The organism is Streptomyces sp. NPDC052301 (assembly GCF_044593395.1).
GTDB lineage: Bacteria > Actinomycetota > Actinomycetes > Streptomycetales > Streptomycetaceae > Streptomyces.
On sequence record NZ_JBIUBE010000008.1, the window covers coordinates 113,778 to 155,931 of the forward strand.

At 71.8% G+C, this 42,154-nt stretch carries 44 protein-coding genes and 6 pseudogenes (1 of these 50 running past the window's edge); 29 read left to right on the plus strand and 21 right to left on the minus strand.

The genetic code is table 11. The annotated features are described in order from the left end of the window. On the minus strand, positions 1 to 175 hold the start of the coding sequence (locus ACIHEJ_RS23320; RefSeq protein WP_400138412.1) for a prolyl oligopeptidase family serine peptidase. It extends 1,952 nt beyond the left edge of the window; only the first 175 of its 2,127 coding nucleotides appear in the window; its start codon is at positions 173 to 175; its stop codon lies beyond the left edge, outside the window. Between the two features lie 164 nt (positions 176 to 339). Between ACIHEJ_RS23320 and ACIHEJ_RS23325 the strand changes: the two genes are divergently transcribed. Then, positions 340 to 534, plus strand: a complete 195-nt coding sequence (locus ACIHEJ_RS23325) for a hypothetical protein (protein ID WP_351238397.1) — start codon at positions 340 to 342, stop codon at positions 532 to 534. A gap of 31 nt (positions 535 to 565) precedes the next feature. On the opposite strand, the gene ACIHEJ_RS23330 is transcribed toward ACIHEJ_RS23325, so the two are convergent. Next, entirely contained in the window at positions 566 to 745 is a 180-nt protein-coding gene (locus ACIHEJ_RS23330) for a DUF397 domain-containing protein (protein WP_400138413.1), read from the minus strand. Continuing rightward, positions 742 to 1,026, minus strand: a pseudogene (locus tag ACIHEJ_RS23335) (Scr1 family TA system antitoxin-like transcriptional regulator); the annotation flags it as partial. The pseudogene ACIHEJ_RS23335 and the gene ACIHEJ_RS23330, both read right to left, overlap by 4 nt. Between ACIHEJ_RS23335 and ACIHEJ_RS23340 the strand changes: the two are divergent. The 9 genes and pseudogenes from ACIHEJ_RS23340 to ACIHEJ_RS23380 form a co-directional block, all read left to right on the plus strand. Further along, a pseudogene (locus tag ACIHEJ_RS23340) lies at positions 1,027 to 1,477 on the plus strand (helix-turn-helix domain-containing protein); the annotation flags it as partial. Between the two features lie 52 nt (positions 1,478 to 1,529). After that, positions 1,530 to 2,113 (plus strand): annotated as a pseudogene (locus ACIHEJ_RS23345) (Uma2 family endonuclease). A 9-nt stretch (positions 2,114 to 2,122) separates the two neighbouring features. Then, the gene (gene mshB, locus ACIHEJ_RS23350; protein ID WP_400138414.1) at positions 2,123 to 2,977 is read left to right on the plus strand and encodes an N-acetyl-1-D-myo-inositol-2-amino-2-deoxy-alpha-D-glucopyranoside deacetylase; all 855 of its coding nucleotides are present in this window, start codon (positions 2,123 to 2,125) and stop codon (positions 2,975 to 2,977) included. After that, positions 2,974 to 3,390 carry a DUF6113 family protein gene (locus tag ACIHEJ_RS23355; RefSeq protein ID WP_400138415.1) on the plus strand — a complete coding sequence of 139 codons (417 nt, stop codon included), beginning with the start codon at positions 2,974 to 2,976 and terminating at the stop codon, positions 3,388 to 3,390. Before mshB ends, ACIHEJ_RS23355 begins: the two co-directional genes overlap by 4 nt. A gap of 159 nt (positions 3,391 to 3,549) precedes the next feature. Next, entirely contained in the window at positions 3,550 to 5,910 is a 2,361-nt protein-coding gene (locus tag ACIHEJ_RS23360) for a hypothetical protein (protein ID WP_400138416.1), read from the plus strand. Between the two features lie 145 nt (positions 5,911 to 6,055). Next, entirely contained in the window at positions 6,056 to 6,988 is a 933-nt protein-coding gene (locus ACIHEJ_RS23365; RefSeq protein ID WP_400138417.1) for an ABC transporter ATP-binding protein, read from the plus strand. Further along, positions 6,985 to 7,725 carry an ABC transporter permease gene (locus tag ACIHEJ_RS23370; protein WP_400138418.1) on the plus strand — a complete coding sequence of 247 codons (741 nt, stop codon included), beginning with the start codon at positions 6,985 to 6,987 and terminating at the stop codon, positions 7,723 to 7,725. Before ACIHEJ_RS23365 ends, ACIHEJ_RS23370 begins: the two co-directional genes overlap by 4 nt. A gap of 5 nt (positions 7,726 to 7,730) precedes the next feature. Then, positions 7,731 to 8,921 (plus strand): sensor histidine kinase, encoded by a 1,191-nt coding sequence (locus ACIHEJ_RS23375; RefSeq protein WP_400138866.1) that lies wholly within the window; start codon positions 7,731 to 7,733, stop codon positions 8,919 to 8,921. Then, the gene (locus ACIHEJ_RS23380) at positions 8,918 to 9,532 is read left to right on the plus strand and encodes a response regulator (RefSeq protein WP_400138419.1); all 615 of its coding nucleotides are present in this window, start codon (positions 8,918 to 8,920) and stop codon (positions 9,530 to 9,532) included. Before ACIHEJ_RS23375 ends, ACIHEJ_RS23380 begins: the two co-directional genes overlap by 4 nt. Before the next feature lie 4 nt (positions 9,533 to 9,536). On the opposite strand, the gene ACIHEJ_RS23385 is transcribed toward ACIHEJ_RS23380, so the two are convergent. After that, positions 9,537 to 10,403, minus strand: a complete 867-nt coding sequence (locus ACIHEJ_RS23385) for a tetratricopeptide repeat protein (protein ID WP_400138420.1) — start codon at positions 10,401 to 10,403, stop codon at positions 9,537 to 9,539. Between the two features lie 368 nt (positions 10,404 to 10,771). Beyond that, positions 10,772 to 11,764 (minus strand): annotated as a pseudogene (locus tag ACIHEJ_RS23390) (GNAT family N-acetyltransferase); the annotation flags it as partial. Between the two features lie 140 nt (positions 11,765 to 11,904). Here ACIHEJ_RS23390 and fdxA point away from each other — a divergent pair. Together fdxA and ACIHEJ_RS23400 are read left to right on the plus strand one after the other, a co-directional pair. Continuing rightward, positions 11,905 to 12,225, plus strand: a complete 321-nt coding sequence (fdxA, locus tag ACIHEJ_RS23395) for a ferredoxin (protein ID WP_030746389.1) — start codon at positions 11,905 to 11,907, stop codon at positions 12,223 to 12,225. A 125-nt stretch (positions 12,226 to 12,350) separates the two neighbouring features. After that, positions 12,351 to 13,448, plus strand: coding sequence for a bifunctional succinyldiaminopimelate transaminase/glutamate-prephenate aminotransferase (locus ACIHEJ_RS23400; RefSeq protein WP_400138421.1), 1,098 nt, complete (start codon positions 12,351 to 12,353; stop codon positions 13,446 to 13,448). A gap of 74 nt (positions 13,449 to 13,522) precedes the next feature. Here the strand turns inward: ACIHEJ_RS23400 and ACIHEJ_RS23405 are convergent, their stop codons facing one another. Then, the gene (locus ACIHEJ_RS23405) at positions 13,523 to 13,942 is read right to left on the minus strand and encodes an ATP-binding protein (protein ID WP_400138422.1); all 420 of its coding nucleotides are present in this window, start codon (positions 13,940 to 13,942) and stop codon (positions 13,523 to 13,525) included. Positions 13,943 to 14,237: 295 nt separating this feature from the next. Next, positions 14,238 to 15,245 (minus strand): heavy metal transporter, encoded by a 1,008-nt coding sequence (locus tag ACIHEJ_RS23410; protein ID WP_400138423.1) that lies wholly within the window; start codon positions 15,243 to 15,245, stop codon positions 14,238 to 14,240. 114 nt (positions 15,246 to 15,359) lie between these two features. Between ACIHEJ_RS23410 and dapE the strand changes: the two genes are divergently transcribed. Both dapE and ACIHEJ_RS23420 read left to right on the plus strand, forming a co-directional pair. Next, the gene (gene dapE / locus ACIHEJ_RS23415; RefSeq protein ID WP_400138424.1) at positions 15,360 to 16,439 is read left to right on the plus strand and encodes a succinyl-diaminopimelate desuccinylase; all 1,080 of its coding nucleotides are present in this window, start codon (positions 15,360 to 15,362) and stop codon (positions 16,437 to 16,439) included. 104 nt (positions 16,440 to 16,543) lie between these two features. Next, entirely contained in the window at positions 16,544 to 17,302 is a 759-nt protein-coding gene (locus ACIHEJ_RS23420) for a TIGR00730 family Rossman fold protein (RefSeq protein ID WP_400138425.1), read from the plus strand. A gap of 42 nt (positions 17,303 to 17,344) precedes the next feature. Here the strand turns inward: ACIHEJ_RS23420 and folP are convergent, their stop codons facing one another. Continuing rightward, entirely contained in the window at positions 17,345 to 18,205 is an 861-nt protein-coding gene (gene folP / locus ACIHEJ_RS23425) for a dihydropteroate synthase (protein WP_400138426.1), read from the minus strand. Positions 18,206 to 18,343: 138 nt separating this feature from the next. Between folP and ACIHEJ_RS23430 the strand changes: the two genes are divergently transcribed. Continuing rightward, positions 18,344 to 18,694 carry a DivIVA domain-containing protein gene (locus tag ACIHEJ_RS23430; protein WP_400138427.1) on the plus strand — a complete coding sequence of 117 codons (351 nt, stop codon included), beginning with the start codon at positions 18,344 to 18,346 and terminating at the stop codon, positions 18,692 to 18,694. Continuing rightward, a complete protein-coding gene (locus ACIHEJ_RS23435) occupies positions 18,691 to 19,287 on the plus strand; it encodes a DNA-3-methyladenine glycosylase I (RefSeq protein ID WP_400138428.1) in 597 nt (198 codons plus the stop codon). Before ACIHEJ_RS23430 ends, ACIHEJ_RS23435 begins: the two co-directional genes overlap by 4 nt. A 3-nt stretch (positions 19,288 to 19,290) precedes the next feature. Here the strand turns inward: ACIHEJ_RS23435 and ACIHEJ_RS23440 are convergent, their stop codons facing one another. Next, positions 19,291 to 20,094, minus strand: a complete 804-nt coding sequence (locus ACIHEJ_RS23440) for an enoyl-CoA hydratase/isomerase family protein (RefSeq protein ID WP_400138429.1) — start codon at positions 20,092 to 20,094, stop codon at positions 19,291 to 19,293. 374 nt (positions 20,095 to 20,468) lie between these two features. Here ACIHEJ_RS23440 and ACIHEJ_RS23445 point away from each other — a divergent pair, with 374 nt between their 5' ends. After that, positions 20,469 to 20,636 carry a DUF3117 domain-containing protein gene (locus tag ACIHEJ_RS23445; protein WP_018544333.1) on the plus strand — a complete coding sequence of 56 codons (168 nt, stop codon included), beginning with the start codon at positions 20,469 to 20,471 and terminating at the stop codon, positions 20,634 to 20,636. An 87-nt stretch (positions 20,637 to 20,723) separates the two neighbouring features. Here the strand turns inward: ACIHEJ_RS23445 and ACIHEJ_RS23450 are convergent, their stop codons facing one another. Then, a complete protein-coding gene (locus ACIHEJ_RS23450; RefSeq protein WP_400138867.1) occupies positions 20,724 to 21,422 on the minus strand; it encodes an O-methyltransferase in 699 nt (232 codons plus the stop codon). Between the two features lie 234 nt (positions 21,423 to 21,656). Between ACIHEJ_RS23450 and sigE the strand changes: the two genes are divergently transcribed. From sigE to ACIHEJ_RS23475, 5 genes are all read left to right on the plus strand, one after another. Next, complete coding sequence (gene sigE / locus ACIHEJ_RS23455) at positions 21,657 to 22,367, plus strand: RNA polymerase sigma factor SigE (RefSeq protein ID WP_400138430.1); 711 nt, start codon at positions 21,657 to 21,659, stop codon at positions 22,365 to 22,367. Next, complete coding sequence (locus ACIHEJ_RS23460; protein ID WP_400138431.1) at positions 22,364 to 23,368, plus strand: zf-HC2 domain-containing protein; 1,005 nt, start codon at positions 22,364 to 22,366, stop codon at positions 23,366 to 23,368. The genes sigE and ACIHEJ_RS23460 overlap by 4 nt, the downstream gene beginning before the upstream one ends. Before the next feature lie 134 nt (positions 23,369 to 23,502). Beyond that, positions 23,503 to 25,272: a trypsin-like peptidase domain-containing protein gene (locus tag ACIHEJ_RS23465; RefSeq protein WP_400138432.1), complete on the plus strand. Its 1,770-nt coding sequence runs from the start codon at positions 23,503 to 23,505 to the stop codon at positions 25,270 to 25,272. Between the two features lie 84 nt (positions 25,273 to 25,356). Further along, positions 25,357 to 25,794 carry a sec-independent translocase gene (locus tag ACIHEJ_RS23470; RefSeq protein WP_400138433.1) on the plus strand — a complete coding sequence of 146 codons (438 nt, stop codon included), beginning with the start codon at positions 25,357 to 25,359 and terminating at the stop codon, positions 25,792 to 25,794. A 231-nt stretch (positions 25,795 to 26,025) separates the two neighbouring features. After that, positions 26,026 to 26,688 (plus strand): hypothetical protein, encoded by a 663-nt coding sequence (locus ACIHEJ_RS23475; RefSeq protein ID WP_400138434.1) that lies wholly within the window; start codon positions 26,026 to 26,028, stop codon positions 26,686 to 26,688. Between the two features lie 133 nt (positions 26,689 to 26,821). On the opposite strand, the pseudogene ACIHEJ_RS23480 reads toward ACIHEJ_RS23475, so the two are convergent. Then, positions 26,822 to 27,136 (minus strand): annotated as a pseudogene (locus ACIHEJ_RS23480) (tyrosine-type recombinase/integrase); the annotation flags it as partial. A 103-nt stretch (positions 27,137 to 27,239) separates the two neighbouring features. Then, positions 27,240 to 27,497 carry a hypothetical protein gene (locus ACIHEJ_RS23485; RefSeq protein ID WP_400138435.1) on the minus strand — a complete coding sequence of 86 codons (258 nt, stop codon included), beginning with the start codon at positions 27,495 to 27,497 and terminating at the stop codon, positions 27,240 to 27,242. 229 nt (positions 27,498 to 27,726) lie between these two features. Between ACIHEJ_RS23485 and ACIHEJ_RS23490 the strand changes: the two genes are divergently transcribed. After that, positions 27,727 to 28,158 (plus strand): hypothetical protein, encoded by a 432-nt coding sequence (locus ACIHEJ_RS23490; protein ID WP_400138436.1) that lies wholly within the window; start codon positions 27,727 to 27,729, stop codon positions 28,156 to 28,158. 309 nt (positions 28,159 to 28,467) lie between these two features. Here the strand turns inward: ACIHEJ_RS23490 and ACIHEJ_RS23495 are convergent, their stop codons facing one another. The 3 genes from ACIHEJ_RS23495 to ACIHEJ_RS23505 are packed head-to-tail and all read right to left on the minus strand — an operon-like array spanning position 28,468 to position 31,535. Continuing rightward, on the minus strand, positions 28,468 to 29,601 hold the full coding sequence (locus tag ACIHEJ_RS23495; RefSeq protein WP_400138437.1) for an Mrp/NBP35 family ATP-binding protein: 1,134 nt from the start codon (positions 29,599 to 29,601) through the stop codon (positions 28,468 to 28,470). A gap of 43 nt (positions 29,602 to 29,644) precedes the next feature. Further along, positions 29,645 to 30,259 (minus strand): DUF1003 domain-containing protein, encoded by a 615-nt coding sequence (locus ACIHEJ_RS23500; RefSeq protein WP_400138438.1) that lies wholly within the window; start codon positions 30,257 to 30,259, stop codon positions 29,645 to 29,647. Further along, positions 30,249 to 31,535, minus strand: a complete 1,287-nt coding sequence (locus ACIHEJ_RS23505) for a magnesium transporter MgtE N-terminal domain-containing protein (RefSeq protein ID WP_400138439.1) — start codon at positions 31,533 to 31,535, stop codon at positions 30,249 to 30,251. The genes ACIHEJ_RS23500 and ACIHEJ_RS23505 overlap by 11 nt, the downstream gene beginning before the upstream one ends. Before the next feature lie 199 nt (positions 31,536 to 31,734). Here ACIHEJ_RS23505 and ACIHEJ_RS23510 point away from each other — a divergent pair, with 199 nt between their 5' ends. Then, on the plus strand, positions 31,735 to 32,475 hold the full coding sequence (locus tag ACIHEJ_RS23510; RefSeq protein WP_400138868.1) for a hypothetical protein: 741 nt from the start codon (positions 31,735 to 31,737) through the stop codon (positions 32,473 to 32,475). A 230-nt stretch (positions 32,476 to 32,705) separates the two neighbouring features. Here the strand turns inward: ACIHEJ_RS23510 and ACIHEJ_RS23515 are convergent, their stop codons facing one another. Both ACIHEJ_RS23515 and ACIHEJ_RS23520 read right to left on the minus strand, forming a co-directional pair. Beyond that, positions 32,706 to 33,218, minus strand: a complete 513-nt coding sequence (locus ACIHEJ_RS23515; protein WP_400138440.1) for a hypothetical protein — start codon at positions 33,216 to 33,218, stop codon at positions 32,706 to 32,708. 24 nt (positions 33,219 to 33,242) lie between these two features. Continuing rightward, the gene (locus tag ACIHEJ_RS23520; protein WP_400138441.1) at positions 33,243 to 34,370 is read right to left on the minus strand and encodes a magnesium and cobalt transport protein CorA; all 1,128 of its coding nucleotides are present in this window, start codon (positions 34,368 to 34,370) and stop codon (positions 33,243 to 33,245) included. A 459-nt stretch (positions 34,371 to 34,829) separates the two neighbouring features. On the opposite strand from ACIHEJ_RS23520, the gene ACIHEJ_RS23525 reads away from it, so the two are divergent. Then, positions 34,830 to 35,414 (plus strand): suppressor of fused domain protein, encoded by a 585-nt coding sequence (locus ACIHEJ_RS23525; protein ID WP_400138442.1) that lies wholly within the window; start codon positions 34,830 to 34,832, stop codon positions 35,412 to 35,414. 41 nt (positions 35,415 to 35,455) lie between these two features. Here the strand turns inward: ACIHEJ_RS23525 and ACIHEJ_RS23530 are convergent, their stop codons facing one another. Further along, the gene (locus ACIHEJ_RS23530) at positions 35,456 to 36,769 is read right to left on the minus strand and encodes an MFS transporter (RefSeq protein WP_400138443.1); all 1,314 of its coding nucleotides are present in this window, start codon (positions 36,767 to 36,769) and stop codon (positions 35,456 to 35,458) included. 168 nt (positions 36,770 to 36,937) lie between these two features. Between ACIHEJ_RS23530 and ACIHEJ_RS23535 the strand changes: the two genes are divergently transcribed. From ACIHEJ_RS23535 to ACIHEJ_RS23545, 3 genes are all read left to right on the plus strand, one after another. Beyond that, the gene (locus ACIHEJ_RS23535; RefSeq protein WP_400138444.1) at positions 36,938 to 37,579 is read left to right on the plus strand and encodes a DUF6758 family protein; all 642 of its coding nucleotides are present in this window, start codon (positions 36,938 to 36,940) and stop codon (positions 37,577 to 37,579) included. A 187-nt stretch (positions 37,580 to 37,766) separates the two neighbouring features. Beyond that, the gene (locus tag ACIHEJ_RS23540; RefSeq protein ID WP_400138445.1) at positions 37,767 to 38,624 is read left to right on the plus strand and encodes a PHP domain-containing protein; all 858 of its coding nucleotides are present in this window, start codon (positions 37,767 to 37,769) and stop codon (positions 38,622 to 38,624) included. Positions 38,625 to 38,705: 81 nt separating this feature from the next. Next, positions 38,706 to 39,311, plus strand: a complete 606-nt coding sequence (locus ACIHEJ_RS23545; protein ID WP_363216038.1) for a MarC family protein — start codon at positions 38,706 to 38,708, stop codon at positions 39,309 to 39,311. A gap of 46 nt (positions 39,312 to 39,357) precedes the next feature. On the opposite strand, the gene ACIHEJ_RS23550 is transcribed toward ACIHEJ_RS23545, so the two are convergent. Next, positions 39,358 to 39,510 carry a hypothetical protein gene (locus ACIHEJ_RS23550; RefSeq protein ID WP_184968404.1) on the minus strand — a complete coding sequence of 51 codons (153 nt, stop codon included), beginning with the start codon at positions 39,508 to 39,510 and terminating at the stop codon, positions 39,358 to 39,360. Positions 39,511 to 39,726: 216 nt separating this feature from the next. On the opposite strand from ACIHEJ_RS23550, the gene ACIHEJ_RS23555 reads away from it, so the two are divergent. Further along, on the plus strand, positions 39,727 to 40,623 hold the full coding sequence (locus ACIHEJ_RS23555; RefSeq protein ID WP_400138869.1) for an NYN domain-containing protein: 897 nt from the start codon (positions 39,727 to 39,729) through the stop codon (positions 40,621 to 40,623). Here ACIHEJ_RS23555 and ACIHEJ_RS23560 read toward each other — a convergent pair. Beyond that, complete coding sequence (locus tag ACIHEJ_RS23560; RefSeq protein WP_400138446.1) at positions 40,620 to 41,501, minus strand: alpha/beta fold hydrolase; 882 nt, start codon at positions 41,499 to 41,501, stop codon at positions 40,620 to 40,622. The genes ACIHEJ_RS23555 and ACIHEJ_RS23560 overlap by 4 nt on opposite strands. A 134-nt stretch (positions 41,502 to 41,635) precedes the next feature. Further along, positions 41,636 to 42,154, minus strand: a pseudogene (locus tag ACIHEJ_RS23565) (ATP-dependent helicase); the annotation flags it as partial.

Consider the following 42,154-nt stretch of genomic DNA (forward strand, 5'->3'; position numbering starts at 1 on the left):
CGCCGTCCGGAAGGTCCAGTACCCAGAGGGAGTTGGCCCGGTCGGTGCCGGAGCCGGAGCGCAGGAACGCCACACGCGAACCGTCGGGCGCCACGGTGAACGCACGCGGCGCGCCGAGCGTGAACCGCTGGGTCCGGGCGTGCCGACGGGGGAAGGAGTCAGGCTCGGTCGTCATACCCCGACCATATTGGCCATGCGCCCCCTTGTGCGGCCGTGCGCCGAGCGATGCGCGAGTACGGATAGTTATGATCACTACCGCTGAGTGGGTATGAACCTGCTGGCATCTGCATGGATTTGCTCTACTGATCTAGATCTGGCGATCTTTGGAGGTGAGCCGCCGTGGCACTCTCGATTTCGGCGGTGGTGCTGCTGGCGATCATCGTCTTCTTGCTGATCAAGAAGTCGGGGCTCAAGGGCGGGCATGCCATCGTCTGCATGCTGCTCGGCTTCTACCTCGCCTCCTCGACCGTCGCCCCGACGATCAGTCAGCTGACGACGAACGTCGCCAGCATGATCGGCAGCATCAAGTTCTGAGCGGGCCGCGTCGGGCGCAGACGGACGCTGGTCAGCGCTCGGACGCGTACGACACGAACCGGGCCCATGACTCCGGCGTGAGCGCGAGGCGGGGGCCGGTGGTGTGCTTGGAGTCGCGGACGTGGATGGTGTGGGGGGCGATGGCGATCTCGACGCACGAGTCGCCATCGGGGCCGTCGCTGTAGCTGCTCTCGAACCACGTCAGCTTCATGTTTCTCCCAGCAGTTGCTCGATGAGGGCCAGTGACTCCCGTGGCGAGAGCGCCTGGGCCCGGATCGTGCCATATCGCAGCTCGAGGATGCGCAGGTGTTTGGGTTCGGAGACGGGCCGGCTGTTGAACGCGCCGTCGGAGCGACCGACGGCGGTGCCGTCCGCGAACTTCATCAGTTCGATCCGACCGTCCAGTCCCGAGTGGGTGTCGCAGTCCATCGGCATCACCTGAAGCACGACGTTGTGCAATCGCCCGACTTGCAGTAGACGTTCGAGCTGCTGCCCGCCACGCCGGCACCCGGACCTCTCCCTCCCGGCGATCGGTCTGGCCTGCCACATCCAGTCGCTGCCCAAGGGCGCCCGGGTGGACATCAAAAGCCTCGCGACCTCCTCGCCGACTTGCACCGCCTCGACTCCCGGCTGTTCCTCTCCGCCCGCGACGCGGCCCACCTGGCCCCCGGTGTCGCCGCCTGGCTGGAGCGCGACGTCGGTCCCGCCGCCGTACGGCGGGCGCTGACCGCCGACCTGCGACCCGAGGCACTGCACCGGCCCGCCGCCCTGCCGGCCCACCGCCTCACCGAGCAGCTGCCTCCCACCTCCGTTCCGCGCACCGTCCGCTCCACCGCCCGTACGGCACCCGTTCCAGACCTGCGACGGCTGCGACCGCCCCTTCCGCGCACCCGAGCCCGGCCGCTGCCGTGGCTGCCGAACCGATCTCTTGGAGGCCACCTAGCATGAAAGCGACGATCCTTGCCCCTGGGCACAGACGACGAGGAGCGAGCGCCATGACCATCGCCTCGGACGACGCACAGCAGGGCGCTTCCCACCTGTACCGGGCCATGCGCGACTTCGTCGAGTCCACGGACGGCACCCTTCCCGGCAAGTTCGAGATCACCAAGGAAGGGATCGTCCTCGACATGATGTCGCCTGTCCGGCCGCACGAGCTCACCGCGCTCCGTGTCCGGAAACGCTTGGAGAAGGTCATGCCCGAGGAGATCGTGGCCCACACAGGCGAGCCCGATGTCGAGGTGCAGCCAGAAGGCATCATGCGCCGCCCCGACATCATGGTGATCGCCGAGGCGGACATGGAGGGAGACGGATCATTCGACCCTCGTACGCTCATCGCCGCTGTCGAAATCGTCTCCCGCTCCAACCCGGACAACGACTGGGTCAGCAAGATGCGCCCATCTACGCGATCTTCGACCCTCGCACCGGCACCGGCACTGTGCTCACCGACATCCACGCCACCCCCGGCGGCCCCCGCTACGCCACCCGCAAGGACTTCGTCTACGGCGAGGACGTCACGATCGCCGACTGGACCATCTCCACGGACGGCCTGCCGCGCTACCAGGACGAGACCGCCTCATAAGCTGGTCCCATGACGGATCTCCCCGCCCGACGCCTTCTCCTGGTGCACGCGCACCCGGACGACGAGTCGATCAACAACGGCGCGACCATGGCCAAGTACGCGGCCGAAGGTGCGCACGTGACCCTGGTCACCTGCACCCTGGGGGAGCGGGGCGAGGTCATCCCGCCCGGGCTGCGGCATCTGGCGGGCCCGGCGCTGGGCGCGCACCGGCGCGGTGAGCTGGCCGCCGCCGCCCGCGAGCTGGGCGTGCAGGACGTCCGGCTGCTCGGCGGCGCGGGCCGCTACGGCGACTCCGGGATGATGGGCATCCCCGACAACGACGACCCCGGCTGCTTCTGGCAGGCCGACGTGGACGAGGCCGCCGGGCTCCTGGCCGAGGTGATCCTGCAGATTCGCCCCCAGGTCCTCGTGACCTACGACGACCAGGGCGGATACGGCCATCCGGACCACATCCAGGCCCACCGTGTCGCCATGCGCGCCGTCGACCTCGCGGCCGAGCGGGGCCACCGCATCGCGAAGGTCTACTGGAACCGGGTCCCGCGCTCCGTCGCCGACGCCGCCTTCGCCCGCCTCCAGGACGAGTTGTCCGTATTGCCGTTCGACAAGAGTGCCGACGTCGACGACGTACCGGGCGTGGTGGACGACGAGCGGATCACCACCACCGTCGACGGCACCGCGCACGCCGCCGCCAAGGCCGCCGCGATGCGCGCCCACGCCACCCAGATCGCCGTGGCCGAGCCGTACTTCGCGCTCTCCAACAACCTGGCCCAGCCGCTGTTCGCCACCGAGTACTACGAGCTGGTCCGCGGCACGGCGCAGCCCGGGGAGAGCGACCTGTTCGCCGGGATCGAGGAGGCGGCATGAGCGACAACGGACAGGGCTCGCTGCTCGCCCAGCCGCTGCGACCCCCCTCCGCCGGACGCGCCGTCGCCTACGTCGGCCTGTTCCTGCTCGGCGCGGTCGTCGCCCTCGCCGGGGCCCTGGTGCAGGCCGCCTGGTTCCCGGGCGGGCTGCTGCTCGCCCTCGCGGGCGCGGCCGGGGCGTTCCTCGGCGGGTCCTACGCCACCGGCGGCCGGGCCGGGGCGGTCGCCCCCGCGGCCGGCTGGATCGTCGCCGTCGTCCTGCTCACCGCCACCCGCCCCGAAGGAGACTTCCTCTTCGGCGCAGGCGGCAGTTCCTATCTCTTCCTGCTCGGCGGCATGGCCCTCGCTGTGATCTGCGCCACCCTTGGCGCCGCGCGGCAACCTCGCGGCGGCTCTGCCCGACTTGCCAAGTGACGTACCACTTCGCCGTGCGACGCGCGTGCGAGTCCGGTGTGGGTTTCCTCAGCGGTCATGGGCTGCGCGCCAGAAGCGGCCAGTATGGTGGTGCGCGCCGCCGAGCCGCCCGAGAGTTCAGGTCGTAACGGGCGGTGGAGCCAACTGGGAGAACCTGCCTTGAGTCGTGAAACTGACACTCCGTCCTCCGGGCCCAACGGGCGCGGCGGAGCCGCATACCCCTCCGGCACGCCGCCGTACGGGACCCCCATGGCTTCCGACGACGGTACGGACGCGGGCCGTTCGGGCGCGCGTCCGGAGGAGAAGAAGACCGAGACCACGCTGACGACCCGGATCCGGATCAACATCCCCGGATCCCGGCCCATCCCGCCGGTCGTCGTGCGCAAGCCCGTCGGGGACACCGAGGGCACCGGGGACGAGGCGCCCGCCGCGGAGACGCGGCCCGCGCCCGACCGGACGCCCACCGGCACCACCGAGCCCCCCGCCGAGCCCGCGGCCCCGGCCGAGGAGAAGACGAGCGACTGGTTCGCGCCCCGCAAGTCCTCCGCCCCCAAGGGCGGTCCGGGCGGCGGCGGCACGAACGGAGCCGGAATCCCGGGCGGTTCCAGCACCGCCACCGGCGCGCCGGGCACCCGTCCGAGTGGTTCGGGAGCATCCGGCACGGCCGGTACCACCGGCGCACGCCCCGGCGGCGGCCGTCCCGGCGGTGTGGTCGGTTCCATGAGCGTGCCGGGCGCCTCCCGCCCCGGCTCCACGAACGGCAAGGGCCTGCCCGGCGCCACCGGCGGCCCCGTCGCCCCCGGCCACGGCGGCGGCACCGGCTCCTTCGACGTCACCGAGGCCCTGACCGCGGGCCCGCTCGGCGGCGGTTCCCGCCCCGGCACGCCCGGCAGCGGCGAACCGCGCCGGGACGACCTGCCGTACTTCGCGGAGAGCGGCGGCACCGAGGGCTTCGGCACCCCGGGCGCGAACGGCGGCGACGGCTACGGTGGTGTCGGAGCCCCCGGCAGCCCGGGAGCCCCCGGTGCGAGCGGTGCGAACGGGCACGGCGCCCCCGGCGGCTTCAGCGGCCCGGGCGGGCCCGGCGGCGCCGGCGGCTTCGACGGTCCGGGCGGCCCCGCAGGCCCCACCAGCGGCCCGGTCACCGGCGACAGCACCCTCGTCCCGCCGGTCGGCGGCCCCGGCGAGCCCTTCGACGGCCCGTCCGGCGCCGGCGGCTTCGGCGGCCCGGGTGCCCAGGCCCCGCGCAGCGCCCTGTCCGACCTCGCCGATCTCGACGGCCCCGCCGGACACGGCGGCCCCGGCGGCGCGCCCACCGGGCTCGGTCCCGGCGGCGGGCTCAGCGACGACACCGCGATCCTCACCCCGCAGAAGCCGGCCCCCGGACCGGGCACGCCCGGCTACCGCTCGCCGGCCGCGGACAACGTCTCCGGACACACCGTCACCAGCGGCATCCCGGTGATCCCCGGCGCGGGCAAGCCGCCGTTCGGCACGCGCCCCGACGGGCCGGGCGCGCCCGCGGCCCCCAAGCCGGAGCCGGCCGCCGCGCCCAAGGCGGCGGCCCGGCCGAAGAAGAAGGGCCGCAGCAAGCTGGTCCTGCTCGGCGTCGGCGTGGTCGTGGTCGCGGGCGGCGCCTACGGCGCCGGACTGCTGATGAACCACACCGACGTGCCCAAGGGCACCACGGTGCTCGGCGTCGACATCGGCGGCGGCACCCGTGACGACGCGGTCAAGAAGCTCGACGACGCCTTCGGCAAGCAGGTGAACAAGCCGCTCAAGCTGGCCGTGGGCGGCAAGACGGTCACCATCACCCCGGAGAACGCCGGCCTGCAGTTCGACTTCCAGGCCACGGTGAGCGAGGCCGCGAAGAGCGACTACAACCCGGTCCACGTCATCGGCTCCCTCTTCGGGCAGAAGCGCGTGGTCGACCCGGCGATGCCGGTGGACGAGGAGAAGCTGCAGGCCGCGCTCCAGCAGACCGGCGGCGGCTCCGGCTCGGTGGTCGAGGGCGGCATCACCTTCGAGTCGGGCAAGGCCGTGGCCGTCTACGGCAAGGCGGGCAAGGCCATCGACGCGGGCGGGTCGACCCAGGCGGTCGAACAGGCCTACCGCACGCTGGTGGAGACGGGCACCGCGACCCCGGTCACCGTCCCGTCGACGACCAAGCAGCCGACGGTGTCGAACGCCGAGGTCGACCGCGAGCTGAAGGAGTTCGCGAAGCCGGCGATGTCCGGCAGCGTGACCGTCTCGGCGGGCCCGGGGCACGCGGTGCTGATGAGCCCGCAGAAGTCGCTGTGGAAGTTCCTCCGGGTGGTGCCCACCGCGGACGGCAAGCTGGTCGACAAGCCCGACCTGGACGCCCTGAAGCAGCTCTACGGCGGCGCCTTCGACGGCGTGCTCATCACCCGCGGCAACGGCAAGAAGACGGCGGTCACCCCGCAGGACGTCTACGTCGCGCTCCGCCAGGCGCTGCTGAGCAAGACCAACCGGGTCGCGGTCATCTCCACGAACCCGAGCTAGCCGGACGCCGGCCGACAGGGGGCGCCCAGCGACACCGGGCGCCCCCTGCGTCGTACCGTCACCCGTTCCGTATGACATCTGTCATCCGGCGCCGAGGACCCGCGACACTGCCGGGCCGGGTCCCCCCGCCGCGACCATGGATGCCATGACGACAACTGCGGCACCGGCCGCCACCACCCCGGTGGTCGGCTTCGACCAGGTGACCAAGACGTACGGGAGCGTGCGGGCCGTCGACGGGCTCTCGCTCCGGCTGTACCCGGGCGAGACCGTCGCCCTGCTCGGCCCGAACGGGGCCGGCAAGTCCACCACCCTCGACCTGCTCCTCGGCCTGAAGCACCCCGACACCGGTGGCACGGTGAGCCTGTTCGGCGGCACCCCTCGCGAGGCGATCGTCGCCGGGCGGGTCGGGGCCATGCTGCAGAGCGGCGGTCTGATGGACGACGTCACCGTCACCGAGCTGGTGAAGCTGGCCTGCTCGCTGCACCCGAAGCCGTACCGGGCCGGTGACGTGATGGCCCGCGCGGGTGTCACGCAGATCGCCGACCGCAAGGTCAACAAGCTCTCCGGCGGACAGGCGCAGCGCGTGCGGTTCGCCCTCGCCACCGCCGGCGACAGCGACCTGATCATCCTGGACGAGCCGACCACCGGCATGGACGTCTCCGCCCGCCAGGCCTTCTGGGCCACCATGCGCGAGCAGGCCGACCAGGGCCGTACGGTCCTCTTCGCCACCCACTACCTCGAAGAGGCCGACGCCATCGCCGACCGCGTCCTGGTGCTGCACCGCGGCCGGCTCCTCGCCGACGGCACCGCCGCCGAGATCAAGGCCAAGGCGGGCGCCCGGAGGATCGCCTTCGACCTGGAGGGCGAGATCGAGGAGGCCGCCCTGCGCGCCCTGCCCTTCCTGACGTCCATCGACATATCGGGACAGACCGTCCGCGTCCAGTCGTCCGACGCCGACGCCACCGTGCACGCCCTGTACGGCCTCGGTGTCTACCCCCGCAACCTCGAAGTCGCCGGCCTCGGTCTGGAGCAGGCCTTCGTCGCCATCACGGAGGCCGAGGAGGCCAAGCAGTCGTGAACGCCCTGATCAAGCTCGAACTCGCCCGCGCCCTGCGCAACAAGAAGTTCCTGTTCTTCTCGGTGCTCTACCCCGCGATCCTCTTCCTGATCTTCTCCAGCAGCTCCGGCTCCGGCGAGAAGGTCGACGACACCGGCCTGACCGTCGCCACCTACCTGATGGTCTCCATGGCCTCCTTCGGCGCGCTGACCGCCGTCCTCATGGGCAACAGCGAGCGCATCGCCAAGGAGCGCGAGAACGGCTGGGTGCGGCAGCTGCGGCTGACCACGCTGCCCGGGCGCGGCTACGTCCTCGCCAAGACCGCCAGCGCCGCCGTGGTGAGCCTGCCGTCCATCGTCGTGGTGTTCGTCGCCGCCGCCGCGCTCAAGCACGTCCGCCTGGACGCCTGGCAGTGGCTCGCCCTCACCGGGGTCATCTGGGCCGGCAGCCTCGTCTTCGCCGCGCTCGGTGTCGCCATCGGCTACCTCGCCTCCGGTGACGCGGTCCGCCCGATCACGATGATCGTCTACTTCGGCCTGTCGATCCTCGGCGGCCTGTGGATGCCCTCGACCACCTTCCCGCAGATCCTGCAGGACATCGCCAAGTGGCTGCCCACGCACGCGTACGCTGCTCTGGGACGGGCGATCGAGCAGAGCCAGGCCCCGAGCGCGACGGACGTCGCCGTCCTCGCCGTCTACTTCGTCCTGTTCGCGGGCGGCGCGGCCTGGCTGTACCGGAAGGACACGCTGAAGGCGTGAGCACGATGACGGAAGACCGGCAGACCGGTGAGGTGCGGCCGGAGCACCAGGTGCGGATCGGCCAGGGCCCCCGCAACCGGCGCGAGCTGATGGTGAAGGTGCTGTGGATCGGCGTCTGGCTGGTCTTCCTCAGCTCCCCGGTGAAGGACCTGGCCTCCGGCCACCACACCACGGGCGCCACGGTCGGCGGCGCGATCGGCCTCGCCGCCTTCGTCACCGCCTATCTGACGCTGGTCTTCCGGAACATCGGCCGGCCCTACTCGCCACGCGTCGTCATCTCGCTGCTCTCGGCCCTCGCCGTCCTCGCCCCCCTGCTGGCGTACACCCTCGGCGGCGCCTGGCTCGGCCTGTTCGTCTACCTGTCGGTCGCCTGCGGGGCGACCCTGCCGGTCCGGGCCGCGTTCTGGTCGATCCCCGCGGCGACCGTGGTGATGTACCTCGTCGGACTGCGCTGGAACGAGAAGGCGGACGAGACCCTGCTCCTCGTCCCGCTGATCGGCTTCGCGATGGTCGGAGTCGGTCAACTCATCAGAACCACCGTCGAGTTGCGCAAGGCGCGGGCCACCGTCGCCGAGCTCGCCGCCAACGAGGAGCGGCTGCGGCTCGCCCGCGACCTGCACGACCTGCTCGGCCACTCCCTCTCGTTGATCACGCTCAAGAGCGAGCTGGCCGGCCGCATGCTGCCCGGTCATCCCGAGAAGGCCGCGCAGCAGGTCGCCGACATCGAGCAGGTCAGCCGCCAGGCCCTGGTCGACGTCCGGGAGGCCGTCACCGGCTACCGGCGTCCCCGGATCGCCGTGGAGCTCGCCGGCACCCAGGTCGCCCTGACCGCCGCCGGCGTCACCGCCGAGGTGCCCGCCGAGCCCGACCTGACCGGTGTCGCCGAGGAGGCCGAGTCCGCGCTCGCCTGGGCGCTGCGCGAGGCGGTCACCAACGTGGTCCGGCACAGCGGCGCCGACCGGTGCGCCGTACGGCTGGAACGCTGTCAGACGCTGGACGGGCCCGTCCTCGAACTGTCCGTCGAGGACAACGGATCGGGCGGCTCGGGCAAGGGCCCCGGCAACGGTCTGACGGGTCTGACCGAGCGCCTGGAGAAGGCCGGCGGCACCCTGGAGGCGGGCCGGATCAAGCACGGATTCCGGCTGGTCGCCCGCGTGCCCACGGCCCCCGCCGGGGACGTAGGATCCGGGGCATGACGAGCACGATCAAGGTCCTGCTGGCCGAGGACCAGTCGATGGTCCGCGAGGCGCTGGCCGCGCTGCTCGGCCTGGAGGACGACATCGAGGTCGTCGCGCAGGTCGCCCGCGGTGACGAGGTGCTCGCGGCCGTCGGCGCGCACGGTGTGGACGTGGCGCTGCTCGACATCGAGATGCCCGGCTGCACCGGCATCGAGGCCGCCGCCCGGGTGCACCGGGAGTTTCCGCAGGTCAAGCTGGTCGTCCTCACCACTTTCGGCCGTCCCGGCTATCTGCGCAGCGCCATGGAGGCGGGCGCCGACGCCTTCCTCGTCAAGGACGCGCCGGCCGCCCAGCTCGCCGCCGCGGTCCGCAAGGTGCTGGCCGGCGAGCGGGTCATCGACCCCACCCTGGCCGCCGCCGCGCTCGCCGAGGGCGCCAACCCCCTCACCGAACGCGAACGCGAGGTGCTCCGGGCGGCGGCCGACGGCGCCACCAACGCCGAACTGGCTCAGACCCTCCACCTCTCCCAGGGCACGGTCCGCAACTACCTCTCCACGGCCATCCAGAAGCTGGCGGTGCGCAACAGGGCCGAGGCGGTGCGGACCGCTCGCGAGAAGGGCTGGCTGTGAGGGGTCAGTTGAGCATGGCCCGTGCCGTGTGCGCCTGCTCGCGCACCTTGCGGGCGGCCGGCTCGTCGACGACCTCGATCAGCTCGGCGTAGGCGTCCAGTTCCGCGGCACCGGCGATGAAGTCACCGCGCTGCACCAGCAGTTGCCCGCGCTCGTAGCGCAGCCGCGCCGGATGCGAGGGCACCAGCAGCGCCAGCTCCACGGCCCACAGCGCGACGTCCGAGCGCTCGGGCCGTGCGGTGGCCCACGCCCGGACGTTGTTCAGGATCCGCTGGACGACCTCCAGCGGCGCGGCCGGCTCCAGCATCGAGGCGTCCAGCGGCGCCCCGGTCGCGCCCGCCACCAGCAGCTCGGTGTCCGTCCCCGTCAGCACCCGCCCCCCGCCGAAGGGGTCGACGAGCACCTGTTCCCCGGGCGCGCCGAACCCGACCACGAAGTGGCCCGGCAGCGCGACCCCGTACACCGGAGCCCCCGCCCGGCGCGCGACCTCCAGCCACACCACCGACAGCAGGATCGGCAGCCCGCGCCGCCGGCGCAGCACCTCGTGCAGCAGGGAGGACTCCAGGCGCTGGTAGTCGCCCGGCGTGCCGTGGAACTCGTACCGCCCGCCCAGCAGCCGCCGTACGGCCTCCGCCCAGGCACCCGGCCCGCCCGGCCGGTACGGCAGCTCGCCCGCCAGCCGGTCCAGCTCCGCCTGGGCCGCGTCCATGCCGGACTCGTCCAGCGAGCCGTCCGCCTCGGCGCCGATCAGCAGACACAGCGCCGACAGATCCGGCCGCTCCGACCGCGCCTCCTGACCGAACCGCCGGCGCAGCTCGGCGGCCCGGTCCGGCGGCGGCGGATACGGCGGCGGCAGCTTCGGGTGACGCATGCGAGGCTCATGCCCTTCCAAGGCGGTTCCTACGACACACCGACGGCAGCGGAATGCGGCCCGGGCCCGGCGGCGGCGGACACGTCCCCCCGCGACCGGCCCCGACCGGCGACCTCACCGGCCGACCGGGGCCCACGGGAGGCGTCCACCGCGGGCCGCGGGGCGCCGACGGCATCCGGTGCCGGGCGGTCGCGGCTCGGCGGGTTCTCGGGGTGCGGGCGGTCACCCGTGGCGGTCGGTGACGGGTGCGGGTGGTCGGCCGTGCGCTCGTCGGGTGACGGGTGCGGGTGGCCGGCCGGGCGCTCGTCCGGCGGCCGGTGCCGGGGGGCGGCCGCGTCCTGCGCCTGCTGCGGCTCGCCGGCCGGGGGTTCCGGGGCGCGGTAGTGGTGGTAGGTGTGGTGGGGGGCGAAGCCCAGGGCGGTGTAGAGCGAGCGGGCGCCCTCGTTGTCCGTCTCGACCTGGAGCCAGCCGGCCGACGCGCCCTCGGCGAGCGCGCGCCGGGCCAGTGCGGCCATCACCTCGGTGGCGAGCCCCCGGCGGCGCCGGTCGGGGGACACCTCGACGGCGGCGAAGCCGGCCCAGCGGCCGTCCACGACACACCGCCCGATGGCCGCCGGCGGCTCGCCCGGCGCACCGGGCACGGTCGCGAACCACACGGACGGCCCACCGCCGAGCACCCGCAGAGCCACCTCGCTCACCCCCTTGCGCTGATACCGGGCGAGCCACGCCTCGTCCGCCTCCCGGGTGAGGACCACCTCCGCGCCCTCGGCCCGGTCCGCGACCGGCGCCAACGCACCGATCCACAGCTCGGCGGTCACCTCGCGCACCCAGCCCCGCCGCTCCAGCTCCGCGCACAGCAGCTCCTGCGTGCCCTCGGCGCCGGTGGCGGTCTGGACGTACGCGGGCAGGCCACGCTCGCCGTACCAGCGTCGTACGGCCGCCAGGGCCGCGTCGAGCGGAAGGCCGGGCTCGCCGAGCGGCAGCACGCTGTTCGCCCGCCGCGTGAACCCGCCGGCCGCCCGCAGCTCCCACTCCCCGAGCGACTCGCTCTCCACCGGCCGCCACCCGCGCGAGGCGATCCGGGCCAGCTCCGGATAGGACGCGGCCGGTCCCCGGCGACGCGCCGGCGCGGCGGGTACGACCTTCCCCGCGACCAGCGTGGATTCCGGGATCCGGACACTCCGCCCGTCCCGTTGTGTGATCATGAGCACGCCACCGTCCCATGATGTGAGAACACCCACCGTGTCGGTGAACTTCTCCGGCGTCGTCGCCGCGTCGCCCAAGCGTCGTACCGACACCCGTTTCCCCACGTCAGCAGGGGTGATTCGGACTTCAAGGCGTCCTGTCGCCGAGATTTCCACCGGTCAGTTCACCCCTCCTGTTCGGATCGTGCTCCGGAACGGAGATACTAGGGGCGGGCATCGACGACGCCGCGCTCCCGCGCGCCAGGCGGCGGAGCCTGAGGAGGCCCGCCAGCGCCCTATCGAGGAGGAACGACAGCGTGACCTACGTCATCGCGCAGCCTTGTGTCGACGTGAAGGACAAGGCGTGCATCGAGGAGTGCCCGGTCGACTGCATCTACGAGGGCCAGCGGTCCTTGTACATCCACCCGGACGAATGCGTCGACTGTGGTGCCTGTGAGCCGGTCTGCCCGGTCGAGGCGATCTTCTACGAGGACGACACTCCGGAGGAGTGGAAGGACTACTACAAGGCGAACGTCGAGTTCTTCGACGAGCTGGGCTCGCCCGGCGGCGCCAGCAAGCTGGGGCTGATCGAGCGCGACCACCCGTTCGTCGCCGCGCTGCCGCCGCAGGGCGAGTGACCGTCTAAGCGCCAAGCGGCCGCCCGTAACCGCGCCGCCTCGGTCCCGTACGGCCCGATCACCCTGATCACCGCCGCACGGGACCGAGGCGTTTGCCGCACCGTACGAAAGTGAGCCTGATTCCCGTGTCCGCAGTCTCCGACCGGCTCCCCACCTTCCCCTGGGACAAGCTGGAGCCGTACAAGAAGACGGCCGCCGCGCACCCCGACGGGATCGTCGACCTCTCCGTCGGCACGCCCGTCGATCCGGTTCCCGAGCTCATCCAGAAGGCCCTGATCGACGCGGCCGACTCGCCGGGATACCCGACGGTCTGGGGCACCCCCGCACTGCGTGACGCGATCACCGGCTGGCTGGAGCGCCGCCTGGGTGCCCGTGGGATCACCCACCGCCACGTCCTGCCGGTCGTCGGCTCCAAGGAGCTGGTGGCCTGGCTGCCGACCCAGCTCGGCCTCGGCCCCGGCGACAAGGTGGCCTACCCGCGCCTGGCCTACCCGACCTACGAGGTCGGCGCCCGCCTGGCCCGCGCCGGCTACGAGGTCTACGACGACCCGCGCGAACTGGACCCCGCCGGCCTGAAGCTGCTCTGGCTGAACTCCCCGTCGAACCCCACCGGCCGGGTCGTCCCGAAGCAGGACCTGACCGAGATCGTCGCCTGGGCCCGCGAGCACGGCGTCCTGCTGGTCTCTGACGAGTGCTACCTGGAGCTGGGCTGGGAGGCCGACCCGGTCTCGGTCCTGCACCCGGACGTCAACGGCGGCTCCTACGACGGCGTCCTGGCCGTCCACTCCCTCTCCAAGCGCTCGAACCTGGCGGGCTACCGCGCGGCCTTCGTCGCCGGTGACCCGGCCGTCCTCGGCCCGCTCCTGGAGATCCGCAAGCACGGCGGCATGATGACCTCCGCGCCGACCCAGGCGGCGGTGGTGGCGGCCCTCGGTGACGACGTCCACGTCCACGAACAGCGCGAGCGCTACGCGGCCCGCCGCGAGGCCCTGCGCACGGCTCTCCTCGCCCACGGCTTCCGTATCGAGCACAGCGAGGCCAGCCTCTACCTCTGGGCCACCCGCGACGAGTCCTGCTGGACCACGGTCGCCCACCTGGCCGACCTGGGCGTCCTGGTGGCCCCGGGCGACTTCTACGGCGAGGCGGGCCGGAACTTCGTCCGCGTGGCCCTGACGGCGACGGACGAGAGGGTGCGAGCGGCGGTCGCCCGCCTGACCGCCTGACCCCACCCAGCACGGCGAACGGGGCCCAGGGAGAACCCTGGACCCCGTCGGCTCGGCTCAGTGGCCGCGGAACCTCAGCCGCCGAGCGGCAGGCCGCCCGGCACCGGCAGGTTCGGCAGGCCGCCCTTCGTCGCGGTGGACGCCGTGTCCCCGAGGACACCCCCCGCCGCACCGGCCGCGTCCCCCGCGGCCTTCTGCGCCATCGGCGCCGTCTTCTTCACGGCGCCGCCGCCGGTCTTGCCCGCGGCCGGCACCGCCTGCTTGACCGCCTTGCTGCCCGCGTCGCTCGCGAGAGTCGTGACGTTCTGCGCGGCACCGTCGACGGTGTTGCCGACGTGCGCCCCGTCCAGGGCGGTCAGACCACCCAGGTTCGGGGTCGCCGCCGGCAGGTTCGTGGCCGCACCGGCGGAGCCGGCCGCACCGACCCCGGCTGCCGCTCCCGCTGCGACGAGCAGCGCGGCACGGGCGATCCGGCGGGTCAGAGGGAGGGACATGATGCTCCATTCGACGGGAGAACGTGATGTGTCGGTGATTGCGTCCGCGCCCGTCTTCGGGCTCGGACGCCGTGACTACCGCTCGAAGCCCGCGAAGGTTGCGGACGCCCCAGGTAAAGAATGGATAACGCATCGCATTATCAGGTGTGGATAAAAACGGGCAAAGAACATCGTCGGGGAATCCCGCAGAATCCTTACGGCCCTGAATTTCCAAGGGTTCCCGAACCCGCGCCGGAAGTCGCCCGGACGGCCGGGCGGACCGGCGCCGCGCAACCCGCCGGAGTGACCCCCCGTACTACTGTCCGGTCACGATCCGGACGGCCCCCGCGGACGTCGCCGTACCGTCGGCCGGCTGCCCGGCGGCCCCCTGCCCACCGGCCGGCCTCCACCGGCTGTCGCTGCTCCCGGCGACCCACTCCCGCCCCGCGTACGACACTCGCTGGATGTGCAGCGACGACGCGTTGGCGACGGCCCACTGCGCCAGCTGCCACCCCCGCTCGCGCTCCCCGCGCCCGGTCGCGTCCCGCTCGGCGCCCTCCGGCACCGGAACGGTCACCGTCCGCCCGTGCGCGGTCGCGGTCACGCTCGGCGAGGGCGACGGCGACGGCACGGGCGTCCCGCCCACCTCCGCACCGGTCTCCTGCAGCGCGTCCCGCCCGAAGTCCCGTACCAGCGCGGCACGTACCGCGTCCGGCCCTGTCGCCGACGCCATGGCGTCCGGGCGGCCGTCGCAGGTCAGCGTGGCAGCCGCATGCCCGGTCAGCGCCGCCGCCAGCAGCGTGGCGTCCGGCTCGTGCTTGGCGTACGCCTCCGGATAGCCGCTGCGCTGCACCCGCTGCGCGGCCACCGTCAGCGGCAGGTCGGTGTAGCCCTGGACCTTGGCGAGGTGCGCGTAGAAGATGCCCGCCGCGTAGGTCGGGTCCATGATCTGCTGCTCGCTGCCCCACCCCTGGGAGGGCCGCTGCTGGAACAGGCCGAGCGAATCCCGGTCGCCGTGCTCGATGTTGCGCAGCCCCGACTCCTGCAGCGCGGTCGCGAGCGCGATCGTCACGGCCCGCTCGGGCATCCCGCGCCCGGTGCCGACGGCGGCGATCGTCGCCGCGTTCGCCGCCTGCTCCGGTGTGAACTCGTACGACGCCCCGTCGCCGGATGCCGAGACCACCTCGCAGCCGCGCGCACCACCGCCTCCGGTGACGTACTGCACCACGAGATACGCGGCGACACCGCACAGGACCAACAAGGCGGCCGCGAAACGGAAAAGACGGCCGCGACGCTTGGGACGGGTGGGGGACGGCTCTGGCACGCGTACAAGGTACTGGAGGCCGCAGGACCCCTCGAGGGGGGTCCGTACGGCGCGGCCGCCGGCCCGCGTGGACGGCGACCCCGTCGCGGCAGGTCGCGCGCTAGGGTCGTGGCCATGGCCGACACCTCCCTTGACCTCACGCTCGACGCCGCCGCGCTCACCGCGCAGCTGGTGGACTTCCCCTCCGAGAGCGGCACCGAGAAGCCGCTCGCGGACGCGGTCGAGGCCGCCCTGCGCGCCCTGCCGCACCTGACGGTGGACCGCCACGGCAACAACGTGATCGCCCGTACGGACCTGGGCCGCGCCGAGCGTGTGATCCTGGCCGGCCACATCGACACCGTCCCGATCGCCGACAACGTCCCCTCCCGTCTCGACGAGGACGGCGTGCTGTGGGGCTGCGGCACCTGTGACATGAAGGCGGGCGTGGCGGTGCAGCTGCGGATCGCGGCCACGGTCCCCGCCCCCAACCGCGACCTGACCTTCGTCTTCTACGACAACGAGGAGGTCGCCGCCGAGCTCAACGGCCTCAAGCACGTCGCCGAGGCCCACCCGGAGTGGCTGGCGGGCGACTTCGCGGTCCTGCTGGAGCCCTCCGACGGCCAGGTCGAGGGCGGCTGCCAGGGCACCCTGCGGGTGCTGCTGAGGACCACGGGCGAGCGGGCGCACTCGGCGCGCGGCTGGATGGGCTCCAACGCCATCCACGCGGCGGCCCCGATCCTGGCCCGGCTGGCCTCCTACGAGCCCCGGTGGCCGGTCATCGACGGCCTGGAGTACCGCGAGGGCCTGAACGCGGTCGGCGTCAGCGGCGGGGTCGCGGGCAATGTGATCCCCGACGAGTGCGTGGTCACGGTGAACTTCCGGTACGCCCCGGACCGCACCGAGGAGGAGGCGATCGCGCACGTCCGTGAGGTGTTCGCGGACTGCGGGGTGGCGGAGTTCGTGATCGACGACCACAGCCCCGGCGCGCTGCCCGGCCTGTCCCACCCGGCCGCCGCGGCCTTCATCGAGGCGGTGGGTGGCACCCCGATGCCCAAGTACGGCTGGACGGACGTCTCCCGTTTCTCCGCGCTCGGCATCCCGGCCGTCAACTACGGTCCCGGCAACCCGCACTTGGCCCACAAGCGGGACGAGCGCGTGGAGACGGCCAAGATCCTCGCGGGCGAGGAGCGCCTGCGGAGCTGGCTCACCGCCTAGCGAGAAGGTGCGGCGCACGCATAGCGGACATGCGCATGTCCCCCCTCCGTAACCCGCGCAGATCTAGTCTGAGATCGAACTACCGGCAAGTGGAGGGAGCGCACATGCCTACCGGCAACCCCGAGGGGAAGAAGCAGCCGCCGGACGAGCAGCGGCTCGGACCGGTCCTGCGACGGCGGTCCCAGGTGACATCCAGCACTACCGACCAGCGGCTGCTGGACGAGCGGGCGCCCTCGGACTGGGTGCACACCGACCCCTGGCGGGTCCTGCGTATCCAGTCGGAGTTCATCGAGGGCTTCGGCACCCTGGCCGAACTGCCGCCCGCCATCAGCGTGTTCGGCTCGGCGCGGACGCCGGTCGACTCGTCCCAGTACGACGCGGGCGTACGGCTCGGCCGGGGGCTGGTGCAGGCGGGCTGGGCCGTGATCACGGGCGGTGGCCCGGGCTCGATGGAGGCGGCCAACAAGGGCGCCAGCGAGGCCGGCGGCACCTCGGTCGGCCTCGGCATCGAACTTCCCTTCGAGCAGGGGTTGAACCCCTACGTCGACATCGGGCTGAACTTCCGCTACTTCTTCGTCCGCAAGATGATGTTCGTGAAGTACGCGCAGGGCTTCGTCGTGCTGCCCGGCGGCCTCGGCACCCTCGACGAACTCTTCGAGGCCCTGACCCTGGTCCAGACCCAGAAGGTCACCCGCTTCCCGATCGTCCTCTTCGGCACCGAGTACTGGGGCGGGCTGGTGTCCTGGCTGAAGGACACGGTGGTGGCCCAGGGCAAGGCGGCGGAGAAGGACCTCCTCCTGTTCCACGTCACGGACGAGGTGGAGGAGGCGGTGGCCCTGGTGTCGAAGGAGGCGGCCCGTTAGCGCTCCGACGGGGGCGTCCAGGGGGCCGAGCCCCCTGGACGCTCAGGCCAGGCCCCGGCGGGCCACCGCGGGGACCCGGTGCCCGGCGATCGACGCCACCATCTCCAGCACCTGCCGGGTCTCGGCGACCTCGTGCACCCGGTACACCTGCGCGCCCAGCCACGCGGACACCGCGGTCGTCGCCAACGTACCGATCAGTCGTTCCTTCACCGGCCGGTCCAGCGTCTCCCCGACGAAGTCCTTGTTGGACAGCGACACCAGCACCGGCCATCCCGTGGCGACCATCTCGTCCAGCCGCCGCGTCGCCTCCAGGCTGTGCCGGGTGTTCTTCCCGAAGTCGTGCCCGGGGTCGATCAGCACCGACTCACGCGGCACCCCGAGCGACACCGCCCGCTCCGCCAGCCCCAGGGTCACGTCCAGGATGTCGGCCATGACGTCGTCGTACGTCACCCGGTGCGGGCGGGTGCGCGGCTGGGCACCGCCCGCGTGGGTGCACACGAGCGCCACCCCGTACCGCGCCGCGACCTCGGCGAGCCCGGGGTCGACGCCGCCCCACGCGTCGTTCAGCAGATCCGCGCCCGCCTCGCACACGGCCTCGCCGACCTCGGCCCGCCAGGTGTCCACGCTGATGATCACGTCCGGGAAGCGCCGCCGTACCTCGGCCACGAAGCCGACCGTCCGCCGCGCCTCCTCAGCGGCCGAGACCTCCTCGCCCGGACCTGCCTTCACCCCGCCGATGTCGACGATCGCGGCGCCCTCGGCCACCGCCTGCTCCACGCGCGCGAGAGCCGGCTCGTCGCGGAAGGTGGCCCCCCGGTCGTAGAAGGAGTCCGGGGTCCGGTTCACAATTGCCATGATCACCGGCTCGTGCGGCCCGAATTCCCGCTTGCCCAGCCTGAGCATCCGCTGTGACCTCTCCTAGTACATCCCGCAGTACGGCCGCCTGTGACCCTAACTGTCAGAGTCGCATGGCACGATCGGAGCCTGACAGTTTCGGCTTCCGGCACAGCGTCCGGTATCGAGCGTGGGGACCCTAAGGCGATGGTGATGTTCTTGTTCCTGGTCGTCGCGCTGGCCGTCGTGGTCGCCGCGGTGACGCTCGCCGTGGTGGGCGGCGGCGAGAGCGGCCCGCTACCCGAAGCGGCGCCCGAGCGGCTGCAGGATCCGCTGCCGGCGGACCGCCCGGTGGGCCGCGCCGACGTGGACGGTCTGCGCTTCCCGGTCGCCCCGCGCGGCTACCGCATGGCCGACGTCGACGACGCCCTGGGGCGCCTCGCCGCCGAACTCGCCGAGCGGGACGCCCGCATCGCCGATCTGGAGTCCGCCCTGGCCGGCGCCAGAGCCGCCGCGCACGCCCGGCAGGAGCGGCCCGCCGAAGGAGAGCAGCGGTGACGGCCGGCGCCGCCCTCCCCGGGCCGGACGGGGCCCTGCGCTGCCCCTGGGCCCTGTCCACCGAGGACTACGTCTCGTACCACGACGAGGAGTGGGGCCGCGCGGTCCACGGCGACGACGCCCTCTTCGAGCGGATCAGCCTGGAGGCCTTCCAGTCCGGCCTGTCCTGGATCACGATCCTGCGTCGGCGCCCCGGCTTCCGTGCCGCCTTCGCCGGCTTCCGCATCGAGAAGGTCGCCGCCTTCACCGACGAGGACCGTGCGCGCCTCCTGGCCGACCCGGGCATCATCCGCAACCGCGCCAAGATCGACGCGACGCTCGCCAACGCGCGCGCACTCGCCGACTGGGCGGAGGGCGAGCTGGACGAGCTGATCTGGTCCCACGCGCCGGACCCGGCCCACCGGCCGGTTCCGCGGACCCTCGCCGACGTCCCGGCGGTCACCCCGGAGTCCACGGCTCTGTCCAAGGCGCTGAAGAAGCGGGGCCTGAGATTCGTGGGCCCGACGACGGCGTACGCACTGATGCAGGCGTGCGGGCTGGTCGACGACCACCTGGAGACGTGTGTGAGCCGCAACAGCCAGCCCGCCCGCTAGCGCTCAGCGGCCGAGGTACTTCGGCCTCTCCTTGTTCACGAAGGCCTGCACGGCGATCGCGTGGTCCTCGGACCGGCCCGCCCGCGCCTGCAGCTCGTCCTCCTTCTCCAGGGTCTCGGTGAGGGAGTGCGTCAGGCCGTAGGCGACGGCCTCCTTGAGCGCCGCGTACGCCACCGTCGGCCCCTCGGCCAGCGCCCGCGCCACCTGCTCGGCCTCGGCGCGCAGCTCGGCGGAGGGCACGACCCGGTTGGCGATGCCCAGCTCCAGCGCGTCCTGGGCGCTGATGCTCCGCGGGAAGAGCAGCAGGTCGGTGGCGCGGCTCGGGCCGATCACCCGGGGCAGGGTCCAGGAGATCCCGGAGTCCGCGGTCAGGGCCACGCCCGCGAAGGACGTGTTGAAGGCGGCCGTGTCGGCGACCACCCGGTAGTCCGCGGCGAGCGCGAACCCGAAGCCGGCCCCGGCCGCGACGCCGTTCACCGCGGCGACCACCGGCTTCGGCGCCCCGGCGAGGGCCCGCACGATCGGGTTGTAGTGCTCCTTGACCGTGCTCATCGTCTGCCCGGAGCCGGTCTCCCGGTCCGATGCGAGCAGCCCGATGTGCTCCTTGAGGTCCTGGCCGACGCAGAACGCCCGGTCCCCGGCGGCGGTCAGCAGGATCGCCCGTACGGCCGCGTCCCCGGCCGCCGATTCCGCCGCCTCCCGGAGGGCGACCTTGGTCGCGATGTTCAGCGCGTTCATCGCCTCGGGGCGGTTCAGCGTGATCGTCGCGAGTCCGTCGCTCACCTCGTAGAGCACGGTGTCGGCCATGGCGCATCCCCTTCGGTGTCAGCGGCTGGTGACGTACCGCTCAGTACGTCCCTGTCTGAGGACAGCATGGCGGAGATCGCCGCCCGAGGGCCGGCCCCGACGTGTGACCTGCGTCAAAGAAATCCGGAGCGGAGCCGGCCGGCGGATGTCCGCGCGGCGGCGCAGTATCGCAGCCACATCCCCGAATTGAGTGGTTTTGCTCGCGCGCGTTGCCCAAGCGATGCCTACCGATGTTGGTCATCGGGTCCTGCGATGCGGGATAATGGCTGGGAAGCAATGTGTTCGATGCCGGTGTCGTGCGTCCGCTCCGGACCGCGGGTGCCCTCCCGGGGCCTTCGGCAGACGATGAGCTGGTTTCAGGAAGGGGAACGAGCATGGCGGCCATGAAGCCGCGGACGGGTGATGGCCCGCTCGAGGTGACCAAGGAGGGGCGGGGCATCGTCATGCGCGTTCCGCTCGAAGGCGGCGGTCGACTCGTCGTCGAGCTGACCCCTGACGAGGCCGAGGCGCTTGGCGACGCCCTCAAGAAGGTCGTCGTCTGACGTCCCTGCGATCTTGCCCTTGCGGCTGCCCCGGCATCGTACGCGGTGCCGGGGCAGCCGCGTTCACGGGCCCCGGCGGCCGGGTGCTCACCGCTTGACGGCGCAGAGCAGCCCGTCCCCCACCGGCAGCAGCGACGTGACCAACTCCTGACTCTCCCGCACCGCGCGCAGCAGTTCCCGCAGCTTCAGCACCTCCGTCGGCTGCGGCCCCGAGTCGACCGTACGGCCGTTGGCGAAGACGCCCTCGAAGACCACCAGACCGCCGGGCCGAAGCAGGCGCAACGATTCAGCGAGGTAGTCGAGGTACTCCAGCCGGTCCCCGTCGCAGAAGACGAGGTCGTAGCCGGCGTCCGCGAGGCGGGGGAGGACGTCGAGGGCGCGACCCGGGATGAACCGGGCCCGGTTGCTGGCGAAGCCGCAGGCACGGAAGGCCTGCCGGGCGAACTGCTGGTGGTCCGGCTCCGGGTCGACGGTGGTGAGCACCCCGTCCGGACGCATGCCGTGCAGCAGATGGATCCCGGACACCCCGCAGCCCGTGCCGATCTCCGCCACCGCCTTCGCGTCCACGGAGGCGGCGAGCAGTCGCAGCGCGGCGCCGGCGCCGGGCGTCACCGAGCGCAGCCCTGCCTCGCGGGCCCGGTCGCGGGCCCAGCGCAGCGCTTCGTCCTCGGCGACAAAGGCGTCGGCGAACGCCCAGCTCGTCTGCCGGTTGCCGGTAATGACCCTCTCCTGTCCCCGTGGTTGCCTGGGCGTGACTGTATCCGTTGGCGTCGGGAACCCGCAGATGGGACCGGGCGTTTATAGGGATGAGACGGCGGCCGGCGACGTGACGGGGGGTAAGAGGTGGATCAGGACGCCGAGCAACTGCTGACGCAGCCGGATGAGCCGTATCAGCGAGTATCAAATTCTCGTAAAACCGCTTATCCGGAGCTAACGGGCGAGGTGGCTATGGTAGGGGCTCCACTGGACACCACCAGAGCCGACAGGGGAGGTGCGGCTGCGCCCGGGGACCGGGGAGGAGTGCTGCGGCGCTTCCTCGGGTCGGCGGGCAGGCCGAAATCCGTGACCGACACCGTTGCTGACCACCACGCCGGTTTCGCCGCAGGCGAGGCCCAGACCGCGACCTTCTCCACCGACGCGGACGGGCAGGCGTGGACTCCGCCCACGTGGGAGGAGATCGTCAGCATGCACAGCGGCCGGGTGTACCGGCTCGCCTACCGCCTGACGGGTAATCAGCACGACGCCGAGGACCTCACCCAGGAGGTCTTCGTGCGCGTCTTCCGCTCCCTGTCGACGTATTCGCCGGGCACCTTCGAGGGCTGGCTGCACCGCATCACCACGAACCTCTTCCTGGACATGGTCCGGCGCAAGCAGCGCATCCGCTTCGACGCCCTCGGCGAGGACGCGGCCGAGCGCCTGGCCAGCCGCGAGCCCACCCCGCAGCAGCTGTTCAACGACGCCCACTTCGACGCAGACGTCCAGCAGGCCCTCGACACCCTCGCGCCCGAGTTCCGGGCCGCCGTCGTCCTGTGCGACATCGAGGGGCTGTCCTACGAGGAGATCGCCGCGACCCTCGGCGTGAAGCTCGGCACGGTCCGCTCCCGCATCCACCGCGGCCGCTCCCAGCTCCGCAAGGCCCTCGCGCACCGCTCTCCGGAGGCCCGGGCGGCCGAGCGCCGCTCCTTCCTCACCCGTGTCCCCGCTCTGGGGGGAGGGGGCGCGACCGCGTGAGTGGATCTCGGCCGAAACCTGTCGAGGAGCCGCACCTCGCAGAGCAGCACCTGGGAGACCGCCTCTCCGCCCTGGTGGACGGAGAGCTCGGTCATGAGACGCGTGAGCGGGTCCTCGCGCACCTGGCCACCTGTGCCCGGTGCAAGGCGGAGGCGGAGGCCCAGCGCGCGCTGAAGAACGTGTTCGCGGAGGCGGCCCCGCCCCCGCCGTCGGCGAGCCTCCTGGCCCGCCTCCAGGGCCTCCCCGGGGGAGGTGACATGGACGGCGGCGGACTCTTCGGGCACGACCCCGAGGCCGGCGTCTCCGGGACCTCCGGCGTCTTCGGGGTGAGGCGCGGCGAGCGCTTCGCGTTCGGCTACGTCCCCGCCGGCCCGCGGCACACGCCCGTGCACGAGGAGCGCGGTTTCCGCATCCATCCCGTCGGCCGCCCGGACGAGGGCCGCTCCGCCTCGCGCGGACTGCGGTTCGCGGCCGCCGCCGCCGGCGCGGTGTCGCTGGCCGCGGTCGCCCTCGGAGGCGTGACCACCGCCATCCCCGGGGACGTGACCGCCGACGCCCGCAGTGGCTCCGGCACGGGCAACAACATCGTTCCGACCCGCTCGGCCGGTACAGGAGCGGGTTCCGGCGCGGGTACGAGCGCTGCCACGCCCGAGACCCAGCGCCGCCGCCCGGTGGGACCACTGCTCGCGCAGGGCGGCATCCAGCTCGGACAGAGCGCGGCGGCGCCGACCTTCATGTCCGCGCCGATGGTGCCCGGCCTGCCGTCCCCCGACGCCGGTCCGGCCCCGATCGATGCCGTCCGCAGCCTGACCGCGCCCGTGCTGACCGGTGCCGCCGCCGTCTCCCCGTTGATACGCCCCCTGGACCACATGGTGGCCTTCCCGCTCGCCGACTGGTCCACGGCCTCCGGAGTCACCGGCTCAGGTCTGCTGCCCGCCCCCGTCCCCCACAGCTCCTCCGCTCCCTCGGTGTCCCCCTCGGCATCGCACGGAATGCCCTGACCAGGCCCTGCCTCACGACCCGCGAACCTGGTTGAATCCGGTGAGCGCCGTGCCCGTGGCGACGACCCGGGCACGCAGTCGAGATTCCGTGGCCGTCGCCGAAGCGCGCGGTCACGCCCAGCCGTGGGGAGAGCATGAACGAGGGGAACCGTGTCCCGTCGGTGGAAGGACCGGAGGGAGCGGCGGGGGTGAGGCCGGCCGAAGATGTCGCCGGCGGTGGTACAGGACCGGACTTCGAGTTGCCACGTCCGGCGACCGGGGAGCCGGCCGGGGCCGCGGCGGACGGCGACTTCGAGCTGGCCAAGCCGACGCCGGTCGCGGCACCGGAACGGGCCGCCACCGATGCCACAGCCGAGGGCGCCGCGTCGACCGGGCCCGGCGAGCGGCCGAAGCCGCTGCACGACCCGGACCCCTACGGCACCCCGCCCTACGGTGAACCGGGCCCCTGGGCGCCCGCACCCCCGGTACAGCACCCGGCGGCGCACGGCATGACCCCTGCCGACGCCCCCGCCCCCGGCGTCCCCCACGCGCCCGCCCCCGGCGTCTCGCACGCGTCCGCACGCGATCCGCATGCTCCCGTCCCCGGCGCGTCCGGTAGCGCCGTACCCGGCGGCGTCCCGGCCCCCACCACCCCGCCGGAGACCACCCCCGTCCCCGAGGCACCCCCCGCCGCCGGCCCCTGGCAGCGTTACGACCCCTGGGCCGCGGGCTCCCCGGAGGAACAGGCCGCCCTCGCGCAGGGGCCCTTGCAGCAGACCGGGGTCGGGGTATTGACGCAGGAGCAGCGCACCCGGCGGGGAAAGCGGTTGCTGCTCGTGTGGACGCTGGCGGTGGCGCTCGTCTGCTCGGCCGTCGGCGGGCTCGTGGGCGCCTACATCGAGCGCCACGGACTGGACGGCGACGAGGTCCGGCTGCCGCAGGCCGGAGCCGTGCCGGCCGGCCGGGCGCCGGACAGTGTCGCCGGGATAGCCGCCCGCGCCCTGCCCAGCGTCGTCACCATCCACGTCACCGGTTCCGACGAGCAGGGCACCGGCACCGGCTTCGTCCTGGACACCGACGGCCACATCCTCACCAACAACCACGTCGTCGCGCCCGCGGCCTCGGGCGGCTCGATAACCGTCTCCTTCAGCACCGGCGACAGCGTCAAGGCCAAGGTCGTCGGCCGGGACAGCGGTTACGACCTGGCCGTCGTCCAGGTCCACGGCGTCCACGGACTCACCCCGCTGCCGCTCGGCAACTCCGACACGGTCAAGGTGGGCGACCCCGTCGTCGCCATCGGCGCCCCCTTCGACCTCGCCAACACCGTCACCTCCGGCATCATCAGCGCCAAGGAACGGCCCATCACGGCCGGCGGTGAGAAGGGCGACGGCAGCGACGTGTCGTACGTCGACGCGCTGCAGACCGACGCCCCGATCAACCCGGGCAACTCCGGCGGCCCCCTCCTCGACTCCCGCGCCCAGGTCGTCGGCATCAACTCCGCCATCCGTTCCGCCGACAGCGGCTCCGACTCCGAGGGCGGTCAGGCCGGCTCCATCGGCCTCGGCTTCGCCATCCCCGTCAACCAGGCCAAGCGCGTCGCCGAGGAACTGATCAACGAGGGCCATGCCACCCACCCGGTGATCGGCGTCATCCTCGACATGGGCTACACCGGCGACGGCGCCCGTGTCGACGACAAGGGCGCGAACGGCGGACCCCCCGTCCTCAAGGGCGGCCCCGGCGAGCGGGCCGGGCTGAAGCCGGGCGATGTGATCACCGAGGTCGACGGGCAGCGCGTGCACACCGGCGAGGAACTGATCGTCAAGATCCGCGCCCACCGGCCCGGCGACCGGCTGCGGCTCGTGGTCGAACGCGGTGGCACCGAGCGGGACGTGTCACTCGTGCTGGGCGCGTCGGAGCAGAACTGACAGAAGTCTCACCTCGGGACGGTACCGGTCGGACAGGAACGCCGGGTACCGTTGAGCGACCGAGGACATCGCAAGGAGCGTCAGGTGTTCAATGACATAGGACCACTGGAGCTGGTGACGATCATTGTGCTCGCCGTGCTCGTCTTCGGTCCGGACAAGCTCCCGAAGGTCATCCAGGACGTGATGCGCACGATCCGGAAGATCCGCGAGTTCTCGGAGAGTGCCAAGCAGGACATCCGCAGCGAACTGGGCCCCGAGTTCAAGGACTTCGAGTTCGAGGACCTCAACCCCAAGGCGTTCATCCGCAAGCAGCTGGACAACGACGAGCTGGGGCTGAAGGAGATCCGCAACGGCTTCGACCTGAAGAAGGAGATGGCCGAGGTCACGGACGCGGTCCACGGCCGCGACACCGAGGCCTCGTCCTCGTCGTCCTCGTCGTCCGGCGGGCGCATCGACATGACCAAGAAGCCCGAGGACCCGGGCACCGACGACCGGCCGCCGTACGACGCGGACGCCACCTGACCGACGCCGACACGCGCGCGGGGGCGCACCCCGCGCACGTGACGCGTTTCATAGCACGGAACCGTCCCACGCGACCTGAACAGGCCCTTCGCGCGACCCACGCATCCAGCGCCTGCCCTGCGGCTGTCAGCGGTGTGGATATGCTGCCGAGTTGTTGTGCGGACCGGAGGAGTACGCCCGAAGGGGGGCGGGCCGCCCCGGTCCGACGAGAGCGAGGAGGCGTCCGGGCAGATGGAGACGACGAGTCGGGTGGGCGCGCAAACGCCGGCCGCGGAGGGACAGCAGATGCCCTCCGCCCGGCGTACGGTCGACGGTTACCTGCAGGCGCCCTTCCCGTGGTACGGCCTCGACGAGGCGTTCACGGGGCCGCGCTGGCTGATGCAGGTCGGTACGGCGGCCGACGGAGCCGTCGAGCACGGCTCGATCGGGCACGGCGACGAGCCCTCCGTACGCGGTGAGGCCGGTGCTGCCGGAGAACAGCGGGAGAAGTTCGCGGTCGTGGTGACCGTCGCCGCGCATCCGTCCCGGCGGAGCGCCGACGGTACGGGCCTGCTGGAGGCGACGTCGGTGTCCTCCGCCGCCTGGCTGGCCGGGGTGGGGCTGCTGTCGTTCACCTGGCCCGGACAGATGGACCACAGCCTGCGGGACGACTGGCTGGACCAGCAGACCGAGACGGCGTGGGCCCTGGCCGACGATCTCGAAGGTCCGGAGTGGTCCAGGCTCTCGCTTCCGGTGGACGGGGTGGCGGCCTCTTTCCATTACCGGGAGTCGGAGTTCGGATGGGTGCTCGCCGGTACGACCGAGGCGGGGGTTCATCTGGGGGCGTACGGGCGGGGGATGAGCGCGTACGGGCTCGGATTCGCCGTGGTGAAGGACGTGTCCGCCTACGCGTGAGCGGCGTTTCCGCTGCCCGGTGAGTGACGTTTCCGCCTCCGCGTGGAAAAGGGGCGCCGGTGGTGTCCGGCGCCCCCTGCGGGCACAGAGCCTGACAAGCCCTCAGAACTTGTTCTTCGGGTAAAGCAGCAGGTCACTGCCCTTTCCGGGCCTCAGGGGCCGCCTCTGGGCCGTCAGGGCGCGAAGACTCCGCAAAGAGGGCATCCACCGCGGACCGCGTCCGACTGGCGCTGCTGGGCATGAGGTGCGTGTACGTGCGGAGCGTGAACGCCGGGTCGGCGTGTCCGAGGTATTCGCTGAGAGCCTTGATGCTCTCCCCGGCGTCGAGCAGCACAGAGGCATAGAAGTGCCGTAGTGCATGCATGCCGTTACCTGGCCCCGGCTCGACTCCGCCGGCCAGCAGCGCGGGGCGCCAGTACTGCGCGTTGAAATGGTTGCGGTCGATTGCTTGGGAGACTGCAGGGCAGCGGCAGCGTGGACTGGCGGGAACCGTGTGTTCACCGCTGCCTTCCAAGCCGCCATCATCAGGTCGGTTAACAACAACGAGTGATTCATCGCGTCGAGGCGGAGAGCCTGACGAGATCCGCGTCAGCAGCATTCAGAGTTGGAGCATGTTGCTTGCTGATGGTGCTGAGATCACCAAGGCCGTCGCCTGGCCAGCCGCAACGGTTGTCATCGTTCTGGCCGCGCTCCTCACGATCAAGCCTGCAATTTTGGGTTACATCGGTCGCGTCGGCCAGGTGAAATCTCCCGTTTTGGAGATCGATACCGAGCGACTGGAGCAGCAACTGCACGCGGTGGTCACCCATCCAGATGAGTCTGCACTGACGTCTCTGACCCAACGGTGCATTTATCTAGGTTGGCGACTAGGGCGGATTGGGATGATGCCCATGGACTATGACCTGACTTGGCAAGAGGGAGAGCCACGCGTGGCCATTAGTAAACCCTCTCCGACTTTTCGCAGTGACCGCAGGGGCCCTCATCGCTCATAGCAAGCCCCCCGGCTACTAGATACAGCAGTGGATAATGGCAGGGGTCATGAGTGATACCGCAACAGTCACGACATCCCTCATTGCGATGCTGGGAACGATGTCCGTGGCATTGGTGAGCATGAGGCAGGCCAAGGCGACAGCAGATTCTGCAGTACAGCAAGCCAGGGAGTCAGCTGGCGGTCCTGTCTACGAGTCAAGCACCCAGCGCAATGCTGAGTTCCAGAAGCAAAGGCGCTTGCTATACGGAGAGACGTTAGAAGCCCTGGTCAACTACTCGCTCTGCGGTGAGGGCGAAGAGGGGGCCCGCCGAACGTCCAAGGGTGAACTGCTCAGAACGGTCCGCAAGGCTCAAATCGTGGCGCACGATACCTTGCGCGAGAAACTAAATCACCTCGCCGACAACCCGGATACGTTCGACGCTCGCGCGGTCAATGCCCTCGCCCGGGCTATGAGCGAAGACGCGAGAAAAGATGGTTAGGGCCGTGCGCGGCGAGAGTTCGTAGCTTGGATGCAGTGGTGAGAGAGCCGTACAGCAGCGATGTACAGCAACCACCGCGACCACAGCCGCACGACACCATCCCCCGCTGGCCGGACAACCAGCCCAGCAGACCTTAGCGACCATCGCGCCCATATTTCGCATCGAGGGGCACACCCGGCGCCACCGTTCGGGCCGTCTCTGGGCCGTCCGGCGGTGCTCGGCGATGACCGACGATGACAAACGCCGACGGCTCCGCCGCTGGTCAGAGAGCTGACCGGTGACGGAGCCGCAGATCGCAGACGTGCGAGATCAGAACTTGTTCTTCGGCGTGATCCCCAGTGACAGGCCCGACAGGCCCCGCTGGCGTCCGCCCAGCTTCCCGGCGATCGCCCGCAGGGCGCTGCCCGCCGGGGAGTCCGGGTCGGTCAGGACCACCGGCTTGCCCTCGTCGCCGCCCTCGCGGAGGCGGACGTCGATCGGGATGTTGCCGAGGACCGGGACCGTCGCACCGGTGGTGCGGGTCAGACCGTCGGCGACGAGCTGGCCGCCGCCCGTGCCGAAGACGTCGACCATCTCGCCGCAGTGCGGGCAGGGCAGGCCGGACATGTTCTCGACCACGCCGACGATCTTCTGGTGGGTCTGGACCGCGATGGAACCGGCGCGCTCGGCGACCTCGGCCGCCGCCTGCTGCGGGGTCGTCACGACCAGGATCTCGGCGTTCGGGATCAGCTGGGCCACGGAGATCGCGATGTCACCGGTGCCGGGCGGCAGGTCCAGCAGGAGGACGTCGAGGTCGCCCCAGTAGACGTCCGCCAGGAACTGCTGCAGCGCGCGGTGCAGCATCGGGCCGCGCCAGACCACCGGCGCGTTGCCCGGGGTGAACATGCCGATGGAGATGACCTTCACGCCGTTCGCCGACGGCGGCATGATCATGTTCTCGACCTGGGTGGGACGGCCGTCGGCGCCGAGCATGCGCGGCACGCTGTGACCGTAGATGTCGGCGTCGACGACACCGACCTTCAGACCGTCGGCCGCCATCGCCGCCGCGAGGTTGACCGTCACCGAGGACTTGCCGACGCCGCCCTTGCCGGAGGCGACCGCGTAGACCCGGGTGAGGTTGCCCGGTTTGGCGAAGGGGACCTCGCGCTCGGCCTGGCCGCCGCGCAGCGCGTTAGCCAGCTCCTTGCGCTGCTCGTCGCTCATCACGTCCAGCGTGACGTCGACACGGGTGACGCCCTCGACCCGGGAGACCGCCTCGGTGACGCGCTGCGTGATCGTCTCGCGCATGGGGCAGCCGGAGACCGTCAGGTACACGGTGACCGCGACCGCTCCGTCCGCGCCGATCTCCACCGATTTGACCATCCCGAGTTCGGTGATCGGGCGGTTGATCTCGGGGTCGTTCACCGTCGCCAGTGCCTCGCGCACCGCGTCTTCCGTAGCCATAAGGACGATGGTACGGCGCGCCGAGGGGCGTTCGGGATGCCCCTCAGCGGTCGTCTGTGTCACGTCCCGGTGACCGGTCTGACCGTTCCGCCGGGAATACGACATGCCCGCCGTGCCCGTCGTGTCGTCGCCGCTCCTCGAGTTCCTTCATCAGATCCTGCAGCTCGGAGCGGATCCAGTCGCGGGTCGCCACCTCGCCCAGGCCCATGCGCAGCGCGGCGACCTCCCGGGTCAGGTACTCGGTGTCGGCGATGGACCGCTCGTTCTGCTTGCGGTCCTGCTCCAGGTTGACCCGGTCGCGGTCGTCCTGCCTGTTCTGCGCGAGCAGGATCAGCGGGGCCGCGTAGGAGGCCTGCAGGGACAGCATCAGGGTCAGGAAGATGAACGGATACTCGTCGAAGCGCAGATGGCGGGGCGCGGCGATGTTCCACAGCACCCACGCGATGATGACGACCGTCATCCAGACGATGAAGCGTCCCGTGCCCAGGAAGCGGGCGATCCGCTCCGACAGCCGTCCGAAGGCCTCGGGGTCCCATTCGGGCAGGAACCGGCGGCGGGGCGGGCGCGGCTGGTCCAGACGGGGCGTGCGGGGCCGGGTGGCGGCCGTGGCGCCCGCGGGGGTGCGCTCGCGGGTCGCGGTCTCGCGCTCAGGAGCCATAGGTCCCCACCCCCTCGTCGTCCAGGTGGAACTCGGTCTCCCGCCAGTCGTCGGGCAGCATGTGGTCCAGGACGTCGTCCACGGTGACCGCGCCGAGCAGCGAGCCGGACTCGTCCACGACGGGCGCGGCGACCATGTCGTACGTGGCGAAGAACCCGGCGATGACCCGCAGCGCCGCGTCCGGGTCGAGCGGCTGCAGGTCGGTGTCGACCATCGAGCTGACCAGGGAGTACGGCGGCTCCCGCAGCAGCCGCTGGAAGTGGACGGTGCCCAGGTACTTGCCGGTGGGTGTCTCGTCGGGCGGCCGGCAGACGTAGACCTGCGCGGCGAGCGCGGGGGACAGGTCGGCGTTGCGGACCCGGGCGAGGGCGTCGGCGACCGTGGCGTCCGGCCGCAGCACGATCGGCTCGGTGGTCATGAGACCGCCCGCGGTGTGCTCCTCGTACGACATCAGGCGCCGCATGTCGGCCGCGTCGGAGGGCTGCATCAGGCTCAGCAGCCGCTCCTTGTCCTCCTCGGGCAGCTCGCCGAGCAGGTCGGCCGCGTCGTCGGGGTCCATGGCCTCCAGGACGTCCGCCGCGCGCTCCTCCTTCAGCTTGCCGAGGATCTCGATCTGGTCGTCCTCGGGCAGCTCCTCCAGGACGTCGGCGAGCCGGTCGTCGTCGAGTGCGGCGGCGACCTCCGCCCGCCGCTTGGGGGAGAGGTGGTGCAGGACGTTGGCGAGGTCGGCGGGGCGGAGCTGCTCGAAGGTGGCGAGGAGGCTCTCGGCGCCCTGTCCGTGCTCCTCCAGGGAGAAGCCGGTGACGGCGGACCACTCGGCGGTCAGTGTCTCGCCCTTGGCCCGCCGGAAGGCGCCGCCCTTTCTGCCCTTGCGGAGGAAGACGCGGTCGACCTCCCAGTCCCGGCGGGCGGGCAGCTGCTGCACGGACACGTCGAGGACGGTGACCTCCTCGCCGGTCTCCACCAGCGTGACGCGCCGGTCCAGCAGCTCCCCGAAGACGAGCCGCTCGGTGGGCCGCTGTTCGAACCGGCGGACGTTCATCACGCCGGTGGTGATGACCTGCCCGGACTCGACGCCGGTGACCCGGGTCATGGGCAGGAAGATGCGGCGCCGGGTGGCCAGTTCGACGACCAGTCCGAGGACGCGCGGGGGCCTGCGGCCCACCCGCAGCATCACGACGAGGTCGCGCACGCGGCCCACCTGCTCGCCGTTCGGATCGAACGCGGGGACCCCGGCGAGGTGCGAGACGAAGATCCGGGGGGCGCCGGCTGCCATGGCTGTGCTTCCTTTGCGTGGGGTTCGTGTGAATTGCTCAGAAGTGCCCGCTCGCGTGCGCTTCAGGCTAGCCCGTCCTGATCGGATACGCCCCGGTGGGCGGTCCGGACGGACTGGCTCCGCCGGGCTGCCGGGGCACCGGTACGCTGCCGTACGCCGCTCAGGAACCGTCAGGAAGGTGACCCCACCTGTGACTGCGATGCCCCGCCGCCGTCCTCGCCGTGCCGCGCTGGTGCCCGCGACGTGCGCACTGGCCGTGACGGGGGCCGCGGTCCTGACCGGATGCGGCGGCGGTGGCGATCCGGACGCGGGGACGAACGGGGTGGGCAAGCTGCCCGCGGCGAAGATCCAGGCGAAGACGCGGGCGGCGGCGGACGCGGCAGCGGCGGTACGGCTGTCCGGGACCGTGGTCACCAGCGGGCGTACGTACCAGCTGGACATGCGGCTCAAGGCCGCGGGCGGCAGCGGCTCGGTCACCTCGCAGGGGGCCACCTTCAAGCTGCTGCGGGTCGGGCGGCAGCTGTATCTGAAGGCCGACTCGGACTTCTGGCAGCAGGCCGAGGGCAAGGGCGGCGACGGGGCCGCGGGCACGCTGGACGGCAAGTACGTGAAGGTGCCGCAGGGGGACCCCGCGTACAAGAAGTTCAGCGGCTTCACGGACAAGGACGTCCTCCTCGACGGTCTGCTGACACTGCACGGCACGCTGGCGACGGACGGCCACCACGATCAGTCGGGTACCCGCACCATCCGCATCACCGGCGACAAGGGTTCCGGCGGCACCCTGGACGTCTCCCTCCAGGGCACCCCGTACCCCCTCCGCCTGGTACGCGCCGGCGACGCGGGCACGCTCCGCTTCACGGACTGGGGCAAGGACTTCGCCGTCACGGAGCCCGCCAAGTCGGAGACGGTGGACTACGGACGGCAGCTGCCCACGTCGTAGAGCCGTGCTCACCCGCCGGTCGCGGCCGGTTCGGCACCCCCGGCCCCCGCCGTGGTGGCCGGGCGCGGTCGCGGCGGGACGACGCCGGCCGGTGCTCACTCGATCCGGCCGCCGGCGCCCGTGCTCGGGTGTTCTCGTCGCGGACGCCGGTCCGTCGGACTCCTGCGCCGCGACGGTGCTCGGCCGCGGCGTCCCTTTCCGGCGGTGGGAGACTCCCTCGGCCCCCGGCGCTACTTCTTCCGCCGCCTCGCCAGCAGTTTCGGCAGTCCCGCCGGGACCGGCCGGCGCGTCGTCGCGGCGGACGGCACCGGGCGGGACGCCAGGCTGCCGTCGGGCAACGGCGCCACGGACCCCGCCGGAGCCAGGCGCAGCACCCTGCACTCACGGCCCCAGCGGGCCGGCATCTCCTCGCCGTCGGGGGCGTTCAACCGCTTCCCCTTCAGCTCGGCGACGGCCGCCTCCCACTCCTGCGTACCGGACGCCAGCTCCGAGACCGTCGCCGGGAACGTCACCAGCCGGCCGCCCTTGTCCTTGCTGCGCACGGTCACCTCGGCGGTGCCTCCGTCGGTGAGCCCCTCCAGCGGCTGCTCCCCGGGCCCGTCGCCGACCAGGCACACCGCGCCCTCGTGCCACACGTGCCACAGCGCACGCGCGGCCGGGGCGCCGGCGCCCTTGACCCAGATGAGGCCGGACTTCTTGGAGGCCTCCTCGATGAGGGCCCGGTCGAGCAGCTCGCTTGTCATGGCCCTCACCCTATCCAGGCCCGCTCACAGCCAGCCGTTGCGCTTCAGCATGCGGTGGATGCCCACACACAGGGCGACCGTGATGCCCATGATCACCGGGTAGCCGTACTTCCAGTGCAGCTCGGGCATGTACGTGAAGTTCATGCCGTAGACCCCGCACACCATCGTCGGGACGGCGATGATCGCGGCCCATGCGGTGATCTTGCGCATGTCCTCGTTCTGCGCGACGGACGCCTGCGCCAGGTTGGCCTGGAGGATGGAGTTGAGGAGCTCGTCGAAGCCCAGTACCTGCTCCTGGACCCGGGCGAGGTGGTCGGCGACGTCCCGGAAGTACTTCTGGATGTCCGGGTCGATCAGCCGCATCGGCCGCTCGCTCAGCAGCTGCATCGGACGCAGCAGGGGGGCCACCGCACGCTTGAACTCCAGCACCTCACGCTTGAGTTGATAGATCCGCGCCGAGTCCACACCACGGGAGACCCCGCCCCTGCGGCCCGGCGAGAAGACCTCGGTCTCCACCTCGTCGATGTCGTCCTGCACCGCGTCGGCGACCGCGATGTAACCGTCCACGACATGGTCGGCGATGGCGTGCAGGACGGCCGAGGGGCCCTTGGCCAGCAGCTCCGGGTCGTCCTGCAGGCGGTGGCGCAGGGCCCGGAGCGAGCCCTGGCCGCCGTGCCGGACGGTGATGAAGAAGTCCCGGCCGGTGAAGCACATGACCTCGCCGGTCTCGACGACCTCGCTGTTGGCGGTGAGCCGGTCGTGCTCGACGTAGTGGATGGTCTTGAAGACGGTGAACAGCGAGTCGTCGTAGCGCTCCAGCTTCGGCCGCTGGTGCGCCTGCACCGCGTCCTCCACGGCCAGCGGGTGCAGCCCGAACTCGCTCGCGATACCGGCGAATTCGGCCTCGGTCGGCTCGTGCAGCCCGATCCACACGAAGCCGCCGTCGCGGCGCACCAGGCGCATCGCCTCGTGCGGGCTCAGCGGCGTGTCGCTCGCCACACGGGTGCCGTCGCGGTAGACGGCGCAGTCCACGACGGCCGACGGCATGGCCGGGTCACGGGTCGTGTCGTACGAGGACGCGCTCGTCTCCTTGCGCAGCGAGACACGGGACGACGGACGGACCACGGCGCGCAGGTCGCGGATCATCGACATGGGCAGGCTCCTTCGCGGGCGGGCGGCGAGAGCGCGTGGCGACGGGTGGAACTACCCGGAATGGGGACGTCCTCGACTGCGGATGTTTGGCACGTCCACAAAGCGGGGAGCACCGCACCGTCGCGGTGGCGACTTAGCCACTGATGCAGAACTGATTCGGATCAGACGGATCAGGCAAAGCGAAACGAGGTGCTCTTCCGAACGGACGACGCGCACGGGAAGGCGGCAGCCAGCCAGGAACTACATCAGCGGCCGGAAGAGCGAGTGGTACTACCAGGTCGACTTCGATCCATGACAGCCCCACCTCCTCCGGCCGGTCCCTCGTAAGGGAGTCTCATCGGCGTCGGGACTCGATAGCGACGCTTCTGCGTGCTGCCCCGAACCACCGGCTCAGCGTAGCAGCCGCCCAAGTGTCAAGGCGCCGCTTTGCCCGCTGCTGACGAGTTCTATGCTCACCGCATGGTTGATGTTCTTCCTCTGGTCGAGGCACGGTTGGCCACCGCGCTGGGCGAACCGGACGCGCGCGCCGCGGTCACCTTCCTCGGCACGGACCGTATAGAGGTGCTCCGATTCAGCGAGGGGGACATCGTCCGGTACGCCACCCTCGGCATGTCGGCGCGCCCCATGACGGACCCCACCGCGATGCTCGCCGATCCGGTCGAGGGACCGCGCGCCGAGCTGGTGCTGTCCGTCCGCGCGGGTGTCGCCGACACCGACAAGGTGCTCAGGCCGCTCGCCGTCCTGGCGGCTTCCCCGCAGGTCGAGGGCTTGGTCGTGGCGCCCGGCGCCTCCCTGGACACCGGTGAGCCGCTGTGGCCCGGCGCGCCCTTCACCTCGGTCCTGGTGGCCGAGCCCGGCGGTCTCGTCGAGGACCTGGAACTGGACGAGCCGATGGACCCCGTACGGTTCCTGCCGCTGCTGCCGATGACGCCGAACGAGGCCGCCTGGAAGCGGGTGCACGGCGCCCAGGCCCTCCAGGAGCGCTGGCTCACCAGGGGGACGGATCTGCGGGACCCGGCCCGCGGATCCGTCCCCCTGGACTGAGCCGGAGTGAGCAAGCTCACCCAAGGGGCGTGACCAACCGGTCAGTTGGCGAAGACGCCGACTCCGTCCTCGGCCGCGTGCCGCGGCTGAAGCTCCTCGGTCATGGGGGTCCCCCCGCTCGAGCGAAGTCGAGAGTGGGGGAGGGTGAGGGCCCGGCGTCGTACGACGACCACCACCGCGCCCACCACCGCGGTGACCGCGGCGACCACGAACGGCACGTGGATGTCGCTCCACTCCTCGATCTTCGGCGCGAAGTAGGGAGCGGCGGCCGCCGCGAACCAGCGGACGAAGTTGTAGCCCGCGCTCGCCACCGGGCGCGGCGCGTCCGACACGCCGAGGGCCAGCTCGGTGTAGACGGTGTTGTTCATGCCGATGAACGCGCCGGACAGGATCGTGCAGACGATCGCGGTGGTGTGGTCGCCGTAACCGAGCACCAGCACGTCCACCGCGAGCAGCACCAGTGAGCCGCCGAGCACCTTCAGCGAGCCGAACCGCGCCTGCATCCGCGGGGCGACGGCCACCGAGAAGACGGCGAGCAGCACACCCCAGGCGAAGAACACCGCGCCCGAGCGGTAAGGGGTCATGTTCAGCACGAACGGTGTGAAGGCCAGCACCGTGAAGAACGTGTAGTTGTAGAAGAAGGCGGAGGCCGCCGCCGAGGCGAGGCCGCCGTGGCCGAGCGCCCGGAGCGGATCCAGGACCGAGGTCCTGCGGGCCGGCTTCGGCTGCTCCTTCAGGAACGCCGTGATGCACAGGAAGCCGATCGCCATCAGCGTGGCCGTGCCGAAGAAGGGGTAGCGCCAGCTGATGTTGCCGAGGATTGCGCCGAGCAGTGGGCCGCAGGCCATGCCGAGGCCGAGCGCGGACTCGTAGAGCAGGATCGCCGCCGCGCTGCCGCCGGCCGCCGCGCCCACGATCACCGCCAGGGCGGTGGAGACGAAGAGCGCGTTGCCGAGGCCCCAGCCGGCCCGGAACCCGACGAGTTGGCCGACGCTGTCCGACGTACCGGCCAGACCCGCGAAGACGACCACGAGGGCGAGGCCGACCAGCAGGGTCTTGCGGCCGCCGATGCGGCTGGAGACGAAGCCGGTCAGCAGCATCGCGACCGCGGTGATCAGGAAGTACGAGGTGAAGAGCAGGGACACCTGGCCGGCCGTGGCGTGCAGGCCCTGCGCGATGGACGGCAGGATCGGGTCGACCAGGCCGATGCCCATGAAGGCGACGACACAGGCGCCGGCCGTGGCCCAGACCGCCTTGGGCTGCCGCAGGGTGCCGCCCTCCCGTCGCCCGCCGCCACCCTGGTCCGGCGCGCTTCGCGCGGCCCCTCCCTGATTTCCCGCGTCGAGGGGGTCCATGTGCTTCTCCCGTCCGCCAAGATAGTTGGTTTATGCATATAGTAAGTTAGCTCGCCTAATTAATGCAAGGCACATCTACTTTCCCGGGTCGGCGGTTCGATCGGCTGTTCCGGCCGGACGGGTGATCGTCCTTGACGCGGGCGGAAAGGGGTAGGACCGTGGAGCCCTATGAGGGGCGAACCCAGTTGCCCGAAGTGTGGTGGCCGGGTCAGGGCTCCCGGTCTCTTCGCCGATTCGTGGCAGTGCGATGTGCACGGGACGGTGTATCCGCTGCAGCCCGTGATCCCGCCCAGCGTCGAGGCCCTCGGTGCCGTGGTGCACCGCACGCACGTCCCGGTGTGGATGCCGTGGCCGCTGCCGGTCGGCTGGCTCTTCACGGGTGTGGCCTACGCGGGTGACGACCGCAGCGGCGGTCGGGCGACCGCCGTCGCCTGCACCGGGCCGGGACCGCTCGGCGGCCCGGGTGAGCTGATCCTCGTCGCCGAAGAGCTGGGCGTCGGACTCGGCGCGCGGTACGCGGGCATCGACGGCCCGGACCCCGGGTCGTTCATGAACATCGAGAAGCCGCCCCAGGCCAAGGTCCTGGCCGCCGGCCGCCCGACCCCGCTCTGGCACGTCTACCGCACCCCCGACGACCGCGCGGTCTTCGCGGGGGAGGCGCTCGGCATGTGGCTGTGGGCGGTGATGTGGCCGGAGCAGTCCGGTCTGCTCATGTACGACGAGCTGGTGCTGACGGATCTGCGGGACGCCGGGGCGGAGTTGGACCTGGTGCCCTTCGGGGCGTTGTCGCCGCGCTTGCTCCGGCCGTGACGCCTGCCGGGGCGGGGGGTTCCGTGTGCCGGCGGCTGCCGGTCCGTCCTCGGTTGCCGGCGCGGTTCCCCGCGCCCCTTCGGCCGGTGCGGTAAAGGGTGCTGCCGGGGTGCGGGTGTGACAGGCGGACTCCAAAACCCCGCTATCCTTAGGTGTCCCCTTCCGACCGTCATCGCCTGGAGTCCGAGTGCGCATCGATCTGCACTGTCACTCCACGGCCTCCGACGGCACGGACACCCCGGCCGAGCTGGTGGGCAACGCCGCCGCGGCCGGACTGGACGTCGTCGCGCTGACCGATCACGACACCACTCGCGGCCACGCCGAGGCGATCACCGCGGTGCCCGAGGGGCTCACCCTGGTCACCGGGGCCGAGCTGTCCTGCCGCATCGACGGCATCTCCATGCACATGCTGGCCTATCTCTTCGACCCCGAGGAGCCGGCCCTGCTCGCCGAGCGTGAGCTGGTGCGGGACGACCGGGTGCCGCGGGCCAAGGGCATGGTCGCCAAGCTGAACGCGCTGGGCGTGCCGGTCACCTGGGAGCAGGTCGAGCGGATCGCCGGCGGCGGTTCCGTGGGGCGCCCGCATGTCGCGTCCGCGCTGGTCGAGCTGGGTGTCGTACCGACGGTGAGCGACGCGTTCACCGAGGACTGGCTCGCCGACGGCGGACGGGCCTACGTGGAGAAGCACGAGACCGACCCCTTCGAGGCGATCCGGCTGGTCAAGGGCGCGGGCGGGGTCTGTGTGTTCGCGCACCCGGCCGCCGCCAAGCGCGGCCGTACGGTCCCCGAGTCGGCGATCGCCGAGATGGCCGCGGCCGGTCTCGACGGCCTCGAGGTCGACCACATGGACCACGACCCGGACGCCCGGGCCCGCCTGCGCGGCCTCGCGAAGGAACTGGGGCTGCTGGTCACCGGCTCCTCGGACTACCACGGCAGCCGCAAGACCGTGTCGCTCGGCGCGTACACGACCGACCCCGAGGTGTACGGGGAGATCACGCGGCGGGCGACCGGCGCGTTCCCGGTTCCGGGGACCGGCGGAGCCTGAGGCGCGCGGCCCTCAGGGGCCCGCCCCGGACCAGCTCACGCCCGTAGTTCTTCCTCTTTCAGCAAGGCCAGTACCTCCCGCATGTTCGACATCGCCGTCTTCGGCTCCCTGTTCCTGACCCTTTTCGTCATCATGGATCCCCCCGGGATCACCCCGATCTTCCTCGCCCTGACCGCGGGCCGCCCGGCCAAGGTGCAGAAGCGGATGGCCTTCCAGGCCGTCTGCGTGGCGGGCGGGGTCATCGCCACCTTCGGCGTCCTGGGCCACCAGATCCTCGACTACCTGCACGTGTCCGTCCCCGCGCTGATGATCGCGGGCGGCCTGCTGCTCCTGCTGATCGCCCTCGATCTGCTCACCGGCAAGACCGACGAGCCGAAGCAGACCAAGGACGTGAACGTGGCGCTCGTACCGCTGGGCATGCCGCTGCTCGCCGGGCCCGGTGCGATCGTGTCCGTGATCCTGGCCGTGCAGAAGGCCGGCAGTGTGGCCACACAGATATCGGTGTGGTCCGCGATCCTCGCGATCCACGTCGTGCTGTGGCTGGTGATGCGCTACTCGCTGCTGATCATCCGGGTCATCAAGGACGGCGGTGTCGTCCTGGTGACGCGGCTCGCGGGCATGATGCTGTCCGCGATCGCCGTGCAGCAGATCATCAACGGGATCACTCAGGTGATCCGGGGGAGCTGAGCGCCGTGTCTCGGCTCCCCCGGAAGGCTTGAGTGGGGAAGTCCCGTTATGAGGCCGTGGTCTCGGCCGGGCGGATCCACAGGCGCTGCCCTATCGCGGCGGCCTGCTGAACGATCCGGTTGACGGAGGCGGCGTCCACGACGGTGCTGTCCACGGTGGTGCCGTCGACCTCGTCGAGTCGCATGATTTCGAAGCGCATGGGCTTCTCCCTTCGTCTGGTCATCCTCCTGCGGAGAACTACTCGGTGCGCCGGATGTGTATCCGGCGTCGTACTGATGGAACGCGTCGCATGTTACAAACATTCCCTACGCTAAAGAAATTTTTCGAACGTCTAACTACTGAGCGGTAAGCCGACCCCGCGGGACCGACCGGGACCGGTTGTGTTCGCAGCGTGACCACCGGGACAATGGAGGAGATGAACGACGACCTGGCGGCCCTGGGCGCCCGCATCGACCGCACGAACGAGCTGCTGGAACGCATGCTCGCCGAGGTGGCGAAGACGCCCTCGACCCACGCGATCTTCGTCGACGCGGGTTACCTGTACGCAGCCGCCGGCCGGCTGATCGCCGGGACCGAGGACCGCCGCGCCTTCGACCTCGACGCCGAGGGCCTGATCGACGCGCTGATCGACAAGGCCCGCACGATCTTCGCGGACAGCCGCCTGTTGCGCGTGTACTGGTACGACGGCGCCCGCCGCCGCATCCACACCGCCGAGCAGCAGTCCATCGCCGAACTCCCCGACGTCAAGGTCCGCCTCGGCAACCTCAATGCCAACAACCAGCAGAAGGGCGTCGATTCGCTGATCCGCAGCGACCTGGAGTCACTGGCGCGGCACCGCGCGATCAGCGACGCGGCCCTGCTCGGCGGCGACGAGGACCTGGTCTCGGCCGTCGAGGCGGCGCAGGGCTACGGCGCCCGCGTCCACCTGTGGGGCGTCGAGGCCCCCGAGGGCCGCAACCAGGCCGACCCGCTGCTCTGGGAGGTCGACAGCCAGCGCACCTTCGAGCTGGAGTTCTTCAAGCCGTACGTCTCCCGGCGCACGGCCGCCGCCTACGAGGCCACCGCCGGGACCCGCCCCACCCGCGACGACGTCCGCTTCGTCGGCGCCCAGATCGCCGCGAAGTGGCTGGCCTCCCGGGGCCGCGAGGCCATGGCCGAACTGCTCCCCGGCCACCCCTACCTGCCCGGCTCCGTCGACCAGGACCTGCTGGTCGAGGCCGAGGGGCTGCTGCAGTACTCCCTGCGCGGCCAGGCCGACCTGCGCCGCGCCCTCCGGGACGGCTTCTGGGACCATCTGCAGGCGCAGTTCTAGTCCCGCTCGGTGACGCCGTCCCAGAAGCCGGCGAGCGCGTGGGCCGTGGCGAGCGGGCGGTCGGTGTTGGGGGAGTGCTCGGCACCTTCGACGACCGTCCGCCGTGCGTTCAGCCGGAGCGCCATGTCGTCCAGCAGGGGCAGCGGCCAGGTGTCGTCCTGCGCGCCGGACAGGACATGGAACGGCAGTGGTACGGCGGCCAGTTCGGCGACCCGGTCGGGCTCCGTGCACAACTGGCGACCGGTGGCGAGCAGCTGGGCGGGCTTGGTGCCCATCCAGCGGCGCCGCAGATCGTCCCGGTCGTCCAGCCCGCCGTCGAGCCGGGGCGTCTCGGTCTCCTCGGGCGTCTCCATCGCCTGGATCGCGTCCCACACCTGCGCCATGCCCATCACCGCGAGCGCGTCCCGCAGCAGCTTCACGCGCTGCTGCTGGGACGGGGAGATCTGGGCCGGACCGGAGGCCATCAGGGTGAACGACAGGAAGGGCGTGTGGTCGAGCAGGACCGCCGCACGCGAGATCTGCCCGCCGAGCGAGTGCCCCAGCAGATGCACCGGCTGCCCGAGCGCCTCCGCCTGCGCCAGCACGTCCCGCGCCAACTCCTCCTGCGCGTAAGCGGATTCGTCGCTCTCGGGCCCGTCCGACTCGAACTGCCCGCGCCCGTCCACGGCCACCGTCCGGTACCCGCGCTCCGCGAGCGGCACATGCAGCGGGTTGAAGTCCTCCTTGCTGCCGGTGAACCCCGGCAGCAGCAGCGCGACACCCCTTGGTTCGACCCCGTCGGCCACGGGAGCGTCGACGACGGCGAACGCACCGCGCGCCGTCCGCAGCGAGTACGCACGGGCGCCGGGGGGCGGGAGGAAGGTCGCGGGCCTGCTCATGGGGAGAGGCTACCGGGCGTGCGCGTGCGCCGCGCAGGGTGAGGACGGGAACGCCGACGGCCCGGCCCACTGCTGTGGACCGGGCCGTCTACGGCTCACCGTGCCGGCGTCGCCGCCGTTCTCGGCGCGTCGGCTCAGGCCTCCGTGACCGGCTCCGCTGCCTTGCGGGTACGGCGGCGCGGCCTGGCCTCCGGCTCCTCGGTGGCCTGCGCCGGAATCTCCGGAGCGACCCCCTCGGCGACGGCCTTGCGGGTCCGCCGCGGCCTCGGAGCCTTGACCGCAGCCTCCTCGACCCCGTCGACCGTGTCCACGGCGGCGGCAGCGGTCTTACGGGTGCGGCGCGGCTTGGCCTCCGTGGCCTCGGCCGTGTCCACCGTCGTCTCGGCGGCGGCTGCGGTCTTCCGCGTGCGGCGGGGCTTCGCCACGGCCTCGGTCTCCGCCGCGGTGGCTTCCGGAGCGGTGGCGGCCGTCTTGCGGGTGCGGCGCGGCTTGGCCTCCGTGGCCTCGGCCTCGACTGCCGGCTCCGCGGCCTTGCGGGTGCGGCGGCGCGGTGCGGCCTCGGTGCCTTCGGCGGTGTCGACCACGGCCTCGGCGGCTGCGGCCGTCTTGCGGGTGCGGCGGGGCTTGGTCGCCGGGGCGGCTTCCTCGGTGGC

Excerpts from the sequence above, each read along its gene's own strand:
- ACIHEJ_RS23440 (WP_400138429.1), bottom strand. The coding sequence starts at position 20,094 with ATGGCCGACACCGTGCTCTACGAGGTGAGCGACGGACTCGCGACGATC.
- ACIHEJ_RS23365 (WP_400138417.1), top strand. The coding sequence starts at position 6,056 with ATGACGACAACTGCGGCACCGGCCGCCACCACCCCGGTGGTCGGCTTC.
- ACIHEJ_RS23550 (WP_184968404.1), bottom strand. The coding sequence starts at position 39,510 with ATGCGCTTCGAAATCATGCGACTCGACGAGGTCGACGGCACCACCGTG.
- ACIHEJ_RS23485 (WP_400138435.1), bottom strand. The coding sequence starts at position 27,497 with ATGGGTGACCACCGCGTGCAGTTGCTGCTCCAGTCGCTCGGTATCGAT.
- ACIHEJ_RS23495 (WP_400138437.1), bottom strand. The coding sequence starts at position 29,601 with ATGGCTACGGAAGACGCGGTGCGCGAGGCACTGGCGACGGTGAACGAC.
- ACIHEJ_RS23535 (WP_400138444.1), top strand. The coding sequence starts at position 36,938 with ATGAGGGGCGAACCCAGTTGCCCGAAGTGTGGTGGCCGGGTCAGGGCT.
- ACIHEJ_RS23505 (WP_400138439.1), bottom strand. The coding sequence starts at position 31,535 with ATGGCAGCCGGCGCCCCCCGGATCTTCGTCTCGCACCTCGCCGGGGTC.
- ACIHEJ_RS23420 (WP_400138425.1), top strand. The coding sequence starts at position 16,544 with ATGCCTACCGGCAACCCCGAGGGGAAGAAGCAGCCGCCGGACGAGCAG.
- ACIHEJ_RS23525 (WP_400138442.1), top strand. The coding sequence starts at position 34,830 with ATGGTTGATGTTCTTCCTCTGGTCGAGGCACGGTTGGCCACCGCGCTG.
- ACIHEJ_RS23555 (WP_400138869.1), top strand. The coding sequence starts at position 39,727 with ATGAACGACGACCTGGCGGCCCTGGGCGCCCGCATCGACCGCACGAAC.
- ACIHEJ_RS23510 (WP_400138868.1), top strand. The coding sequence starts at position 31,735 with ATGCCCCGCCGCCGTCCTCGCCGTGCCGCGCTGGTGCCCGCGACGTGC.
- ACIHEJ_RS23355 (WP_400138415.1), top strand. The coding sequence starts at position 2,974 with ATGAGCGACAACGGACAGGGCTCGCTGCTCGCCCAGCCGCTGCGACCC.
- ACIHEJ_RS23465 (WP_400138432.1), top strand. The coding sequence starts at position 23,503 with ATGAACGAGGGGAACCGTGTCCCGTCGGTGGAAGGACCGGAGGGAGCG.
- ACIHEJ_RS23405 (WP_400138422.1), bottom strand. The coding sequence starts at position 13,942 with ATGTCCCTCCCTCTGACCCGCCGGATCGCCCGTGCCGCGCTGCTCGTC.
- ACIHEJ_RS23375 (WP_400138866.1), top strand. The coding sequence starts at position 7,731 with ATGACGGAAGACCGGCAGACCGGTGAGGTGCGGCCGGAGCACCAGGTG.
- ACIHEJ_RS23430 (WP_400138427.1), top strand. The coding sequence starts at position 18,344 with ATGGTGATGTTCTTGTTCCTGGTCGTCGCGCTGGCCGTCGTGGTCGCC.
- ACIHEJ_RS23445 (WP_018544333.1), top strand. The coding sequence starts at position 20,469 with ATGGCGGCCATGAAGCCGCGGACGGGTGATGGCCCGCTCGAGGTGACC.
- ACIHEJ_RS23515 (WP_400138440.1), bottom strand. The coding sequence starts at position 33,218 with ATGACAAGCGAGCTGCTCGACCGGGCCCTCATCGAGGAGGCCTCCAAG.
- ACIHEJ_RS23500 (WP_400138438.1), bottom strand. The coding sequence starts at position 30,259 with ATGGCTCCTGAGCGCGAGACCGCGACCCGCGAGCGCACCCCCGCGGGC.
- dapE (WP_400138424.1), top strand. The coding sequence starts at position 15,360 with ATGGCCGACACCTCCCTTGACCTCACGCTCGACGCCGCCGCGCTCACC.
- ACIHEJ_RS23475 (WP_400138434.1), top strand. The coding sequence starts at position 26,026 with ATGGAGACGACGAGTCGGGTGGGCGCGCAAACGCCGGCCGCGGAGGGA.
- folP (WP_400138426.1), bottom strand. The coding sequence starts at position 18,205 with ATGCTCAGGCTGGGCAAGCGGGAATTCGGGCCGCACGAGCCGGTGATC.
- ACIHEJ_RS23530 (WP_400138443.1), bottom strand. The coding sequence starts at position 36,769 with ATGGACCCCCTCGACGCGGGAAATCAGGGAGGGGCCGCGCGAAGCGCG.
- mshB (WP_400138414.1), top strand. The coding sequence starts at position 2,123 with ATGACGGATCTCCCCGCCCGACGCCTTCTCCTGGTGCACGCGCACCCG.
- ACIHEJ_RS23385 (WP_400138420.1), bottom strand. The coding sequence starts at position 10,403 with ATGCGTCACCCGAAGCTGCCGCCGCCGTATCCGCCGCCGCCGGACCGG.
- ACIHEJ_RS23520 (WP_400138441.1), bottom strand. The coding sequence starts at position 34,370 with ATGTCGATGATCCGCGACCTGCGCGCCGTGGTCCGTCCGTCGTCCCGT.
- ACIHEJ_RS23560 (WP_400138446.1), bottom strand. The coding sequence starts at position 41,501 with ATGAGCAGGCCCGCGACCTTCCTCCCGCCCCCCGGCGCCCGTGCGTAC.
- ACIHEJ_RS23380 (WP_400138419.1), top strand. The coding sequence starts at position 8,918 with ATGACGAGCACGATCAAGGTCCTGCTGGCCGAGGACCAGTCGATGGTC.
- ACIHEJ_RS23490 (WP_400138436.1), top strand. The coding sequence starts at position 27,727 with ATGAGTGATACCGCAACAGTCACGACATCCCTCATTGCGATGCTGGGA.
- ACIHEJ_RS23545 (WP_363216038.1), top strand. The coding sequence starts at position 38,706 with ATGTTCGACATCGCCGTCTTCGGCTCCCTGTTCCTGACCCTTTTCGTC.
- ACIHEJ_RS23330 (WP_400138413.1), bottom strand. The coding sequence starts at position 745 with ATGAAGCTGACGTGGTTCGAGAGCAGCTACAGCGACGGCCCCGATGGC.